Source organism: Fibrobacter sp., from assembly GCA_012523595.1.
GTDB lineage: Bacteria > Fibrobacterota > Chitinivibrionia > Chitinivibrionales > Chitinispirillaceae > JAAYIG01.
On sequence record JAAYIG010000043.1, the window covers coordinates 1 to 48,365 of the forward strand.

Genomic DNA, 48,365 nt, shown 5'->3' on the forward strand with positions numbered 1-48,365 from the left:
AGTCTGACACGAGTGATAGAAACCCTGCTTAAAGAAAATCCCATCAAAAATACCTGTAAAGAATATTCAGGAACTGCCGTTGTAGAGACGGCTTCTAAAACGTATTTTATTAAATTACAGAACTGGTGTAAAAATAAACTTTTTTCCAGTTCAACTGCATAAAAAATGCTATGTCAATAATCTCAAATACAACCGGTAAAATTAATAAATCTGTTCTGGTTATCTCCTCAGATATCCCTTTCCGTGCCAGGATAAGAGAAAACCTCTCTTTACATGGACTCCATGTGATTGAGACCGGCTCTCAGGCAGAAGCTCTGTCAGCCTTCGATCAATCCCAAATCGGAATCGTGTTTTTAGATATCCAGCAGATGCCCATGATCGAGCTTGATATTGTTAGCTATATCCGCACCAGATACAGTGCGGAGATTGTGGTCTTTACAACAATGAACGAGCTGGAAGAAGCCACAAACGCCCTCCGAAATGGCGCCGCATTCTATCTGGTAAAACCATTTAAGATGACCGACCTCAAATCCGTCCTGGATAAACTCGCACTGCGGATTGAGAGACAGGATGACCAGATCCAGCTTGAACAACAGTTCCTCTCTGACCTGATGGCAGGTTCACCATCGATGGAGAAGATTCTTAAATTTGCAATGAAAATCTCCCCCACAAATTCAACTATTCTGATTGGCGGAGAAAGCGGAACCGGAAAAGAATTCTTCTCCAGAATAATCCACCGCATGTCAAAAAGAGTCGATGGGCGATTTGTGGCCATGAATTGCGGAGCAATACCGGATACACTCTTCGAAAGTGAACTCTTCGGTTTCAAAAAAGGCGCATTCACCGGAGCCGACAGGGATAAACCAGGTCTGGTCGAAGAAGCTCATCTGGGAACACTTTTTCTTGATGAAGTGGGAGAACTCTCTGCTCAGGCACAGGTCAAACTCCTGCGTTTCCTCCAGGAAAGGGAATTCCGCAGAATAGGTGAGACAACAAGCAGATCGGTCGATGTGAGGATTATCGCAGCAACAAACAAGGACCTTACCCGCCTTATGGAACAGGGGAAATTCAGAGAAGACCTCTTTTTCCGCCTTAACGTTTTCTATCTGTACTTGCCCCCTTTACGCGAGAGAAAAGAGACTATTCCAAATCTCATCCGTCTCTTTGTCCACAGATACAATCAACTCCTTAACAAACACATTAGCCGGTTTTCCAAGGCAGCAGAAGCTATTCTTGCCAACTATGACTATCCGGGAAATATAAGAGAACTGGAAAATATCCTGGAACATGCAGTAGTCCTGGCCGAAGGAGGCGAAATTACAGAAAAAGACCTTCCGGAATCCATGTTCCGAAACAGGCTGCTGCTCTCAGGACCAACCCAGGACTCCAGTCCCGATTCCGGAGAAGTGCTTACCCTTGCAGAAATGGAAAAAAGACACATCTCTCAGACTCTGATATTGACCAACTTTAACTATACCGAGGCATCCAGAAAACTGGGTATCTCCCGTTCTACACTCTGGCGCAAAATCAAAGAATACAACATAGAGGTCAAGTAAATGAAAATCAGAATCTACTACGAAGACACCGACTGCGGAAATGTGGTATATTACGCCAACTACCTGAAATACATGGAACGAAGCAGAACAGAACTGCTGAGAAAACAGGGAGTGGATCTTTCCGAATATCAGAAAAATAATATCCTGTTCGCTGTAATCGAAGCAAATGTCAAATACCGCGCACCGGCACGATACAACGATCTTCTGGACGTCCAGTCAATTGTAAATGAAATCACTGCGGCAACAATCGGTTTTGAAACAACCATTAAAAATGAATCCGGAGTATTGCTTGTCAAAGGGAACATCAGGCTGGCATGCATGAGATCTGATGGAAGAGCAAGAAGAATCCCTGAAGAAATCAAGCAGGCACTGACTGGCTCTGTTTAGCCTCACTGCCCCTCACCAGCCCTGTCTTCAGGCTCCAGTCTATCATTCCCTTCACCCCCCTGTCACAAAGAAGCTCTTTCTTCTCCTTCTTCCAACCCCTCCCCTTCCTCTTTTCCTCAAGAGGCGGAAACAGGCCGAAATGGATATTGCTAGGTGTAAAGCTCTTCTCCTCAGAACAGGTAACATGGCGTAACAGTGAACCAAGCGCAGTCTCGGCAGGAGGCACCACAAAAGTTTCACCCCTGACCCTCGCCACAACTGCAGCAGCAGCCAGATGCCCGGTTACCACACTCTCGGTATACCCCTCACTGCCGCAAATCTGACCTGCCAGAAAAAGCGATCTGTTGCTATGAAAAGAAAGATCCTCACAAAGAAGCTTTGGAGAATCAAGATAGGTATTACGATGAATGCTTCCAAATCGCAGGAATTCGGCTTTCTCCATTCCTGGTATCAAACGGAAAACACGCTTCTGCTCAGGGATAGTGAGCCGGGTCTGAAACCCTACCAGATTGTAACTCTCCCCTGAAAGTTTCTCTCTCCTTAATTGACACACTGCAAAAGGACGTTTGCCTGTGCGGGGATCAATAAGACCCACAGGCCTTAGAGGACCAAACGCGAGCGCCTCATAACCCCTCTGCGCCGCAACCTCAATAGGAAGACAAGCTTCAAAAAATTTCTGATTCTCGAAACTCCGCGCAATAACCCTGTCCGCTTCCCTTAAGGTATCGTAAAAAACCCGGTATTGCTCCTCGGAAAATGGACAGTTGAGATAATCCCCCTCGCCATCTTCCCACCTCGATGCGCTGAATACTATTGACATGTCAAGTGAATCTGCCGACACAATCGGAGCTATGGCATCGTAGAAATGCAGAGATGATGCGGAGAAAGTCTCTGCAAGCCAGTTTGTAAGGTCCTCCGATGCAAGGGGACCCGCAGCAATTATGCAGCAACGGTATGATAAGGGAGGCTCTTTAAGCTCCTGACGAATTAACCTTATACCCGGCTCTTCTCTGATAAGCCTTTCCACCTCAGCGGAAAAAGCCTCACGGTCAACTACAAGTGCAGACCCGCCAGGAATTGCACATCTCTTTGCCGCCTCCAGAACTGGACTTCCCAGAATTGACAGTTCCGCTTTTAAAAGACCATGTGCCGATGGAAGTTGATTGGATTTGAAGGAGTTTGAGCAGACTAACTCTGCAGGATACCCGGTCTTGTGCGCAGGAGTCATCCGCTCAGGACGGGCCTCGAAAAGATCGACAGAAATACCGTTTCTGGCCAGAACCAAAGCAGCTTCACTGCCCGCCAGCCCGGCTCCAATAATGGCAACTGTACCCAATGTATCGCCCGGTTTCCTCAAACTTCCGCAGTCACTTCAGGTGTGCTCTGCTTTGCCGGTATCTCGTCTTTACATGAGATACACCTCATGACCGCACCCTTACGCTTCGTCTCCCTGTAAACCATCATCGGAAAACCGCACTTCTGGCATTTCTGGTCAACAGGACGGTCCCAGGTCGCAAATGTACACCCGGGATAAGCACTGCAGCCATAGAAAACCTTTCCACGACGGGTCTTACGCTCGACAATCGTCCCCTCACAACCCTCCTGAGGACAACGCACTCCGGTAGACATCGATTTGGTATTCCTGCACTCAGGAAATTTTGAACAGCCAAGAAAACGGTTCCCGTTGATAGTAAGAATCACCATCGATGCACCGCATTTGTCACATTTCTCATCGGTCTGGACAACATCCATCTTTTCCAGCGGCTCGGTGTATTTACATGCCGGAAAACCTTGACAGGCAAGAAATTTGCCGTTTCTGCTCCATTTAATCACCAGCGGATGCTTCCCGCATTCGGGACATGTCCGCTCTGTAACCTCCTGGTTCTGCGCCCGCAGATCTTTTATACTCTGACGTACATCGGCCAGACGGCTGGAAAATGGACCGTAAAAATCTCTGAGCACCTGCACCCAGTCGGCATTTCCCACCTCTACCTTGTCCAGCGATGATTCCATGTCGGCTGTAAAACCTACGTCAAAAACACTGGAGAACTCCTTTACAAGTATGTTCTTGACCATCATACCCACCTCAGATGGCACAAACCGACGCGATTCAACATTTACATACTTGCGTCTCTTCAGTGTATCAATAATCTGAGCATAAGTACTCGGCCTTCCTATCCCCTTGTCCTCAAGCTCCCTCACCAGCGATGCTTCAGTGTAACGGGGGGGGGGCTGCGTAAAGTGCTGCTTATCAAGAAGTTCCTTCAGAGTAACCGGCTTGTGGGCAGAAAGATTCGGAAGTCTCTCATTCTGACTCTCGCCCGACTCGGAACTGTCTTCCACAGTCTCATCGTAAAGAGCAAGAAATCCATCAAACTTTATGATACTGCCTGTAGCACGGAACACACATCCATCACCCTCTATATCAACCCTTGTAGAATCGAAAACTGCATTTTCCATCTGTGAAGCCAGAAAACGCTTCCAGATCAGTTCGTACAGACGATGCTGATCCCGTGAGAGATACTGTTTCATCCTGTCAGGAGAGAAATCAAGATTCACCTGCGATGGCCTGATCGCTTCGTGTGCGTCCTGTGCGTTCTTGTTCTTGCCATATAATCTTGGTGCCGCAGGAAGATACTTGTCGCCCAGAAGCTCCTTTATAACCTTTGATGCATCCTGCAAGGCCTCCGTGGCTATACGCGTCGAATCGGTACGCATGTAGGTGATTAACCCCATTGAACCCAGTTCGCCAAGTTCCAATCCCTCATAGAGCTGCTGCGCTATCATCATTGTCTTTGCAGCCGAAAATCCCAGCTTCCTGGCCGCTTCCTGCTGCAAAGTACTGGTGATAAACGGCGGATAAGGCTTGCGAACCTTCTCAGACCTGGTCACATCCTTTATGCTGTAATCTACCCCGCTCAGACGGGTTATAATAGCCTTGGCTGCAGCCTCATCGGGGATAAGCGCATGCTCCTGGTCACCCTTTTTCCCGTCAATAGAGAAGAGCTTTGCGGAAAAGGATGATTTCTCATATTCGAAAGTTCCATGAATAGACCAGTACTCCATCTGTTTGAACGCCTTTATCTCTTCTTCGCGCTCACATATCAGACGAAGAGCAACAGACTGCACCCGTCCGGCACTCAACCCCCTGAAAACAGTCCGCCAGAGAATCGGGGAAACCTGATAACCCACGATCCGGTCAAGTATACGCCGCGCCTGCTGAGCATTGACCTTGTTCATGTCAATCTCTTTGGGATTCTCAAATGCAGAAAGCACCGCGCGCCTGGTGATCTCATTGAACATCACCCTCTTTACACTTGTGTTCTCATTCTTTATAGACTCAGCTACATGCCAGGCAATAGCTTCCCCTTCACGGTCAGGGTCGGGTGCGAGATAAACATCCTCCACCTTCGATGCCTCATCACGGAGAGAACGAAGTATGCGACGTTTCCCCTTGGAGGTTGTGTACTTGGGACGAAAATCCTTCTCCAGGTCCACACCCAACTCTTTTTCAGGCAAATCTATTATGTGCCCCATCGTTGCCCGCACCGCAAAATCCTTCCCCAGATACTTGGATATGGTCTTGCACTTCGCAGGCGACTCCACTATTACCAGATGTTTTGCCATATACGCCAATTTTCCTTTAATATTTATACTCATTTATGATTTCAAACAAATCGACCCAGAATGCTGCAAAAACAATGCCGTGCTTAGTGACAAAAATGCCGCATTCCCGTAAAAACCATAGACATTCCATACCGGTTACAAGCCTCTACCACTTCCCCGTCCCGCTTTGATCCTCCGGGCTGCACTATATACCTTATACCCGCACTATGCGCTTCCTCAATCGCATCCGGGAAAGGAAAAAACGCATCCGAAGCCATAACCATGTCCTCAAATTCGGCAAACTTTAAATCCCCGGGAACTGACTTGCCCTCATTCTGGTACTCCCGGGCAAGATTCTCACAAACCTTTGGAACGGCAAGCTTCCTGAGCGCATCTACACGGTTTGGCTGACCCGCACCCATACCCAGAACTCTGTAAACACCCTGAGCATACTCCTGCGCCAGAACTATAGCATTTGATTTCACGTGCTTGCAGGCTCTCCAGGCAAAACACCCCAGCATCTCCTTTTCCGGAGGAAATGCCTGAGCAGTCACAGACTCCCATTTTTCACTGACACCCGTATCACGATACTGCCACAAAAGACCGCCTGTAACATGCTTCAATGTGAATGCTTCCTTCTCGCTTCCAGCCAGTTCTCCAACCGCAAGAAGCCTTATAACCATGCTCTTCTCTTTCAGATACTGGAGCGCATCCGGTGTAAAATCCGGAGCTATTATCATCTCCACAAACCGCCCTGCAAGAACCTCAGCCGCATCTTTGTCCAAAACCCGGTTGACCGCTATAATGCTGCCAAAAGCAGAGATTGGATCTCCCGACCAGGCCGCCTCCAGCGCCTGAGCCAGTGTATTTCCCGTTGCCAGTCCACAGGGATTTGTATGTTTGATTACGGCTGCCGAGGGAGAATCTGAAAACTCTTTTATAACCTCTAACGCAGCATCACCATCAACGATATTGTTGAAAGACAACTCTTTCCCATGCAACTGACATGCATTGGCTACAGATGGCTCCTGGCTCTTTCCCCTGAAAAAAACCGCGCTCTGATGCGGATTCTCTCCATAACGAAGGGAAGAACCTTTTCCATAAGAGATCCGCAGTATCTTCTCTCCAAGATAAACATCACTGAGGTACTTGTCGATATTGGCATCATAATCCGCAGTATGGCGAAATGCTTTCACAGCCAGATACTTCCGGCTCTCAAATGTGACCCCGCCGAACTTTGAAATCTCATCTAGAATAAGGTCGTAATCACCAGGATCAACTACAATTGTAACATAGGCATGGTTCTTGGCCGCACTCCTGACCATCGTCGGCCCCCCGATATCAATATTCTCTATCGCCTCCTCAATAGTCACATCTTTCCTGAGAACAGTCTTCTCAAAAGGATACAGATTGACTACAACCAGGTCTATGGGCTCAATTCCATTCTCTGCCATCTGCTTTATATGCTCAGGATTATCCCTTATCGCCAGGATTCCCCCATGGACACGAGGATGAAGAGTCTTTACTCGGCCATCCATAATCTCAGGATGTCCGGTGTAGGAATCCACAGATTTTACCGCAACCCCACTCTCTTTGAGGCTTCTCGATGTCCCCCCGGTAGAAAGTATCTCCACACCGTTTTTCACCAGTTCGCGTGCAAATTCCACTACACCCGTTTTGTCTGACACACTGATAAGTGCCCGCTTGACCGGCATTACCTTCATTTGTAAATTTCCCTTTCTATATTAGCCGGTAAAAAAATCCACAAAGGAAATACAATATGATTAATTACCCCTGATCCATGCAACCTTGCTACAAAAACTGAATGGAATTCCTCAAAAAAACATCCCATTCTGAAAAAAGTCCATGATCTTCGTTCTCTTCCTATCGATGTAACTTCATAAACATTCTGTTACATCGCAGGCTCACTATAATCTACTCTGGATAACTCTCAATTTCGATATGTAGCGGCAATTGTGGAAAATGCTCAGGAGGACTAAGCGATAGTTAGTTACAGAGGCAGTCAGAGGATCTTAACCCAAAAAAAGGCCGGAAAAAATCCGGCCCGTAAACACATTTTTTCTTTTTAGGTCAGAAATAAAACCTCGCGCCTGCAACCCACGTATAAAACAGGTCACCTACATAAAAATGCATAAAATTGATAACTGGAAGATAATTCACGAATACTCCCCAAGGAGCCCAGGGCATAAACCATTCAGCTCCCACTTTACCCTGAAGACCCATTTGAAAACCAAAACCTATCTCTGTCCATAATCCGCCACCGAAACTAAGCATCATGTCGCCTTTGGGGAAATCAAAGTACTCTTTGTTGTGTGTGAAACTTGCCTGTAAATGCAGACCCCATCTATACCCTACTGATCCATCTACAGCCAGAGCGTCAGTAAACCAGTATTTCACAGTCCCACCACCCCAGGGATGATCTCCGAGTATTCCTCCCAGAGCAAAACTCCCTCCCTCAGGCGAGGCTTGTTTGTCTTGTCCAAAACAGAAGGAAAAGGCAAACAATGAAAGAAAAACAGTTCGTCTTAACAGCCCTGCACTCATAAAAAACCTCCTGATCAATAAAAAGTGTCCTATAAAATGGTTTAAGCTCTGAAAAATGCAATCAGGTTTTCTGAAGGGGTGTTTTTCCGGAAACCTCCCCCTCCCCGTGTACCAGATCTTTTCCTGTGTCACCTCCAGGATGAATTTGTGAATTAAACGCTTAAGTCATTGTTTCACCCCAGAGATAATTTTATGATTTGATGCCTTATTTCACTATTTCACCCCCTCCTCCGCATCTCTGCACGAGTTCCCCTTCTCTTGACCTTAATTCCTTTATTATCTCTCTCTCCTCTTAAAAATTCAATCTCTCCTTGAGGATAAATCCTGTATATTTCTCATGTTATATTTAAGCGGAAAACGAGTAAAAACAAAGGCAAGAAACATGAAAGTAGTGATAATCGGCGGAACAGGAAATATCTCCTCAGAAGTAGCGGCAGCCCTCTACCAGAAAGGTAACTCCATCACAGTTGTAACAACCGGAAAACGACCTGTCCCTCCCCTGTACACCCATATCAGAGCAGACAGGAACAATACTGAAGAATTCAAAAAAGCCCTTGCCGGTATTGAGTCTGATTGTGTCATCGACTTCTTCGCATTTGTCCCGGATCATTTAAAAGTGGACTATGAGATATTCAAAGGCAGAACAGGTCAATTCATCTTTATCAGCAGCGCGACAGTCTATGAAAAACCCCATAAAAAAATACCCATTACAGAACAGACACCTCTTGGTAATCCATTCTGGCACTACGCCCAGGATAAGATCAGATGCGAAGAGTATCTCTGGAGTGTAAACAGCCCACTCTTCCCGGTCACCATTGTCAGACCATCTCACACATTCGGTAATCAATGGATCCCCTCCCCTCTGTGCGGAAATGATTTCACTGTGGCTCAACGTATCCTCGATGGAAGGCCCATTATAATCCATGACAGAGGCGAATCACTCTGGACTCTTACAGCAGCTTCTGATTTTGCAGCAGGTCTGGGAGGACTTGCAGGTAATCTCAATGCCATAGGTGAAGCTTTTCATATAACCAGCGATGAAGCCCTTTCCTGGAATAAGATATACCAAATCCTTGGCGCCACACTTGGAAGAGAACCGGTTGTGGAATATATTCCTTCTAAAGCCCTGTCACAGGTTTATCCGGAAGCTCGCGGAGCTCTCTTTGGTGACAAAAAAGAGAATGGGGTATTTGACAATTCTAAAATCAAAAAGTTTGTCCCGGGATTCTCCTGCAAAAAAACCTTTGTCGCAGCAATACGTGAATCAGTTGAGTGGTTCATGCAGGAGCCGGTAAGGAGAGCCGTAAATCCGGAGCAGGATAGATTTATCGATAGGTTGATCGAAATGTGCAAACCACACTCGATATGAAGTTATCAGTAGCAGGACGATCTGCAATGCTCATAATAATCATCAAGTGATATCTGGGAATAACCATTCAGGCAAACAATGGTTAAAAATGCTGCAATCACTCGTAATTTCATCAGGAGTCTCAAGATTTCCTGTTTTCCAGAAAGGTCCTTCAATGTGATGACAGGTGTACCTTTCAGATTTCAGAGAGAAGCTTAAAGTAGTTTACGTATAGAAACAATATAATTCACATCTGCATTGCATCAAAATATGGAAGATCTTAAAGCAAACAAATGGAAAGCATGAATAGTTTTTCAAAGGTATTTACACTGTCAAATGCCTGCGCCCTGCCGGGCGCAAACAAAGAAGGGAATCCGTAAATCGGATTCCCTTCTTCACAAAAAATTCTAATCAGAAAATTACGCTTTTCCGGCACTTCCCAGAACGTTTTCGTTCTTGTCGATCATCATCTTAATAAGCTCCTCACGAGCCGGTCCAAGATACTTTCTGGGATCGAACTCCTCAGGCTTCTCGGCAAAAGTCTTCCTTATTATTGCTGTCATTACCAGCCTGCCGTCAGAATCGATATTGATCTTGCAGACAGCAGATTTTGCCGCCCTGCGAAGCTGTTCTGCGGGAATTCCTACTGCAGCCTTGAGTTTTCCGCCATTTTCATTGATTATCTTCACATATTCAGGAAGAACCGAGCTGGCCCCGTGCAGAACAATCGGAAAACCAGGAATCCTCTTCTCGATCTCTTCAAGAATATCAAAACGAAGAGGAGGAGGAACCAATACCCCGCTCTCATCCTTTGTACACTGCTCAGGCTTGAACTTGTATGCACCATGCGATGTACCAATAGAGATAGCCAGTGAATCCACACCGGTCTTCTTGACAAAATCCTCAACCTGTTCCGGCTGAGTGTAAATAGACTTGGCCGCCTGAACATCATCCTCGATACCGGCAAGAACCCCCAGCTCACCCTCAACAGTAACATCATACTTGTGAGCATACTCAACAACTTTCTTTGTCAACTCGACATTCTGCTCGTAAGGATGATGAGACCCGTCAATCATAACAGATGAAAAACCGCTCTCAATACAGGATACACAGAGTTCGAAAGTGTCACCATGATCAAGATGAAGAGCAACAGGAATATTGTAACCGGCATCTCTCGCCATCTGCACCGCACCCTGAGCCATGTACCTCAGAAGAGTGGAATTGGCGTACTTCCTCGCTCCGCTTGAAACCTGCATGATCACCGGTGAATTGGATTTCCCGCATGCAGTGATAATGGACTGGATCTGTTCCATGTTGTTGAAATTGTAAGCCGGAATAGCGTAACCGCCTTCCATAGCTTTTTTAAACATTTCATGGGTATTTACAAAACCAAGTTCTTTGTAACTTACTGCCATATATATGTCCTTTCAGGGAAAGTACACAAGATTAACTCAAAGCGGTCATTACTGACCGCTTTGAGTTTATTTTTCAGTTTCCGAAGAGGATTTTTCAGAAGAAGCTTCAGAAGGAGCGGCTGTTTCAGCACTCTGTACCTGTTCAGTGGCACCCGCCGCCTGAGGAGCAGCTTTTGCCTTCGGCTTCCTTTTGCGTTTCCTGACAGCTTCTGTACCACCACGTCCAACCAGCTCAATGATAGACATCGGGGCATTGTCGCCCTTACGTTCGCCTATCTTTATAATGCGGGTGTATCCGCCCTCACGGTCCTTGAATGAAGGCCCAATATCATCGAATAGTTTCTTCAACACCGCCTTGTCGTTGATTCTGCGGGATGCCATGCGTATCGCATGAAGCCCACCCTGCTTGCCATAGGTTATAAGGCGCTCCACTACACTGCGCACCTCTTTGGCCTTGGCAAGAGTTGTTGTAACCCTCTCCTTGTCCAGAATCGATATTGCCAGATTGGAAAGCATTGCCCGACGGTGACTAGCTGTTCTGTTTAATTTCCGTCCAGATACCAGATGACGCATTGTTAATACCTTCTCTGAATTTTACTCATTCCGTTTGACTAAATATAAACAGGTTACTCGTGGCTGGAACCCATAATTTTGTCTACATCCATTCCGAATGTAAGCCCCAGATTCGACAGTACCTGGTTCAACTCAACAAGCGACTTTCTTCCGAAATTCTTGTACTTCAGCATATCCGACTCCTGATTACGGACCAGATCAGCAAGAGTATGGATATTGGCCGCTCTCAGGCAGTTATTCGACCTGACCGAAAGTTCGAGTTCATCAACTCTCATCTTCAGCAACTGACGAAGCTTTTCGGTCTTTTCATCATGAATTGCTTCCTGAACAGGCTCGAATTCACCCTCAATGTTGATAAAAATTTCAAGATGATCGTAGAGCAGCTTGGCGGAATAACCCATCGCATCTTCCACCGATATGCTGCCGTCTGTCCACACCTCAAAAGTTACCTTGTCAAGATCGGTACGCTGTCCCACACGCGTATTATCGACCACATAATTGACTTTTGTAATCGGTGAGAAAAGTGCGTCTATTGGAATTGTGCCAACCGGGTCCTCTTCCCGCCTGTTCATCTCTGCCGGGGCATAACCCCTGCCGTCTGATACACGCATTTCAATCTTAAGCTTTGCATCAGAGTTGATTGTGGCGATATGAAGGTCCGGATTGAGAATCGTGACATCAGGGTTCTTTTCTATATCACTTGCCTTGACTTCTCCCTCACCGCTCACTTCAAGTCTCAGCGTGGTGTCATGATCAGCATGCAGTTTAATCCTGAGCTGCTTTATGTTCAGAATAATGTCAGTAACATCCTCCACCACCCCTTCCAGAGTCGAATACTCATGCATTGCACCATTGATTCTCACCGATGTCACAGCAGCACCCTGCAAAGAGGAAAGAAGAATTCTGCGAAGAGAATTCCCGATGGTGTGCCCCCAGCCTCGCTCAAGTGGCTCAACAATCACCCGCGCAAAATTCGGGATGTTTTCTGGATTCTCGATCTGGATGCCTTTAGGCATCATCAAGCTTTTCCATTTCATTTCGTTTAAAATCTCCCTTTTATCTGGAGTACAGTTCGACTACGAGCTGTTCTTGAACGTTAACCGGTATGGCTGCCCGCTCTGGAACACGGATCACAGATCCTTCCAGTTTGACTTTGTCAATGGTTAACCACTCCGGAATGTCCCGCAAAGCCTTTAATGAACTATGGATTATTTCAAGGTTCTTGCTTTTCTCTCTTACCTGAATCGTATCCCCGGCCTTTACCTGGTAAGATGGGATATTTATCTTTTTACCGTTTACCCGGAAATGATTGTGCAACACAAGCAACCTGGCACTTGACCGAGATGGTGCGAGGCCCAGACGGTAGATAATGTTATCCAGGCGCATTTCGAGAATCTGGAGCAATTTCTCACCCGTCACTCCACTCGACCTGGCAGCAGTCCCAAAGTAAAGCTCAAACTGTTTTTCCAGAACGCCGTAAATGCGACGTATCTTCTGTTTCTCACGCAACTGCAGGTTGTATTCGGTCGATGTACGCCTTCTTTTTGAAACACGCATTCCCGGTGGAAATGGTCTGCGCTCAACAGCACAGTTCTCCGATTTGCACCGCTCCCCTTTAAGCATCAGCTTCACGCCTTCCCTGCGGCACTGCCTGCATCGGGGACCATGATAAACTGCCATGTTCTTTTCTCCTCAGTCTATACGATAAAATTGATTATTATACTCTTCTGCGTTTTGGCGGCCTGCAACCATTATGCGGCACAGCCGTGAAATCTTTAATCGCAACAATCCTGATACCGGCTGCTGCAAGAGCCCTGATCGCACTCTCCCGACCATTACCGGCACCCCTCAGATGTACCTCCACCTTCCTCACTCCGGCATCATAAGCCATCTTTCCAACTACCTCAGCGGCAATTCCCGCTGCAAATGGAGTGCTCTTGCGCGATCCCTTGAACCCGGATTTTCCAGGTGTGTTCCACGCCACAACATTGCCATTAGCGTCTGTAACATTGATAATTGTGTTGTTGAATGTCGCTCTGATATGAGCTACACCCTCTGCAGAGGCCTTTTTTTTGATTTTCCTGGTACTGGCACTGCTCTCTTTATTCATCTCGTAAAACCTCTCTCATCTGAAATGTTCATCAGCCCTTAACAGATGCTTTTTTCTTATTGGCAATCGTCTTACGCGGACCCTTCCTCGTCCTTGCATTCGTACGGGTACGCTGCCCGTTGGCAGGCAAACCACGACGATGCCTTAGACCACGATAACAACCAATGTCCATCAGACGCTTGATATTCATGCGTACTGCACTCCTGAGGTTACCCTCTGTCTGATACTCACTGTCAATAATACGCCTGATACGATCCAGTTCTTCCTCGGAAAGATCCTTCACTTTCTTGGTAAAGTCGATTCCGGCTTTCTCCAGTATCGCCTTAGCTGTCGACCTGCCGACACCAAACACATAGGTTAAGGCTATTTCGGCACACTTATTATTTGGAATATCGACTCCTGCTACACGAGCCACTTTAAAACCCCCTTATTCCGGATTCTGTATTCATTTTTCGATTTAATCTGACTGCAATATGCAATCATCCCTGGCGCTGTTTGTGTTTCGGGTTTTTTGCGCAGATTACCCGTACAGTACCTTTCCTCTTGATGACTTTGCATCCGTTGCATATTCTCTTTACCGATGCACGCACTTTCAAAATAGCACCCCTTTACTTGTATCTGTAAACAATTCTTCCACGAGTCAAGTCGTAGGGTGAAAGTTCAACCAGGACTTTGTCCCCGGGAAGGATTCGAATATAATTCATTCGCATCTTTCCCGAAATATGTGCCAGTATTTCATGCTTGTTTTCAAGCATCACCTTGAACGAAGCATTTGGCAAAGTCTCAGTTACCGTACCCTCCACCTGTATCGAATCATTCTTCGCCATAATTTATATACCACAATCGGCAGAACTAAAACCGTCTGCCGCGTAACTTTCCTTTCTTCATAAAACCCTCATAATTACGCATCTGCAAATGAGATTCAAGCTGCTGAAGAGTATCCAGAGCGACTCCCACAACAATCAGAACACTCGTCCCGCCAAAGTAAAAATTGATCTTCATAGCACCCATCATCAAAAATGGTACTATCGCAATAAACGCCAGAAAAACCGATCCAGGCAGAGTTATTCGTGTCAGAACATTGTCCAGAAACTCCGCAGTCTTCTTTCCAGGCCTGATACCCGGGATAAACCCTCCGGACCGCTTCAAATTGTCCGCGATATCAAGAGGATTAAAAATGATCGCAGTGTAAAAATAGGTAAAGAAAATAATTAACACCGCGAAGCTCAATGAATAAAGAACCCCTCCCGGAGCAAACCACCTGAAAAGATCCTCCATCAGTGCAGATTCAGGAAAAAAGCTGCGAATCATACCGGGAAAAGTCATTATCGATGATGCGAAAATAATCGGAATCACTCCAGCCATATTCAGTCTGAGCGGCAGAACTGTATTCTGCCCAGCATACATCTTATTACCTACAACCTTCTTTGGAGTCTGTATCGGAATACGTCTTGTCGCCTGAGTCATCATCACGATAAATGCTGTCATACTGAGAATCACTGCCAGAATCACCAGTTCCATAAATGGATGACGAGTCCCGGCTACAACCTGTTGAATCTCCGCCAGAACCGCATCAGGCAATTGCGCAATAATACCGATAAAAATTATCAGAGATATTCCATTACCAAGTCCACGGTTGGTGATCTGCTCTCCCAGCCACATGATCAACATGGTACCGGTCGTTAAACTCAGCGTGGTAAGCAATGTAAATCTTATTCCTTCAAGATCAGGATTGACAGCCTTCAGTCCGGTTACCGGAGAAGTAATGCTCTGAAGGAAAATGCTGATACCTACTGCCTGTATTATTGAAAGAAGAACTGTTCCATAACGGGTATACTGCGTAAGCTTCTTACGGCCCTCCCCGCCTTCCTTTTGAAGCTTGTGGAAATAGGGAAATACAGTTCCCAGCAACTGAATGATAATCGATGCACTGATGTAGGGCATTATACCAAGAGCAAAAACCGTCACCCTTTTAAACGCGCCACCAACGAACATGTCATAAAGTCCGAAAAGTGAATTCTGCGATTGCGCAAGAAAATCGGACAATACTCTTGGATCAATTCCAGGAGTAGGAACATGCCCTCCGACCCGGTAAATAAAGATGATAAAGAGCGTAAAGAGTATACGCTTCTTTAACTCCGGAATCCTGAATATGTTCTTGAAAGTCTCAAGCACGACTTACGACCTCTGCTTTCCCTTTGGCTTTTTCTATTTTTTCTCTGGCAGTTTTGGAAAAAGAGTGTGCCTTTACCGAAACCGCTTTCGTCAATTCTCCATCACCGAGGATCTTTACCGGCTTGTCAATCTCATAAATCAGTCCCAGTTCATAGAGTTGCTCCACTGTTATCTCTTTACCGGTATTCTCTATTTTTTCCAGACTGCCGACATTTACAATCTGGTACTCGACTTTGAAAGGACTGAAAAAGCCTCTTTTGGGGATTCTCCTGGTAAGGGGAGTCTGTCCACCTTCAAAATAGAGCTTGTCCCTAGAGCCACTGCGGGCCCTGTGTCCATTGTTTCCTTTTCCGGCAGTTGATCCAGACCCGCTGCCTGTCCCACGACCAATTCTCTTGGCATCTTTCTTAGCACCCTTTGCAGGCTTAAGCTCGTTTAATCTCAGCATTTCATTCTCCATCCACTTCTTCAACTTGCACCAGGTGAACAACTTTATTGATCATCCCGCGAATGCTGGGTGTATCATTATGAATAATACTCTTGCGGATTTTCCCCAGCCCCAATGCACGAACCGTGCGCTTTTGATCTTCCAGCTTTCCGATCGTGCTTCGAATCTGTGTAACCTTCAACTTCTTGGCCATTACATTCACCTTTCAATCATGCACCTGTGGATACTGGGACCTGACGAAGATCACGGATCTGATCGCGTGTCTTCAACATGAGTAACCCCTGAAGAGTTGCTTTTACGACGTTATGAGCATTGGTTGTGCCCAGACACTTCGTGAGAATATTCCGCACTCCAGCCAGTTCAAGAACAGCACGGGCTGGTCCGCCTGCAATCACGCCTGTTCCCGGCGCCGCCGGCTTGAGAATAATCTTTCCAGCACCAAAATGACCTATTACCTCATGAGGTATAGTTCCGTCAACGAGACTGACCTGTACCACGTTTTTCTTGGCATTCTCGACCGCCTTGCGGATTGCCTCGGTAACATCATTCGCTTTTCCCATTCCAATACCAACAGTGCCGTTTCCATCCCCGACAGCCACTAAAGCATTGAAACCAAATCGCCGTCCCCCTTTGACCACCTTGGCACATCTGCTGACTGCCACTAAACGGTCTGTCAACTGGGATTCACCGCCGCTTGCTAAAATCTCTTCGTTATTCAACCCAAAGTCCCCTTTCGCTACTCAGAAAGCCAACCCTTTACTGCGGGCTGCCTCAGCCAGAGCTTTCACCCGGCCATGAAAAAGATATCCCTTCCTGTCAAAAACCACCGTAGTAACACCTTTTTCCTTTGCCTGCTCGGCCAGCATCTCACCAATCATTTTGGAAATTTCCGTTTTGGTCACTTTTTTACCGGCTATTTTCTGTGCAAAATCTCTACCCCTGCTGCCGACCTCAATCAGAGTCCTGCGATTCACATCATCAATAATCTGCGCATAGATATGATTCAAGCTGCGGCGCACACACAAACGAGGCCTTTCAGGAGTTCCAGCAATAGATTTACGCACACGCTCAGCCCTGCGTTTACGTTCAATAAGTCTTCTTTCAGAATTATTCATCTCTTCAGCTCCAGTGTATTATTTTCCAGCGGTCTTTCCAGCTTTTCTTCTGATCTTCTCATCAAGGTATCTTATCCCCTTGCCTTTGTAAGGTTCCGGCGGTCTGATACGACGAATATCCGCTGCTGCCTGCCCTACCAGCTCTTTATCAATCCCCTCTACAGTTATCTTTGTTCCACCATCCACCGTAAAGGTGACACCCTGGCGAGCCTTGAACATCTTGGGACTGGAAAAACCCGCTGCAACGCTGAGATCTTTTCCCTTAAGCTCAGCCTTGTAACCCACCCCGACAACCTCCAGTATCTTCTTATAACCCTGAGAGACTCCGATAACCATGTTATCAATCAGTACCTTGTAGAGACCCCAGAGTGCCTTGACATTTTCACTCTGAATTGCAGGTGAAACAAAAACCTGGTTGTCCTTTACCTCGATCTTGAGATCCCGGGGGAATTCGCGGGAAAGAGTCCCCTTGCTCCCCTTCACCTCGATCTTCTGTCCGACAACAGACACCTGAACCCCACCTGGTATTTTGACTGGCACTTTTCCTATGCGAGACAAGTTTTACTCCTTTATATTTACAAAATTCCTCTGGCCTTAAGAAAGGCTACCAGACTATTCCGATCACCTCACCGCCTACATTCATCTTGCGGCATTCTTTGTCGGTCATTACACCTTTGGATGTAGAAACAATGGCTATTCCCATTCCGTTAAGGACCTTGGGAAGCTGCTGCGCCCCTTTGTACTGCTTACGTCCAGGTGTACTTATTCTCTTTATGCCCTGAATGGAATTACGCAGTTCATCATCATACTTGAGCAGTATCTTGATAATACCCTGCTTTCCTTCTTCATTGACAAAAGCGTATTTGCTGATGAAATGATTCTCAAACAAAATACGGGTGATCTCTTTCTTAAGATTTGAAGCAGGCACATTCACTGTACGTTTCTTTGCCTGAATCGCATTCCTAATACGGTTGAACATATCTGCAATTTGATCGGTCAACATCCCTAAATCCCTTTCTCCACGCTTACCAGCTGGCTTTCACCACACCGGGAATTTCACCCTTCAGAGCCATTTCACGAAAACAGATCCTGCAGATGCCAAAATCGCGGATAAATGCCCGCGGTCTGCCACATCGTCTGCATCTGGTATACTTACGGGTCGAAAATTTCGGTTTTTTCCTGCTCTTCTCTATCAATGCTTTCTTAGCCACATCAATTCTCCTGCGTTATTTCCGGAAAGGCATCCCCATCTCTTCCAGAAGCGCCATTCCTTCATCATTATTTTCAGCGGATGTACAAATACAGATATCCATCCCGGAAATCTTTGAAATCTTGTCGCGGTCAATTTCCAGAAATACGATCTGTTCCTTTACTCCCATAGTGTAATTTCCCCTGCCGTCAAAAGACTTGCGGGAGAGACCACGAAAATCCCTGATTCTTGGAATCGTTATGGAAACCAGACGATCGAAAAACTCCCACATCCGGTCCTGACGAAGGGTAACTTTACATCCGATAGGCATATTCTCCCTCAGTTTGAAATTGGAGATCGCCTTGCGGGCCTTTGTCACAACCGGCTTCTGCCCCGTGATTTCCCGAAGTGTCATCACCGCTTCATCAATCAGCTTGGCATCAGCAACCGCATCCCCAACACCCATATTGAGGACAATCTTTTCAAGTCTGGGAACCTGCATTACATTCTTGTAATTAAACCTTTTCATGAGCGCAGGGACCACGGTCTTGAAATACTTTTCCTTTAACCTTGGAGCCTGTTTTGTCTCTGTACTCACTCTATCAACTCCTTAGCCTTTTTGGAAAACCTTACCCTTTTGCCACTCTCAAGAACACTTACACCGACCCGGGTAGGTTTACCTGTTTTTGGACACAAAAGCATAATATTCGAAAGATCAATAGAAGCCTCTTTCTCCACTATTCCACCCTGCTGGTTTTTAGGAGTGGGCTTTGTGTGCCTCTTGATCATATTGATACCTTCAACTATTGCTCTGTTCTTTTCAGGAATAACCTTCAGGATCTTACCAGTCTTGCCCTTATACTCCCCGGAAATCACCTGAACCATGTCATTCTTCCGAAGCCTGAATGCCATAATATAAATCTCCTCAATCCTTAAAGAACTTCAGGTGCCAGAGACACGATTCTCATGAATTTCTTCTCACGAAGTTCACGTGCAACCGGCCCAAAAATACGAGTTCCCTTCGGTTCCCCTGTATCATTGATTATTACCGCAGCATTATCACTGAAACGAATATAAGTACCATCTTTACGGCCATACTCTTTTGTGGTCCTCACAATAACCGCCTTTGCCACAGTACCCTTCTTTACAGCACCATTAGGGAGAACATCTTTGACAGAGACTATAATAACATCTCCGATACTGGCGTAACGTCTGCTGGTCCCGCCTAACACTTTGATACACTCAACCTTTTTTGCGCCGGAATTGTCGGCGACGTTCAACCATGTCTCTTCCTGTATCATATTTTCCTCGTTCTGCCTTTTTCGCTCACAAGAGAATTATTTTGCTTTTTCCAGGATCTCTCCAACCCGCCATCTCTTGGTCCTTGACAACGGGCGAGTCTCGATAATTTTCACAGTGTCGCCAACTTTGCTCTCGTTTTTTTCATCATGAGCAATATATCTGGAGCTGGTCCTTACTATCCTTCCATATACCGGGTGCATGAACTTCCGTTCAATCTTCACCACGACACTCTTGTCCATTTTGTCACTTACGACAACACCTACACGTTCTTTACGATTGTTTCTTTCAGCCATTCTCATTCCTTGGTCATTTGGAACAGAACCACACACTTCTGCTCATTATTTTTCAGAAGCGCTCTCGACTTTAACCTTTTCATTCAGGACTGTTTTTCCCCGGGCAATATCACGTCTTACAAGACGGAGCTGCAACGGGTTGGCCAGCTGCCCCATTTTTGCCTGAAAGCGAAGATTAAAAAGCTCTTCTTCCCAGCCGTCAATTTTCTTGGTCAATTCTTCAGGTGATAAATCACGAATCTCTTTTGTTTTCATTCTCGGTTACACCTTATTTTTCGATTTCAACAAATCTTGCCTGAATGGGAAGCTTCTGAGCCGCCAGACGAAGTGCTTCCCTGGCAGTCTCTTCCTTTACTCCAGCCATTTCGAACATCACTGTTCCGGGCCTCACTACAGCTACCCAGCCCTCAGGAGATCCTTTTCCTTTTCCCATACGGGATTCAGCAGGATGCTTTGTGAAAGGCTTGTCAGGGAAAATACGAATCCAGATCTTCCCACCCCTTTTAATAAAACGGGTCATCGCAATACGCGCCGCTTCAATCTGCCTGTTATCGATCCACCCCGGCTGCATGGCCTGAAGGCCATATTCGCCGAAATCAATTTTATTGCACCGGGTGGCAAGTCCCCTCATCCGCCCGCGCTGAGTTTTTCTCCACTTAACTTTCTTCGGTGACAGCATCTCAAAATCCTCCTACGCGTGCACGCCTTCTTTGGCAGGCTGCTTCTCAACACGGTTGATAACTTCGCCTTTACAGATCCAGACCTTTATACCCACACACCCGTAGGTAGTGTGCGCAGTAGCTGTCGCATAATCTATATCCGCCCTTAACGTATGAAGCGGAATTCTACCTTCCTTGTAGGTTTCAGTTCTGGCTATCTCTGCACCATTCAAACGTCCCGCAATCTGAATCTTTATTCCCTCAGCACCCATTCTCATAGCAGTTGAGATAGCTTTCTTCGTGGCTTTCTTGTAAGAAACCCTCTTCTCAACCTGGCGGGCGATGTTATCGGCCACCAACTGAGAATCCATCTCAGGCTTCTTGACCTCACGAATATTGATCTGAATCTCTTTCTGAGTAAGATGCTGCAGTTCTCCCTTGAGCCGCTCTACTTCCTCACCTTTTTTTCCGATAACAATTCCCGGTCTGGATGTATGAATCCCGACTGTGACCCTCTTGGCAGTACGCTCTATCTCCAGAGCAGCAATTCCACCATGTTCGAGTCTCTTCCGCAGATAATTGCGAATAAGAAGATCTTCGTAGAGATAGTCCGGAAAACGCTCTTTGGCAAACCAATTTGAAAACCAGGAACGGGTTATACCTAATCTCAACCCCACCGGATTTGTTTTCTGACCCACAACTCCTCCTGTTAATTAGCAACCGTGACAGTTACATGACACATACGTTTAAGAATCTGTGATGCCCGGCCATGAGACCGCGGACGAAACCGTTTCATCACTGGACCCTCATCAACAGAAATCTCCTTGATACGAAGCTCATTGACATCAATGGCTGCATCCGTATGCTTGCTCTGTAGGTTGGCAACAGCAGACTTCAGTAACTTGGAAATATCAGTTGCGACTCTCTTATTTATGTTAAGATCAAGAAGACTCAACGCCTCTCCAACCATCATCCCACGTACCGCATCCGCAACCAGACGGGTCTTTCTCGCAGTCGAACGCAGATAACGCACTGTAGCTTTAGATTCCACAATTCCTCCCCAGACCTATCTTTTTACAGATGCGGATTTGTCGGATTTAGCGGCACCACTGTGACCACGGAACTGACGTGTCGGGGAAAATTCCCCAAGCTTGTGCCCAACCATGTTCTCGGAAACATAAACCGGTATGAATTTGTTTCCATTGTGTACCGCGAATGTATGACCTACAAACTCCGGAAGAATAACAGATCGGCGTGACCATGTCTTTATCACCTTCTTCTGACCAGACTTGTTCGCCTCATCTACCTTCTTCGAGAGATGATCATCTACAAATGGACCTTTTTTTATCGAACGCGACATACCAATCCTCTTCCTTTATTTCTTAGCCCTGCGACGCACAATATATTTGCTCGAAAGTTTACGCGGATTACGGGTCTTCAATCCCTTTGTCTTCTGTCCCCAGGGGGTCACCGGATGTCCTCCACCAGCAGTCTTTCCCTCACCACCACCCATAGGATGGTCGATAGGGTTCATGGCAACTCCACGCACTGTCGGGCGAATCCCCAAATGACGCTTACGACCCGCAGACCCTATAGCCATATTCATGTGCTCCGGATTACTGACCTGCCCAATTGTAGCCAGGCAGTTCTCCCTGATATTTCTTACCTCACTTGAGGGAAACTTGAGCTGAACCATCTGGTTCTCTTTTGCAACTATCTCGGCATAAGCACCGGCACTGCGGGCAATCTGACCACCCTTGCGCTCAAAAAGCTCTATGTTGTGTACCTGCATCCCCAGAGGGATGTTCTTGAGCGGCATGCAATTACCTTCTGCAATCTCAACCTGATCACCAGAAATAACCTTCATCCCGACTTTCATATTTGAGGTTGCCAGAATATACCTGCGCTCACCGTCTATATACTTTATCAAAGCTATAAAAGCGCTGCGGTTAGGATCATATTCAATTGTTTCCACAATTCCCGGAACATTAAATTTGTCGCGCTTGAAATCAATAATCCGGTAAAAGCGCTTGTGCCCCCCACCCCTGTGCCTGACAGTTATAACACCACGGTTATTACGCCCGTTGATCTTTGGCTTAGCTTCAAGCAAAGGTTTATAAGGTTTGTCAGTGGTAATCTGATCAAACTGGTTGGTAGTCTTATACCTTAAAGTCGGGGTCACCGGTCTGTAAGTCTTCATTGGCATATTTTAAACTCCAATTCCTCTGTTCTCTTAAGGGGTTCAAACCTCACCGAATTTCGCAATTCTCTGCCCTTCCTGGATTTTGACAATTGCCTTCTTCCAGTCAGGCCTGTAACCCGCGAACCGCCCCATACGTTTCTTTTTTCCCTTTACAACCATCGTATTAACAGATACTACTGAGACTCCAAACAGCTTCTCTACGGCCACTTTGATCTGCGGCTTTGTAGCAGTACGCAAAACCTCGAAAACATACTTGTTCTGCGTCTCACGCTGAGTAGTATTCTTCTCTGTAATAGATGGATATCTGATAATTGAATGATACTTGCTCACAGTGCCACCGCCTCTTGTACTTTACCGATCAGCCGTTCATCGGCAAAAATGATGTTTTCATTTGTAAGTACATCATATGCGTTGATCTCGGAAACCGGCCTGATTTCAAGATCCCTGATATTTCGACCGGAAAGAAAAACGTTTTTCCCTTCCTTATCAATTATCAATAAATTTTTCTTTCCAGAAACTGAGAGTGCCTTGAGCAGATCGACAATGGTCCTGGTTTTCGGAGTCTCACAACTGATACTCTCGACAACCATCACCTTTTCATCTTGAGCCCTCGAGGAAAGCGCTGAAGCAAGTGCAAGCCTGCGCATCTTCTTTGGAATTTCCGAATAATAGTCGCGCGGCTCCGGACCGTGAGCTTTTCCACCACGAACCCATATCGGTGATGCATTAGAACCGGCACGTGCTCTTCCCGTCCCCTTCTGCCTCCAGGGTTTTCTGCCGCCGCCACTGACCTCTGCACGGGTCTTTGTCTTTGCCGTACCCTGACGCTGATTGGCGAGGAACTGGGTTATCACCTGGTGCAGCAAACTTTCATTTACCTGTGCACCAAAAACATTTTCCGGCAGATCGATCTGCCCCTTTACGGTCCCATCCTGCTGATACAATTTTGCCTTCATCGTTGTATTCACCCTGATATTAGCGTGCTACCCATTTTTCTTTATATAAACGTATCCACTGGCACGGCCCGGAACCGCACCCTTCACAAAAACAAGTCCGGCTTCTTTGTCAAGACTAACCACCTCAAGCTTCCTGACCGTCCTCTGGGCATTTCCGTATTGCCCGGACATCTTTAGACCAGGAAAAATCCTTGCAGGATAAGAGTTCGCACCGACAGATCCGCGTTCACGGACATTGGTGTTTCCATGAGATTCCCGCCCGCGCTGGAAATTATACTTTTTTATGGTTCCGGCATGTCCGCGCCCTTTGGAAATTCCGGTCACATCCACAAATTTGGTATTTTCCAGAACTTCAACTCCGACACGCTGCCCCGGTTTCAGTGACTCTTCAGCAGAATCGATCTTGAATTCCTTTACAATGCGAGAGAAGACACCTCCGTTCTTCTTGAAATGGCCCAGAAGTGGTTTTGTAACCCTCTTCTCAGAGACCTCATCAAAACCCAGTTGAACTGCTGAATAGCCGTCTTTTTCGGATGTCTTTACCTGATGGACAACATTGTTGCCAGCCAGAATAACAGTTACCCCTACTGACTTTCCAGCTTCATTAAACATCCTGGTCATTCCGATTTTCTTACCAATCAAACCCTGCATATCACACCCATTTTTTAAGGAAACTGTTTCAGGCTTTTAAACTTTGATCTCGACATCTACACCCGCTGGCAAATCCAGCTTCATCAGCGAATCAACCGTCTGAGGTGTAGATTCAAGGATATCAATAAGACGCTTATGAATGCGCGTCTCGAACTGCTCTCTGGACTTTTTGTTAACATGCGGAGAACGCAGTACCGTGTAAACAGTCTTCTCGGTTGGCAGCGGTATCGGCCCTGAAATACGTGCTCCGGTACCCTTTGCCGTGCGTACTATGTCCGACGCCGACTTGTCCAGAATATTATGGTCAAACGATTTCAAACGAATCCTTATTCTTTCGCCCGGCATGAATCTATGCTCCTTTTTTTTCTTTCCTTTTTCATACCATTACATTCTGCCTATACGCCTCAGGATCTCTTCCTGTACAGCCCTTCCGGCAGCTTCGTAACGATCAAATTGCATTGTGTAGACAGCTCTTCCCTGTGTCAGGGATCTCAGCGCAGTTGCATAACCAAACATTTCCGATAAGGGAGCCTCAGCATCAACCACCTGAACATCTTTACGATGCGAGATTCCGAGAATCTTTCCCCGCCTTCCGTTGAAATCATTGATAACCGATCCCATAAACTCAGAAGGCACCACTACTTCTATTTTCATCACCGGCTCTAAAATCGCCGGGTTTGCTTTTGCACAAGCCTGCTTGAACGCCATCGTACCGGCTATCTTAAAAGACATTTCCGTGGAATCTTCTTCATTGAAAACCGCACTCTTCAGTCGTACTCTGATTCCCGCCTGCGGGAACCCGGAGAACATTCCACCGCCTGATGCTTCCTCGATACCCTGACGAATCGCCGCGACAAAAGACTGCGGTATCGAATCTTTATCTATTTCACTGAGAAATTCAATATTCTTAGATGCCTCAACCGGCTCAACAGAAATTTCCAGCCTGGCATACTGACTCTTACCCCCAATTACCTGTGACAATTCAAATTCTTCACTTACCCTGGAAGTAACAGTCTCTTTATATGAAACCTGAGGATTTCCAACATTTACACCTATATTGAACTCGCGAATCAACCTGTCAACAAGAACTTCAAGATGAAGTTCCCCCATTCCGGAGATAAGTCTCTGACCTGTCTCTGAATCAACTTTAACCCTGCAAGTCGGGTCTTCATCAACTAACCGCTGAACCGCAGCATTTAGTTTTTCTTCATCAGCGGTACTCTTGGGCTCTATCGATCTCCATAACACCGGATCCGGAAAAACCATTCTTTCATAAACAATTGGAAAATCAGGATCGCAAAGAGTATCACCCGTCGTAGTGTCCTTCAGACCAACAAGAGCCACTATATCACCTGCCCGCATGAATTGCTCCGCATGCCTTTTGTTTGAATGCATCCGGAATATTCTGGTTACCTTTTCTCTTGCTTTGGTGCGGGGATTTATGTAAAGATCCCTTAAACCCGCCTTACCAGAATACACACGCGCAAAAGTCAAACTACCCACATGAGGATCATTAGCTATTTTGAAGATGAGAGCTGAAAAAGGTTCCTTCAAATCAGGCATTCTCTCTTTCCGCTCACCAGTCACAGGATCAGCACCCTTAATAACCCCTCTGTCTGCCGGGGAGGGAAGATAATCCACAACAGCATCGAGCAACTGCTGGACTCCCTTATTCTTAAAGGCAGAACCGCAAAGTACCGGACATATTCTGTTCTCCAGCACCCCGGCTCTTATAGCCTTGATGATAAGATCGGGATCAACCTGCTCCTCTTCAAGTATCAGACCCATAAGTTCATCATTGAAATCCGCCACCTGCTCCAGCATCTGAGCTCTTTTGCCCTCAACCAGTTCGAGAAGATCCTCTGGAATTTCACTCTCCAGAACTTTTGTGCCCAGCACCTCTTCATCATAACGGCAAGCCTTCATCCGTATCAGATCAACAACACCTTCAAATTGATCCTCTTTTCCGAGCGGGACCTGAACAGCAACCGGTCTGGCTGCAAGCTTCTGCTTCATTTCATCGAGCACATTGTAAAAATCGGCTCCAACCCTATCCATTTTATTCACAAATGCGATCCGGGGAACGTTGTATTTGTCGGCTTGACGCCATACAGTCTCAGACTGAGGTTCTACGCCTCCAACCGAATCGAACACGGCAACTGCGCCATCCAGAACTCTCAAAGAACGCTCTACTTCGATGGTAAAATCCACATGCCCGGGAGTATCGATAATATTTATCCGATGATCTCTCCAGAAGCAGGTGGTTGCAGCAGAGGTAATCGTAATCCCTCTCTCCCGCTCTTGCACCATCCAGTCCATGACTGCATTTCCATCATGAACTTCACCCATACGGTGCAGTATACCAGTATAAAACAGCATACGCTCCGTCGTGGTTGTCTTACCTGCATCGATATGAGCCATGATGCCGATATTTCTGATTCTTTCCAGAGAAACTGGTTCATCCATAAAAATCTCCCTATCGGCACCGCATCCTGTATCAATTTGAAACCTCTCCGCCCTCCAAGGCAGAATCAATCAATACAGGAAATCAAAGAGCATCTCACTACCAGCGGAAATGCGCGAACGCTTTATTCGCCTCCGCCATCTTGTGAGTATCAATCTTCTTTCTTACGGCGCCACCCTCATTTTTCGACGCCTGAATAAATTCATTAGCCAGCCTATCAGCCATACTTTTTTCCGCCCGCGCTTTGGAATAGTTTATCAGCCACCTGATAGCCAGAGAAGTTCTCCTTTCAGCGGGAACCTCAATGGGTACCTGATAGTTGGCACCACCAATACGGCGGGATTTAACCTCAAGAACAGGCTTCACATTATCAATAGCCTTCTTGAAGACACTCATTCCATCCTGACCAGTCCGCTCAACAACCAGGTCGATAGCATCATAGAAAATTCTCTCTGCCAGGCGCTTTTTCCCGCACCTCACCACGTTGTTAACAAACTGGGTAACAAGCGTGCTATTGAATTTTGGATCAGGAATAAGATCTTTTTTTACAGCTTTCCTTCTTCTTGACATATTGATCCCTTATTTCTTTGGACGCTTTACACCGTATTTTGAACGACTGCGTTTGCGATCCGCAACCCCTTGTGTATCAAGAGCACCACGGATAATGTGATAACGCACCCCTGGAACATCCTTGACCCTGCCACCTCTGATCAAAACAATCGAATGTTCCTGCAGGTTGTGACCTTCACCGGGAATATACGCATTCACTTCCATGTGGTTCGTCAAACGAACACGAGCCACCTTCCGAAGAGCAGAATTGGGCTTCTTGGGAGTAGTGGTAAACACTCGCGTACATACACCGCGACGCTGAGGGCACGAATGCAAAGCCGGAGATTTACTCCGGTTCTGCAGGCTTTTCCGCCCTTTACGAATAAGTTGACTGATCGTAGGCACCTGTCATCCTCCAAAAAAAAGACAGTCTCATAAAATAATTAAATAAATTCTAAAAATCAAACAGAATTAGAAAACAATTTTCAAAACTGCTCGCCAATATCCACAAAATCCTCGCTGGTATCGTGTTCTTCAACCGGAACTGCCTCAGTTTCAAGGTTTTTTACCCTTAAATTGCGGTAAATTCTTGATCCAGTTCCGGCAGGAATAAGGTTACCCATTATCAGGTTTTCCTTGAGACCATTGAGTTTATCTACCTTTCCTTCCACAGCTGCTTTCGACAACACCTTCGTTGTTTCCTGGAAAGAGGCTGCACTCAGGAAAGATTCTGTTGTCAGCGATGCTTTAGTGATACCAAGAAGCAACGGCTTGAACGTTGCAGGCTCCCCGCCTTCCGCGATCACCCGCTCATTAGCCTCACGAAGCCTCTTCTTGTCCACATCATCACCCTCGAGAAACTCCGTATCACCGGCTTTCTCAATCCTTACTTTACGAAGCATCTGGGCAACAATAACCTCTACATGCTTATCATTGATCGTTACACCCTGCAAACGATAAACAGCCTGTATTTCATCAAGGAGATACTGCTGCACAGCATTCTCACCCTTGATACGAAGAATATCATGAGGATCGATCGAACCTTCGCTGAGACGGTCACCAGCCTTTACACGGTCACCCTCGTGAACACGCAGATGTTTCCCAAGAGGAATAAGATAATCCCTGGATTCACCCTGCTCATCACGAATTATAATCTTCCTGCTCCCTCGCTCGTTTCCACCGAATTCAACGAACCCGTCGATTTCAGAAACAACCGCGGCGTCCTTGGGCCTGCGTGCTTCAAAAAGCTCGGCAACTCTGGGCAGACCACCGGTAATATCACGTGTTTTGCTGCTCTCGCGTGGAATTTTTATAAGCACATCGCCTTCCTTGACCTCTGTTCCTTCTCTGACCTGAAGGTATCCGCCGGTAGGTACTGAGATATTGGCAACGCGTTTGTCACCTTCACCCATTATCTGAATATGGGGATGCAGGCGACGCTCACGGTGTTCCACCACGACCAGATTTGTGATTCCAGAACGCTCGTCATAGAGTTCCTGTACTGTCTCACCTTCGATAAGATCGTGAAAATGGATCTTTCCGCTTTTAGCAGCCAGAATAACGTTATTATAAGGATCCCACTCAAAAAGAGTCTGTCCCTTCGTCACCTTCTGCCCATCTTCCACCCTCATGAATGAGCCGTATGGAATATTGTAACGGTATCTCTCCCGTTCCTGCTCATCGAATACTACCATCTCTCCGGAACGGTTCATGATCACTACACCATCCCGGTGCGTCACGATCTCCACATTCACCATTTTTACCGCTCCATCTATCTTGGCCACTTCCTTGGACTGAGCAATAAGACGGGAAGCTGTACCACCGATATGGAATGTACGAAGTGTCAACTGAGTACCAGGCTCACCGATACTCTGAGCAGCCATTATACCAATAGCCTCTCCCACTTCCACAGGTTTGCCTGTTGCCAGGTTACGCCCATAACAGCGCTTGCAGACACCAAAAAGCGAATCACAGGTCAGCACAGACCGGATCATAACAGTCTCTATGCCGGCGTCTTCAATTTTCCTGGCTACCTGCTCGTCAAGAAGAGTATTGATGGGACAGATCAGTTCCTCTGTAACCGGATCATAGACATCTTCCTGAGTAACACGTCCAAGTATACGTGAAGACAGGGGTTCCATGACTTCGTCACCCTCGCTGAGTTCCCCGATCTCTATTCCCTTTGATGTACCGCAGTCCTCTTCAAATACAACCACATCCTGCACTACGTCAACCAGACGCCGGGTGAGATATCCCGCATCAGCAGTCTTAAGAGCAGTATCCGCCAGACCCTTACGTGCACCGTGAGTGGAGATAAAGTATTCAAGCACCGTCAGACCATCCTTGAAGTTGGAGATAATCGGGTTTTCGATAATCTCACCAACCGCTCCGGTGATCTTCTTCTGCGGCTTCTGCATCAGTCCGCGCATTCCGGCAAGCTGCTTTATCTGGTCTTTGCTTCCACGCGCCTGGGAATCCATCATGATATAGACCGGGTTGAACCCATCCTTGTCACGTGCGAGACGCTCATGCAGTCTGTCAGCCACCATACTTGTAGTGTGAGTCCACAAATCGATAAGCTTGTTATATCTTTCTCCCTCGGTTATGATACCGCGGTCATACTGCTTGCGGATTCTTGTAACCTCTTCTATTGACTTGGCTACGATTTCCTTTTTCTCATCCGGAACAACAAGGTCTTCCGCACCAAAGGTTATACCAGCTCTGGTAGCATACTCGTATCCCAGGGTTTTGAAATCATCGAGAAATTTACAGGTAACCTTTGTTCCTTTTTGTTTGTAAACTTCCTCCACGAGTGCCTGAATTCTCTTCTTATTGAGAAGTTCGTTATTAAACGGCAGACCTTCGGGAACAGCGGAATTGAGAATCACTCGTCCAGGAGTGGTCTCAATCAGTTTACCATCAATACGAACTTTGATCTTGGCATGAAGATCCAACTGCTTGTCGGCCATTGCATGATAAACCTCTTCGGGACAGCAGAACACTCGGCCCTCACCCTTGCGGCCCAGAGCCATTTTTGTTAGATAATAAATCCCAAGCACAATATCCTGGGTTGGAATCATTACCGGATGTCCCGATGCGGGGCTGAGAAGATTGTTGGCACTGAGCATGAGAAAACGACATTCAAGCTGAGATTCGAATGAAAGTGGCACGTGCACTGCCATCTGGTCTCCATCGAAGTCGGCGTTGAATGCTGTACAAACCAGAGGATGCAGCCTTATGGCTTTTCCCTCCACCAGCACCGGAAAAAACGCCTGAATACCAAGACGGTGCAGTGTAGGAGCACGGTTCAGGAGTACGGGATGATCCTTGATGACTTCTTCAAGAATGTCCCAGACCTCAGACCTCTCCTTTTCAACGAATTTCTTGGCGCTCTTAACAGTCTGAACCAGCCCTCTTTCCTCAAGTTTCTGGATCACAAAGGGCTTGAAAAGCTCCAGAGCCATCATCTTGGGAAGACCGCACTGGTGTATCTTCAATTCCGGTCCCACAACAATAACACTTCTGCCGGAATAGTCAACACGCTTACCGAGAAGGTTCTGACGGAAACGACCTTGTTTACCTTTGAGAAGGTCGCTGAGAGATTTAAGCGGCCTTTTCCCCTCGCCCTTGACAGAGAATGTACGGCGGCCGTTATCAAACAGAGTATCGACCGCTTCCTGAAGCATTCTCATCTCATTACGCAGAATAACATCGGGAGCCTTGATCTCAATAAGCTTTTTAAGGCGGTTATTCCTGTTTATCACCCTGCGATAAAGGTCATTAAGATCTGATGTGGCAAAACGGCCACCCTCCAGCGGAACCAAGGGACGAAGATCCGGAGGCAAAACCGGGAGAACACGCAGAACCATGTGCTCCGGTTTGTTGCCGGAACGCAGAAAAGCCTCGACTATACGCAAGCGCTTGAGATGTTCCTGACGGCGCTGTTCAGAGGATTCAAGTTTGATTTTTGAACGCAGGTCAATGGAGAGTTCTTCCAGGTCAAGAGTGGCAAGCATCTCCAGAACTGCCTCTCCACCCATTTTTGCAACAAACTGTTTGTCCTGTTCTTCCAGCTCGATGTATTCATCTTCACTGAGGAGCATTCCTTTGCGCAGGTTGGTGTTTCCTGGATCGATTACCACGTATGAGTCATAATACACTATTCTTTCAAGTACAGTATTCGGTAACCCCAGAAGGTAGCTGATATGAGAGGGAACACTTTTGAGAAACCAGATATGGATGATCGGAACAGCAAGCTCAATGTGCCCCATTCTCTCACGACGGACTTTCGAATGGGTCACTTCAACACCACACCTGTCGCAAACAACTCCTCTGTAACGGATACGTTTGTATTTTCCGCAGTTACACTCCCAGTTGCGGACAGGCCCGAATATCTTTTCACAAAAAAGGCCGTCACGCTCAGGTTTGAAGGAACGATAGTTGATTGTTTCCGGCTTGGTCACCTCGCCATAGGACCAGTTTCTGATTGTATCATGGGATGCCAGACGAATTGACACCCCTGTGATTTCCTGTACTTTTTTGTCAAGATGGCTGATAAGTTCTGCCACGTATTACCCCCTGTTTAAAGGGTACCTATCAAGGTACCCCGACTGTTCAAATCAAGCAGCGGTTTCTTCCTCTGTCAAAACATCGATATCAAGAGCCAGAGCCTTGATTTCGCGTACAAGCACTTTAAAAGACTCGGGAATCCCCGCATCCGGAGTATTTTCGCCTTTGACGATGGCTTCGTATATTTTTGAGCGTCCGGTAAGATCATCACTCTTTACAGTGAGAATCTGCTGCAGAGTATATGCAGCACCATACGCTTCCAGCGCCCACACTTCCATTTCACCGAAACGCTGTCCACCGAACTGAGACTTTCCACCCAGAGGCTGCTGAGTGACAAGAGAATAAGGACCGATGGAGCGGGCATGGATCTTGTCATCGACAAGATGGCACAGTTTCAGCATGTAAATGGGACCTACAGTAACTTCATGATCGAAAGGTTCCCCGGTTCGCCCATCACGGAGCTGTACTTTTCCGCTGACCGGCAAATCGGCTTCCTTCAGAAGATCGAGCACATCATCGTAGCTGGCTCCGTCAAAAACCGGAGTCGCAATCCGCAACCCAAGCTTCTGCGCAGCCCATCCCATATGAGTTTCCAGAATCTGCCCAACATTCATACGGGAGGGAACGCCGAGAGGATTTAGAATGATATCTACCTGTGTACCATCAGGTAGATACGGAAGGTCTTCGACCGGGAGAATCTTTGAGATCACACCCTTGTTTCCGTGACGTCCTGCCATTTTGTCGCCAACAGAGAGCTTGCGCTTTTTTGCGACATATACTTTGACAAGCAGAAGCACTCCAGGCTTCAGTTCATCACCGCGTACTACCTTGTCGATTTCTTTGTCAAGCTTATCTTCGAGCTTCGCAATCAGGTCATTAGCCCTGTAAAGGACCTCTTCGGCTTTGCGGTTCTTGGCAGGTTCGCGGCAGAGGCCGTCTTTAAAGGAGATATTGCGGAAATCGAGTTTGGACAACAGCGACTTGGTCCATTTCTTTCCAGCCGGAACGATCACTTCTCCGGTATGGAAATTGGTGATTTCCCCTGATGTGGTATCGGTAAGGAATTCGACAAGCTTTTCCATCCTTACCTTTTCTATCTCACTGATCTGTTTTGAGATATCGGTCTTGAGCTCGTCGATACGCTTCTTGTCTTTTTTCTTTGAACGTTTATCGCGTTCTTTCCTGGAATAAATCCTGGTATCGATTACGGTCCCCTTGAGTCCCGGAGGAGCTTTCAGTGATGAATCACGGACATCTCCCGCTTTTTCCCCGAAAATCGCCCTCAACAGACGCTCTTCAGGGGAGAGTTCAGTCTCACCCTTGGGTGTAACTTTACCAACCAGAATATCTCCTGCTTCCACTTCAGTACCGATCCTTATGACCCCGTTCTCATCGAGGTTTTTCAAGGCATCTTCACTTACGTTAGGAATTTCACGTGTCAATTCTTCCGGGCCGCGCTTTGTGCCCCGTACCTCGGTCTCGAAAACTTCAATATGTACCGAGGTGTAAACATCTTCCGCCACAAGCTTTTCAGAAATGATAATCGCGTCTTCGAAGTTGTACCCGCGCCATGGCATAAATGCCGCTGTCACGTTTCTACCGAGGGCAAGCTCCCCGTCCTTGGTAGCATGACCATCAGCAAGGGTATCTCCGGCTTTCACCTTCTGACCGACCTTGACACATACTTTCTGATTGATACATGTATCCTGGTTGGATCTTTCGAATTTGACAAGTTCGTAGGTGTCAAACTCGGTAAGACCAAGAATATCATCTCCAGCCTTGTCCTTAACCTTGCGCACCACGATCTTGTTTGCATCGACCTTCTCGACCACACCGGGATTCCTGGCAACGATCATACATCCGGAATCTTTTGCCGCACGGCTCTCCAGACCTGTACCCACAAAGGGCGGTTCAGTTCTCAGAAGCGGCACAGCCTGACGCTGCATGTTGGATCCCATCAAAGCACGGTTAGCATCATCGTGTTCAAGGAAGGGAATCAATCCTGCGGCAATACTTACAAGCTGCATCGGGGAGACGTCCATATAGGAGATCTCCTGCGGTGATACAACCGGAAAGTCGCCCCTGTAACGGGCAAAAATCATCTTTTCGACAAACTTCCCTTTTTCATCAACCGGTGTATTGGCCTGTGCAATTATGTGATTGTCTTCCTGGTCAGCTGTGAGATAAACAATCTCTCCGGTCAACTTACCGTTTTCAACTTTCTGATAGGGAGTCTCGATAAACCCGAACTCATTTACTCTCGCGAAAGTGCTGAGAGATGCGATCAGACCAATGTTGGGTCCTTCAGGAGTTTCAATAGGACAAAGACGACCGTAATGAGTGTGGTGAACGTCACGCACCTCAAAACCGGCTCTTTCACGGGTCAATCCACCGGGCCCCAGAGCACTGACACGGCGTTTGTGCGTAAGCTCAGAAAGCGGGTTTGTCTGATCGAGGAATTGTGAGAGCTGGCTGGAACCAAAAAATGCCTGCACTACAGTAGAAACTGTGCGGGCGTTGATCAGATCCTGCGGGGTTATGTTCTCTGTATCTCTTAGACTCAGACGTTCTTTAATGGTGCGAACCATTCTTGTGAGTCCAACTGTAAACTGGGCTGAAAGCAGTTCACCAACTGAGCGTACCCGGCGGTTTCCAAGATGATCAATATCATCGATATAACCAACACCGTCATTCAGTCCAATCATGTATTTGAAAGCCGCAATAAAATCATCTTTTGTCATGGTGGTGATATCGTCGGCAGGAGCTACCCCCAGACGGGTATTCATGCGATAACGCCCCACACTTCCCAGATCATAACGCTTCTCATCAAAGAATAGGCGCTGAATCAGATTACGGGCAGTTTCGACATTTGACGGATCACCAGGACGCATTGTGGCATACATGTAAAACAATGCTTCCTCTTCCGACTTTGTCGAGTCAGCACTGAGGGTGTTCCTTATAATCATATTCTCAGGATTGGAAACATCCTTTAGTACCTCAACGAAATCGATGCTGTTCTGAATAAGTTTCTTCCATCTATCTTCGTTGATAATTTCATTGGCATCTATAATGATTTCACCGGTATCTTCATTAAACACAGTTCTTGCATTTACACTTCCGAATATCTTTTCCCGGTTTTCATCATTTACTGCAATTTTTACAGTATCATGGAACAACCCAAGTATCATCTCATCACTTGAGTATCCCAGGGCACGCAGGAGAATAGTGGCAGGCATCTTTTTGCGTCTGTCAATATTTATTGTAATTACATCATCAACATCAAGTAGAATCTCCACCCAGGAACCGCGCTGAGGGATGATTCGGGCGGTAAGAAGTTTTTTTCCATTTGGATGAATAACTTCGTCAAAAGTTATACCCGGGCTGCGGTGCAACTGACTAACAATAACTCTTTCGGCTCCGTTGATTACAAACGTTCCCCGCTCAGTCATAAGCGGAATCTCGCCAATGTAAACTTCATTACTTATTTTCTCAACGAATTTTTTGGTTTCCCCGTCCTGCTCATAAACCAGTAGAGACATGTCAACCTTCAGCGGAGCAGCAAAGGTCATACCCCGTTCTTTACATTCCTTGAGAGTATATTTGGGGATTCCCAGTTTGTATCCATCATATTCAAGAGAATAGTATCCCTTGACGTCGTTGACCGGAAATAAACTCTGAAAAGCCCCGTGTAGTCCCTGTTTCTTCCGCAGACGCGGAGGAGTTTCGGGTTGCAGAAACGCTTCGTAAGACCTTGTCTGGATCTCAAGAAGATTAGGAAGATCCGCCACCCTCTTTATACGGGAATAGCTTTTTCTTTCAACCATTCGCACATCCCCTCAATCGTTAAGCCACAAGTGTGGCAAAAAAAAGTAAATAAATGACACGAAACACCTTGTCAGGCGTTTCGTGTCATATCTGACTTATAAAATTTTGAATGTGAGTACGCGTGATTTTAACACGCCTTTCCAAAGCAGGTTTATTTGATTTCGACAGTTGCCCCGTTTTCTTCGAGCTTCTTCTTAAGAGCCTCAGCATCGTCCTTGCTGATACCTTCTTTAACCGGCTTTGGCGCACCTTCAACCAAGTCCTTTGCTTCCTTCAAACCTAATCCGGTTGCCTCACGAACTACCTTGATAACCTGAATCTTTTTATCGCCAGCGGCTTTCAGAACGACATCAAATTCGGTTTTTTCTTCAGCAGGCGCGGCAGCAGCAGCAGCAGGAGCAGCTGCAACAGCAACGGGAGCTGCAGCCTTGACGTCAAATTTTTCCTCGATAGCCTTGATCAGGTCGGAGAGCTCCAGGACGGTCATCCCGCCAATCGCCTCGATAATTTCTTCCTTATTTAAGGTAGCCACAATGAACCTCCGTTGAAATGAGATGAATAATTCGTTTTTTATTTTCGTTTATTGCTCAGCGCTCTTTTTATCCTTGAGCGCATTGAGAGTGCCGGTAAGCTTGGATAGAATCCCGTTAAGGGCAGCAGCGAATTTACCCATGGGAGCCTGGAGGCAACCCAAAAGCTGAGCAAGAAGCTCTTCGCGGCTTGGAATATCGGCAAGCTTTATAGCATCTTCGGCACTGAAATATGTTCCATCAACAAAAGCCAGTTTCAAACCCAGAAGTTCTTTATTTTCCTTCTGGAAGTCCCTGATAATCTTTGCCGGAGCAGTTCCATCCTCAGGAGCAACTGCAACCGCAGTGGGACCCTTGAAATGAGGCATCAGATCTTCTTTTCCAACTCTCTTTGCCGCCTCTCTGGCCAGAGTATTTTTTACCACTACAAACGTGATTCCCTTTTTACGGAAATCAGAACGAAGTCTGGTAACCTTCTCTACATCGATTTTGTTGTTATCAGCGAGATAGATTCCGCTTGCATCCCGGAATTTATTCTCCAGTTCCTCTATGACCGTTGTTCTTTCAAGTCTTGTTGACATTGCGCCCCAAACCCTTTTTGCAGTTTCCTACTTTAAATCGTTCTGGTTGATTTTTATCCCCTGCCCCATCGTGCTGGTGAGGCTGACTTTCTTTATGTACTGGCCTTTTGCCGTTGCCGGTTTGGCCTTCAGAACAGCCTCCATGAAAGCTTTCGTATTTTCCAGAATCTTTTGAGATTCGAAAGAAAGCTTGCCAAGCGGAGCATGAAGAATACCAGCTTTATCGACACGGAACTCTACTTTTCCCTTTTTCATCTCTTTAATAGCCTTACCGATATCCATAGTAACTGTACCCACTTTGGGATTAGGCATAAGGCCCCTGGTTCCAAGAATTTTTCCCAGCTTTCCAACTACCTTCATCATATCCGGAGTAGCCACAACAGCATCGAATTCAAGCCAGCCGCCCTTTATCTTTTCTGCCAGATCATCGCCGCCCACGTAGTCGGCACCGGCTTCCCTGGCTTCAGCTTCCTTTTCTCCCTGTGCAAATGCAAGTACTCTAATGGTTTTACCCAGACCGTGAGGAAGAACTGCCGCACCTCTTACAGCCTGATCGCTTTTGCGGGAATCAACGCCCAGGACAACCGCGATTTCTACTGTCTCATCAAACTTTGTAAAGGAGTTTGATTTAAGAAACTCAATCGCCTCAAGAGCACCATACTCTTTAAGTTTATCAACTTTTTTATAAACCGTATTGTACTTCTTACCGTGTTTCATGAAAAGACTCCCTTGAATTTACCAGGCTTCAGCCTCAGTCGGCGATATTGACTCCCATGCTTCTGGCAGTGCCCGTAACTGTATTCATAGCGGCTTCCACACTTGCGGCATTAAGATCGGCCAGTTTCATCTCAGCAATTTTCCTGACCTGCGCCTTTGTAATAGTGCCGATTTTTTCTTTGTTGGGAACTCCAGAACCCTTTTCCTTTCCTAATTCCTTCAGGATAAGAACAGCAACTGGTGGAGTTTTGGTGATAAATGTAAATGACCTGTCGGAATAGACAGTTATCACAACCGGAATAGTAAGTCCCGGGGAATCCTTTGTACGGGCATTGAAAGCCTTACAGAATTCCATGATATTGACACCCTGCTGTCCAAGCGCCGGCCCGACCGGAGGTGCAGGATTTGCGGCACCACCGGGAATCTGCAGTTTGATTTGACCAACAATTTTCTTAGCCAATTTAATACTCCTGTTATCAACTTATTGGGGTAACATGCATGAAGTCAACTTCAACCGGAGTTGATCTGCCAAACACGCTCACCATAACTTTGATTTTGCCTTTTTCCGGATGTATTTCATCCACTACCCCGTCAAAATCCTTGAAAGGTCCTTCCTTGATCTTCACAGCATCACCTATCTCAAAAGGCACTTCGGAAATCTGCTGACGAGAGATTTTCTCGGTCTGCCCAAGGATCCTGCGAACCTCTTCATCACGAAGCGGCTGAGGCTTATTTCCACCAATAAATCCGGTCACACCAGCAGTGCTGGTCACCGCATGCATCGTCTCTTTTGAAAGCTCCATTTCCACCAGGACGTAGCTGGGAAAAAACTTTCGAGTAGTTTTTAACTTTTTTCCGTTTTTTACCTGCACGACATCCTGAGTTGGCATCAGTACCTGCTTGATCTGATCCCCCATCTCACCGGACTGAATCAGTTCACTGAGGTATTGATGAACCTTGGTTTCCTGCCCGGAATATGTGTGGACTACATACCATCTTGCCGCCATCGGAAGCCCTCTGTTACATACCTGATTTAAGGAACAGCCCGACAACAAACAACAAGAGCTTGTCACAGGCATAAACAAAAAGCGATACCACTATACTCAGCACTACTACGAGCATGGTAGCACCAGTAACCTCGTTCCTGTTGGGCCAGCTTACTTTGGCCAACTCTGAACGAACATCTTTCAGATACTGAATAAACTTCTGCATGATTTACACCATTTACAGGCCTGGAGGGACTCGAACCCCCAACCAACGGTTTTGGAGACCGCTACTCTACCAATTGAGCTACAGACCTAACTATTGGTTAAAATCCGCCCGACATCCCTTCAGGCAGCGTAGAGCTACTTGGACTCCTTATGAACAGTTCTCTTCCGTTCAAATGGACAATACTTTTTAAATTCCACTCTTCCGGAATGTTTCTTTTTGTTCTTTGTAGTCTCGTAGTTACGCTGCTTGCATGATGTACATTCAAGCGTTATCTTGTCTCTTGGCATACAATAATCGCTTTATTCGTCGTTAACGGATTATTCAATAATTTCAGTGACAACACCTGCGCCAACTGTGCGTCCGCCTTCGCGAATCGCAAAACGCAGCTCTTTTTCCATAGCTATAGGAGCAATAAGCTCAACTTCAAGCTGTGCATTGTCACCGGGCATGATCATCTCGACTCCCTCGCCCAGCTTGATGCTACCTGTAACGTCAGTGGTTCTGAAATAGAACTGCGGACGATAGCCAGGAAAGAAAGGAGTGTGACGGCCACCTTCTTCTTTTGACAGAACAACAACCTCTGCCTTGAATTTCTTATGAGGTGTAATTGAGCCTGGTTTTGCCAGAACCATTCCACGCTCGATATCGTTTTTGTCTACACCACGGAGCAGAGTTCCGATATTGTCACCAGCCTGAGCCTGATCAAGCAACTTGCGGAACATCTCCACACCGGTAACAACAGACTTGCGTGTAGGCTTAAGACCCACAATCTCGACCTCATCACCAACCTTGACAGTTCCACGCTCCACACGACCCGTAGCAACTGTACCACGACCGGTGATAGAAAAAACGTCTTCAACCGACATGAGGAAAGGTTTGTCAACTTCACGCTGAGGAGTCGGAATGAAACTGTCGATAGCATCCATAAGATCAAGAATTGACTTTGACTTCTCCGGGTCTTCAGGATTGGTCAGAGCGGCAATTGCACTTCCTCTGATTATGGGAGTGTCATCACCAGGGAATTCGTATTTTGAAAGGAGTTCACGGATTTCCAGTTCAACAAGTTCCAGAAGTTCCGGATCATCGACAACATCAACTTTATTTAGGAAGACCACAATTCTGGGCACACCGACCTGACGGGCCAGAAGGATGTGTTCACGTGTCTGAGGCATGGGACCATCAGCAGCACTGACAACCAGAATCGCACCATCCATCTGCGCTGCACCGGTAATCATGTTTTTGACATAGTCAGCATGTCCAGGGCAGTCAACATGGGCATAGTGACGATTTTCGGTTGAATACTCGACATGTGAAGTTGCAATGGTCAATATTTTGGTCTCATCGCGACGCCCCTGAGATTCGGACGCTTTCGCAACTTCATCGTAGGAAATGGCTTTGGCCAGACCTCTGGCTGCCATAACACGGGTGATAGCGGCAGTAAGTGTTGTCTTGCCGTGGTCAACGTGTCCGATCGTACCTACATTTACGTGGGGTTTGGAACGATCAAATTTTTCCTTTGACATGGAAAACCTCTCAGTACATGGTGGATGTTTAATATATCAGTTAATTAAGTCGAAACCTTCCAGAACATCACTTGTTTTCTTTATAAGCCCACGAAGGGACTCGAACCCTTGAACCTCATCCTTACCAAGGATGTGCTCTACCTACTGAGCTACATGGGCACTAAAAGCGGGCAATGAGATTCGAACTCACAACAGCCACCTTGGAAGGGTGGAGCTCTACCATTGAGCTATGCCCGCATGAATTTCAAAAATGGGCAGGGGTGGTTTTGAACCACCGTAGGCCGGAGCCAATGGATTTACAGTCCATCCCCTTTAACCACTCGGGCACCTACCCATATCCTGGAGCCGATGGAGGGACTCAAACCCCCGACCATTCGATTACAAGTCGAACGCTCTATCAACTGAGCTACATCGGCAAAAATACGAGAAAAGTCTTTCAAATATAATTAAGGTTATAAATGAAAGTCAAAGAAAATATCATCAACTTTTCCTGGAAACTTTGTCGACAATTCCATACTTCCTGGCTTCCTCCGCCGACATGAAGAAGTCCCTGTCGGTATCCTCGACAATTTTCTGAATCGGCTGTCCTGTGTGATCAGCAAGAATCTGATTGAGATTATCTCTGATACGGAGCATCTCTTCGGCCTGAATCTGAATATCTGAAGCAGGTCCGAACATATTACCGGAAATCAACGGTTGATGAATCAGAACACGTGCATGCTCCCAGGCCTGTCTTTTGCCTTTTGTCCCGGCACAGAGTATAACCGCAGCCATACTTGCAGCCTGCCCCATACACACAGTCACAACATCGGATTTGGCATACCGCATTGCATCGTAAATTGCCAGTCCTGATGAGATCACTCCGCCGGGGCTGTTAATGTAAAGAGTTATATCATCGTCACTCTGTCCGTCGAAGAAAAGGATCTTTTTGACAATCGATTCCGCCGATTCGTCGTTTATCTCACCCCAGAGAAATATCTCCCTGCGTTTGAGAAGCTGCTCTTCCATCTCCTGACCAGTAAACATTTTTTTCATCTGTTTCAAAAATTCACTATTCTGATCCTTACCCATCAGCAAGGCCTCCTTTTAAATGTCTTTTAATAAAGCCGTTTTTTCCGGATTGTCAATTACCGTTGAAGGGATACTGCATTCTGTTGTCCCATCAGGCAAATCCTTTACCACAATCCCAAGCCCGGCAAAGCCGTTACGAATCCGATCCGCAACAGAAAAATCTTTTCTGGCACGTGCAGCCGCCCGTTCCTGCAGCAAAGCAATCAGACTGCTTCGGACCGTATCGGGTAATTGCGTCCCGGCATCCAGTTTTATTTTTACCCCACGCATATCGGTAATAACCTCAATATGGCGCTCTGGCACACTCAATAGATCCAACCCCAGAACCGCATCGGCCCTGCGGACACATTCCCGCTTGATTTTTGCATCAACTTCAGTATCGTGAAGCAGATCCCAGAGTGAAGCAAGTGCCCTGGGCATGTTTAAGTCATCACACACATGACGAAAAAAAGTCTCCAGCGCCCGCTCTGCCTCTGCATCCCCGACATCCTCATTTCCTGAAGCAGGTGGAACCGCTTTACGAAGATTTTCAAGACTCCTGGCAGCAGCCTGTACTCCCTCCCACCCGAAGGCCAGAGGGCTCCTGTAATGAGCGGTAAAACAGAACATCCGGTAAGCAACAGGAGGAATTCCCTGATCGCGGAGAGTATCCAGAGTCACAAAATTCCCGCCTGACTTGGCCATTTTTCCTTTCTCTATTACCAGAAACTCCCCATGAGCCCAGTACTTGACAAATTTCTTCCCTGTTGCGGCTTCTGATTGAGCGATTTCATTTGTATGGTGGACCCGGATATGATCTGCTCCACCGCAATGGATGTCAATCGGCAGAGGAAGATACGCCATCGACATCGCGCTGCACTCAATGTGCCAGCCCGGAAAACCCACCCCCCACGGACTGTCCCATTCCATCTGGCGCTTTACACCGGATGGACTGAATTTCCAGAGTGCAAAATCGGTAACAGATCTCTTCTCTCCCATCTCAACACGCCCACCAGCTTTCAGACTTGCGGGGTCAATCCCGGCAAAATCGCAATAGGAGGGAAATTTAGTTGTGTCAAAGTAAATGCCGTCTGATGTGCGGTATGTAAAACCTTTTTTTTCCAGTTCAGAGACAAGCCCGATCATCTGAGAAATATGCTCAGTGGCCTTTGGCATGACATCGGGATTAAGAATATTCAATTCCTTAAGGTTGTCCAGAAATTTGCGGGTATAAAAATCCGCTATATCCCAGACAGTCTTTCCCTCGCGGGCAGCCCCCTTTTCCATTTTATCCTCACCGGTATCGGCATCGGAAGTCAAATGCCCCACATCTGTGATATTCATCACGTGTCTGACATTGTAACCTGAAGCAAGAAGAGCACGCTTGAGCACATCTTCAAATACATAGGTCCTCAGATTTCCGATATGGGCATAATTGTAGACTGTCGGGCCACAGCAATACATCCCTACAGGATCATGAAGCGGTTCGAAGAGTTCCTTTTTTCCGGAAGCTGTATTATACAGGTAAAAAGGCTTTCTCATTTAAAACTCCAGTATCACCTTGCCTGCCCCCTCTGTGATGGCACCAATGACTGTCGGTTCGAAAGCAGCCAGTTCGGGAGCTTTCATAATCACATCAACATCAGCCTGATCTACAGCTATGCAGAGTCCTACCCCCATGTTGAATGTATGATACATCTCTTCCGCTTCAACATTTCCCTCATTCTGCATCCATGTAAAGATAGGATCCGGCTTCCATGAACCGGTCGTAATAACGGCGTTGCAGTTTTGAGGAAGAATTCTGTCAACATTATCCTGAAACCCGCCGCCTGTGATATGAGCACATCCCCGTACAATTTTCTTTTCCATATAGGGCAGCAGAGGGGTATATGCCCGATGAGGTCTCAAGAGTTCATGACCAAAAGTGTTTCCAGTTTCTTCGAAAATGTCACTGTACTTTTTTCCGGCAACCTCTTTGACGATTTTTCGCGCCAAACTGTATCCGTTTGTATGCAGGCCGTTTGAACGCAGCCCGATAAGCACGTTACCCGGAACGATAGTGCTGCCATCAATGACATTTTCTTTGTCAACTACTCCGACAATGCACCCGACAAGGTCGTATTCACCTTCTCCATAAAGATCCGGCATCTCTGCGGTTTCTCCGCCTATAAGTACGCAACCATTGGCTTTGCACGCTACAGTGAGCCCTGTGATGATACCCTCAAGGACCTCAGGTATAAGTTTATTAAGCCCTATATAGTCAAGAAAAAACAGAGGACGGGCACCCAGCACAAGAATGTCGTCTACACAATGGTTCACAATGTCCTGACCAACAGTATTATGCACACCGGTCTCATGAGCAACCATCACCTTCGTACCAACACTGTCAGTAGATGACACAAGAATCGGATTTTTCATCCCTGAGAGACCGGAAAGATCAAACATCCCTCCAAACTGGCCGAATTTTCCAACAACATGATTGTTAAAAGTTGAGGAAACCAGTTCGCCGATACGAACCTTTGCTTTGTTCCAGGCTGATACATCAACTCCGGCATCAGAATAGCGTAATGGATTTGCCATAGTCTTTTTCCATGAAGAGAAGGGTTTAAGAAAGGTCTTCCCAGGTATTAGTGGAGATTTAAATCAGTTAAAAATAGGTTAAGAAGGGAGCGGAGTCAACCCGGATTGGAAGAATTGACAATAGATTCATGCCGCATCAGGCGATACATCTCCGTCACAAAAACATCTCTCACAAGGTTGTATATTGTAGTACGTTTAAAGAAGGCATTTACATGAAAAATACCATACTTGTTACCACTCCCAGGGGGCTTTCTCCATATCTGAGAACAGAGATTGAATCCCTGGGATACCCAATCCACCGGGCAGGGCCATCCGGAGTGGAAACTGAGGGTAATTTTACCGATGCAATGAAGATGAATCTCTTCCTGCGCACAGCTCACCATGTACTCTACAGGGTGGGTAAATTCAGATGCACCAGTCCTGATGAACTTTACAAACAAATAAACCGCATTCCATGGGAAATCATGATTCCCTCCAATGAGTACCTGAGCGTTGTCTCCAATGTGCTCCACCCAAGCATCCGTGATACCCGGTATGCTAATCTGAAATCCAAAGATGCTATTGTAGACCGGATCCTTTCCCGCAAAGGCAGGCGCCCGGATTCCGGCCCGGAGAAAACAGGCGCGGTAGTCTCCGTATTCTGGAAAGAGGAAACCTGCTCGGTTTACATAGACACTTCCGGCGAACCGCTGTCAAAAAGGGGATACCGAAAAATACCGCTCCACGCGCCGATGCAGGAGACCCTTGCAGCAGGAGTAATTAAAGCTTCGGGCTGGCAAGGAGATGGCAATTTTATCAATCCCATGTGCGGAAGCGGAACTATCGCTATTGAAGCCGCGCTGATCGGACTGAAGATGGCTCCGGGTCTTCTCAGGAAAAACTATGGCTTTTTCCACACCTTGCTTTTTAATAATGAAAACTGGAAAACCCTGAAACAAAAGGCATCCTTTGCACAGGAAAAACAGATTAAGGGGAAGATCATTGCCAGCGATATCAGCAGCGATGCGATTGAAGCGGCCAGAAAAAACGCCAGGGCCGCAGGTGTTGAATCCCATATCGAATTCAAGGTTTGTGATTTCTCCGAAACCCCGATCCCGTCCGGTGGTGGTATTGTGGTTATTAACCCTGAATATGGTATAAGACTCGGTGAGAAGAAAAATCTGGAGGAAACCTATAAGAGCATCGGGAATTTTCTGAAAAGACGCTGTCAGGGGTACAAAGGCTATGTCTTTACAGGGAACATCATACTGGCCGGAAAAACAGGGTTGAAATCGAGGAGAAAGTTTCCTTTTACGAGCGGTAAGCTCGACTGCAGGCTTTACGAATATGAACTTTACACAGGATCAAAAGAAAGCCGGAATTCAAACACTTGAATTCAATATGCGATGATAAAGCTTTTTTGCAGTACTGCTTCCAAATACATCTCCGAATTCCCCAAGAAGCGACACCATGGTTTCTTCACGGTCGTTATTTGCAGCCCTGAAGGCTGCCAGTTCATGTTTCCGTTCTTTATACTTCTTCAATGCTCCGAAAATGTAAGCTCGCAGAAGATGTACAATCGCGGAATCTGTTTTCTGAAGGTGCCACTCATCAAGCTCTTTCAGGGCATCCTGGAACTTTCCATCCCTGCAAAGATAAAAGGCACGTATATTCAATTCCAGCCGGTTACATCGTCTGGAAACTGAGAGCAGCCGTCTCTTGAGCAATCGAATGTCAACACCGGGATCTTTGCCCTCGTAAAACCGGATAAGCCTGTGCAGCGCCAGGATATTTTCAGGGTCTCTTGCCAGAAGCTTTTTGAGAGTGTCTTCCACATCGACTGGCCTACCCTCTTTTTCAAAAATGTCTGCAAGGAGCAGGTATGAATAGTAGTTTCCCGGTGCGACAGCTATTTCCTGCTCCAGACTTCTGATTGCCCGCTCAGTCTGCCCCATATTCAAACAGGAGATCGCCAGGCTGTGATATGGTACATCATACCTGTCATCCACTACTACTGCTTTGGAAAGCCATGAAACACTCTCCTGCGGAGAGTTATTGTACTGATAGATCTGACCGATTAAAAGGTAAACATCTGCTAAATCTCTGCAGTTCTCTTCGTTCTTATTCTCCATAAGTTCGAAGAACCTGGCCAACTCCTTGATCTTATCGAGAGTCTTTTCCGCTCCGTTGAGCTTGCATTCTTCATAAGCCTTGCCTTCAATGATCTCTGAAATATCTTCATAGGCATATCTGCATTTCTTTACAAGATCACAAAGCTTACTCAGAGACATGTTCCCGAAATCGGGAGCAGGCCGGTTTTGAACCATTTTCACTTCAAGGACTTTTTTTTCTGGATCTGTTTTCTTCATCATCAGATACCCACCCCGGAAGAGATGCCTTAGAAGATCTTACTCTTAATAAGTGTTCAGGTCAAGAATTCTGCAGACTGCAGATGATTTTACAAGACAAAAAGCTTGACTTTCCTGCCGACAGATCTATAATGCTCAGATTATTTCAACTGTTACCATTTTCCTCATTCCTCTGCGCTCGCCGCATTTCCCCGCGAGACTCGCTACGAGCACGCTGACAGTTGAGCACGAAAAGAGGCACTGGCTGTTATTTTCTCTTGAGTTTCTTTGCAGGAGCAGACAGCAGATTTGAGAATCTCCCATCTGATGTGTAAATATGAAGCGGCTTGAGGATACTCTGGAAATCATTTATTACCCGGTCAAAGGAGCCCTCCGGAAACATTACCCAGTTTGTAATATCATAATACCCTTTGTGAAGATCCCGGAGTTTGATTCTGTACCCGCAATCTGCGACCTGAGAACGTGAAGATGGCCTCCTGAACACAAACGCACTCCCTGAAAGAAGAGAATCGGGGATTGAAGCCTTAAGAAGCCATCCATACCCGTTCAAACCATCAGTAACCCCCATGAAGCGGTGGTTGGGTATTATATCTATTATTGTATCTATGTCAGGACCACTGACAGGCTGGGAAAAGGAGGCCTGCGGGATCTTGAATGCAAACCCGCCTTTTTTTTCCTTTATCACCGGAGACATCTCAAAATGCGCATCTCCGAAAAGTGACCTGAAACGGATCGGAACGTGAATATAGACAGGGACATTTACAAGCCGGGGATAGCAGATCTGGTTGACAGCTGCACGGCTTCCCTTAATCCCAAGCCCGAAGTTAAGGTGAAAATCGCCCCTTCTGATAAGGCGCAGCGGGCCGGTTTTGTATCTCTTTACTATGCAGACAATGTTCTCTTCTGTATATCGGATCGGAATCAGCCCCCAGAGTGCTTTCAGCACTATCTCGATCTTCAGTTCCGCAGTTAAATCTATATAACCGCTGCCCCGAAGGTCCCTTATACCGGCTCTGGTAAAATGGAATCGATCTTTCCCGAACTGAGCATAATAGTACGGAGTGCGAAGCATCTGTAGTGAATGATCATAATGTAAATAAGACTTCCCTGAGAGATCAGCATCCTTACTGGCGTCGATGATAACATAACGTGATTCGGATTTTTTTTCTACTCTGATCAGGACTCCATCATTAACAGAGGAATCTAATGATTCCGCAGCACTGCAGTCTTCCCACAAAAAAACGATCTCATCCTGTTTATCAAGTAACCCGTTTCCGCTTTCGGTATTGGGCTCCTCCCCTTCCGTAAGCACATACTCCCCGTCTGCGGTTACCTCATCTACCTGGAAAAGCACCGGTTTTCCCGACAAATCACGCACCCGGAGGGTGCTGATCGGTTTGCCTCTCAGGGAACTGACCATCTCTCCATTGATTATTACCGGCTGTGCACAGGCTGTTATCAGGATAGATAAGAGAAAACCAAAGACTGGAATAAATCTGCAATTCATGAGATCAAAAATACATTCAAACTTACCGGGAGACGATCGCGATACCAATACCGATTTCCTCGGACTAAATCCATACTACAAAATTATTTTAGTACTCTTTCTGAAAACAGCCTAAAAGGATTCTAACCATGTTTACCGGGATCAAATTGTTTGGGTCTATCCGGATTTCCCAAACAGTGTAGTTAGATAAGCTCTTTGACATTATATATAGAGTCACAGGCTCCAACAGAGGTATTTTGTTTAATGGTCATTAACAAAAAACAAATTCCTGCAAGGAGGAGCCCATGACCAGTAATAAATTACTTTCTCGTCTTCTTAAAATGAAGGGATTTAGAGTAACCTGGTTTGCTATTAAGGAA

The 48,365-nt window shown here is 46.5% G+C and carries 56 protein-coding genes and 5 tRNA genes; 4 read left to right on the top strand and 57 right to left on the bottom strand.

Annotation, left to right across the window (positions count from 1 at the left end; all coding sequences use genetic code 11):
- Positions 1-170: 170 nt before the first annotated feature.
- Positions 171-1,556 (top strand): sigma-54-dependent Fis family transcriptional regulator, encoded by a 1,386-nt coding sequence (locus tag GX089_02090; protein ID NLP01261.1) that lies wholly within the window; start codon positions 171-173, stop codon positions 1,554-1,556.
- Positions 1,557-1,943, top strand: coding sequence for a YbgC/FadM family acyl-CoA thioesterase (locus tag GX089_02095; GenBank protein ID NLP01262.1), 387 nt, complete (start codon positions 1,557-1,559; stop codon positions 1,941-1,943).
- Here GX089_02095 and GX089_02100 read toward each other — a convergent pair.
- From GX089_02100 to GX089_02115, 4 genes are all read right to left on the bottom strand, one after another.
- Positions 1,915-3,279 (bottom strand): methylenetetrahydrofolate--tRNA-(uracil(54)-C(5))-methyltransferase (FADH(2)-oxidizing) TrmFO, encoded by a 1,365-nt coding sequence (locus GX089_02100; GenBank protein ID NLP01263.1) that lies wholly within the window; start codon positions 3,277-3,279, stop codon positions 1,915-1,917. The two genes, GX089_02095 and GX089_02100, sit on opposite strands and share 29 nt — an antisense overlap.
- Before the next feature lie 17 nt (positions 3,280-3,296).
- A complete protein-coding gene (topA, locus tag GX089_02105) occupies positions 3,297-5,570 on the bottom strand; it encodes a type I DNA topoisomerase (GenBank protein ID NLP01264.1) in 2,274 nt (757 codons plus the stop codon).
- Positions 5,571-5,653: 83 nt separating this feature from the next.
- Positions 5,654-7,264 carry a bifunctional phosphoribosylaminoimidazolecarboxamide formyltransferase/IMP cyclohydrolase gene (purH, locus tag GX089_02110; protein ID NLP01265.1) on the bottom strand — a complete coding sequence of 537 codons (1,611 nt, stop codon included), beginning with the start codon at positions 7,262-7,264 and terminating at the stop codon, positions 5,654-5,656.
- Between the two features lie 376 nt (positions 7,265-7,640).
- Positions 7,641-8,114, bottom strand: a complete 474-nt coding sequence (locus GX089_02115; protein NLP01266.1) for a hypothetical protein — start codon at positions 8,112-8,114, stop codon at positions 7,641-7,643.
- A gap of 382 nt (positions 8,115-8,496) precedes the next feature.
- On the opposite strand from GX089_02115, the gene GX089_02120 reads away from it, so the two are divergent.
- Positions 8,497-9,483, top strand: coding sequence for an NAD-dependent epimerase/dehydratase family protein (locus GX089_02120; GenBank protein ID NLP01267.1), 987 nt, complete (start codon positions 8,497-8,499; stop codon positions 9,481-9,483).
- A 398-nt stretch (positions 9,484-9,881) separates the two neighbouring features.
- Here the strand turns inward: GX089_02120 and GX089_02125 are convergent, their stop codons facing one another.
- The 51 genes from GX089_02125 to GX089_02375 form a co-directional block, all read right to left on the bottom strand.
- A complete protein-coding gene (locus tag GX089_02125) occupies positions 9,882-10,877 on the bottom strand; it encodes a class II fructose-1,6-bisphosphate aldolase (protein NLP01268.1) in 996 nt (331 codons plus the stop codon).
- A gap of 66 nt (positions 10,878-10,943) precedes the next feature.
- A complete protein-coding gene (rplQ, locus tag GX089_02130; GenBank protein NLP01269.1) occupies positions 10,944-11,450 on the bottom strand; it encodes a 50S ribosomal protein L17 in 507 nt (168 codons plus the stop codon).
- Positions 11,451-11,503: 53 nt separating this feature from the next.
- Positions 11,504-12,487, bottom strand: a complete 984-nt coding sequence (locus tag GX089_02135) for a DNA-directed RNA polymerase subunit alpha (protein NLP01270.1) — start codon at positions 12,485-12,487, stop codon at positions 11,504-11,506.
- Between the two features lie 19 nt (positions 12,488-12,506).
- Positions 12,507-13,130 (bottom strand): 30S ribosomal protein S4, encoded by a 624-nt coding sequence (gene rpsD, locus GX089_02140; GenBank protein ID NLP01271.1) that lies wholly within the window; start codon positions 13,128-13,130, stop codon positions 12,507-12,509.
- A gap of 37 nt (positions 13,131-13,167) precedes the next feature.
- The gene (gene rpsK / locus GX089_02145; GenBank protein ID NLP01272.1) at positions 13,168-13,560 is read right to left on the bottom strand and encodes a 30S ribosomal protein S11; all 393 of its coding nucleotides are present in this window, start codon (positions 13,558-13,560) and stop codon (positions 13,168-13,170) included.
- Between the two features lie 31 nt (positions 13,561-13,591).
- A complete protein-coding gene (rpsM, locus tag GX089_02150; protein ID NLP01273.1) occupies positions 13,592-13,975 on the bottom strand; it encodes a 30S ribosomal protein S13 in 384 nt (127 codons plus the stop codon).
- 64 nt (positions 13,976-14,039) lie between these two features.
- Positions 14,040-14,156: a 50S ribosomal protein L36 gene (rpmJ, locus tag GX089_02155; GenBank protein ID NLP01274.1), complete on the bottom strand. Its 117-nt coding sequence runs from the start codon at positions 14,154-14,156 to the stop codon at positions 14,040-14,042.
- A 12-nt stretch (positions 14,157-14,168) separates the two neighbouring features.
- Complete coding sequence (infA, locus tag GX089_02160) at positions 14,169-14,387, bottom strand: translation initiation factor IF-1 (protein NLP01275.1); 219 nt, start codon at positions 14,385-14,387, stop codon at positions 14,169-14,171.
- A gap of 25 nt (positions 14,388-14,412) precedes the next feature.
- Positions 14,413-15,735 (bottom strand): preprotein translocase subunit SecY, encoded by a 1,323-nt coding sequence (secY, locus tag GX089_02165; protein NLP01276.1) that lies wholly within the window; start codon positions 15,733-15,735, stop codon positions 14,413-14,415.
- A complete protein-coding gene (gene rplO / locus GX089_02170; protein ID NLP01277.1) occupies positions 15,728-16,180 on the bottom strand; it encodes a 50S ribosomal protein L15 in 453 nt (150 codons plus the stop codon). The genes secY and rplO overlap by 8 nt, the downstream gene beginning before the upstream one ends.
- Positions 16,181-16,184: 4 nt before the next feature.
- Entirely contained in the window at positions 16,185-16,376 is a 192-nt protein-coding gene (rpmD, locus tag GX089_02175) for a 50S ribosomal protein L30 (GenBank protein NLP01278.1), read from the bottom strand.
- 16 nt (positions 16,377-16,392) lie between these two features.
- A complete protein-coding gene (gene rpsE / locus GX089_02180) occupies positions 16,393-16,902 on the bottom strand; it encodes a 30S ribosomal protein S5 (GenBank protein ID NLP01279.1) in 510 nt (169 codons plus the stop codon).
- A gap of 21 nt (positions 16,903-16,923) precedes the next feature.
- A complete protein-coding gene (locus GX089_02185; GenBank protein ID NLP01280.1) occupies positions 16,924-17,298 on the bottom strand; it encodes a 50S ribosomal protein L18 in 375 nt (124 codons plus the stop codon).
- Positions 17,299-17,316: 18 nt separating this feature from the next.
- Entirely contained in the window at positions 17,317-17,856 is a 540-nt protein-coding gene (gene rplF, locus GX089_02190) for a 50S ribosomal protein L6 (protein NLP01281.1), read from the bottom strand.
- Positions 17,857-17,902: 46 nt separating this feature from the next.
- Positions 17,903-18,298 carry a 30S ribosomal protein S8 gene (gene rpsH, locus GX089_02195; GenBank protein ID NLP01282.1) on the bottom strand — a complete coding sequence of 132 codons (396 nt, stop codon included), beginning with the start codon at positions 18,296-18,298 and terminating at the stop codon, positions 17,903-17,905.
- Positions 18,299-18,323: 25 nt separating this feature from the next.
- Positions 18,324-18,509: a type Z 30S ribosomal protein S14 gene (locus GX089_02200; protein NLP01283.1), complete on the bottom strand. Its 186-nt coding sequence runs from the start codon at positions 18,507-18,509 to the stop codon at positions 18,324-18,326.
- 15 nt (positions 18,510-18,524) lie between these two features.
- Positions 18,525-19,016, bottom strand: coding sequence for a 50S ribosomal protein L5 (gene rplE, locus GX089_02205; GenBank protein ID NLP01284.1), 492 nt, complete (start codon positions 19,014-19,016; stop codon positions 18,525-18,527).
- 65 nt (positions 19,017-19,081) lie between these two features.
- Entirely contained in the window at positions 19,082-19,399 is a 318-nt protein-coding gene (gene rplX / locus GX089_02210; protein ID NLP01285.1) for a 50S ribosomal protein L24, read from the bottom strand.
- 20 nt (positions 19,400-19,419) lie between these two features.
- A complete protein-coding gene (gene rplN, locus GX089_02215) occupies positions 19,420-19,788 on the bottom strand; it encodes a 50S ribosomal protein L14 (GenBank protein ID NLP01286.1) in 369 nt (122 codons plus the stop codon).
- 36 nt (positions 19,789-19,824) lie between these two features.
- The gene (gene rpsQ, locus GX089_02220) at positions 19,825-20,082 is read right to left on the bottom strand and encodes a 30S ribosomal protein S17 (protein NLP01287.1); all 258 of its coding nucleotides are present in this window, start codon (positions 20,080-20,082) and stop codon (positions 19,825-19,827) included.
- Positions 20,083-20,127: 45 nt separating this feature from the next.
- Positions 20,128-20,337, bottom strand: coding sequence for a 50S ribosomal protein L29 (gene rpmC / locus GX089_02225; GenBank protein ID NLP01288.1), 210 nt, complete (start codon positions 20,335-20,337; stop codon positions 20,128-20,130).
- A gap of 13 nt (positions 20,338-20,350) precedes the next feature.
- Positions 20,351-20,761 carry a 50S ribosomal protein L16 gene (gene rplP, locus GX089_02230; protein NLP01289.1) on the bottom strand — a complete coding sequence of 137 codons (411 nt, stop codon included), beginning with the start codon at positions 20,759-20,761 and terminating at the stop codon, positions 20,351-20,353.
- Positions 20,762-20,773: 12 nt separating this feature from the next.
- Complete coding sequence (rpsC, locus tag GX089_02235; GenBank protein NLP01290.1) at positions 20,774-21,439, bottom strand: 30S ribosomal protein S3; 666 nt, start codon at positions 21,437-21,439, stop codon at positions 20,774-20,776.
- 11 nt (positions 21,440-21,450) lie between these two features.
- A complete protein-coding gene (gene rplV, locus GX089_02240; protein NLP01291.1) occupies positions 21,451-21,792 on the bottom strand; it encodes a 50S ribosomal protein L22 in 342 nt (113 codons plus the stop codon).
- Positions 21,793-21,807: 15 nt separating this feature from the next.
- Entirely contained in the window at positions 21,808-22,101 is a 294-nt protein-coding gene (gene rpsS, locus GX089_02245) for a 30S ribosomal protein S19 (protein NLP01292.1), read from the bottom strand.
- Positions 22,102-22,116: 15 nt separating this feature from the next.
- A complete protein-coding gene (gene rplB, locus GX089_02250; protein ID NLP01293.1) occupies positions 22,117-22,947 on the bottom strand; it encodes a 50S ribosomal protein L2 in 831 nt (276 codons plus the stop codon).
- Between the two features lie 36 nt (positions 22,948-22,983).
- Positions 22,984-23,274 carry a 50S ribosomal protein L23 gene (locus GX089_02255; GenBank protein NLP01294.1) on the bottom strand — a complete coding sequence of 97 codons (291 nt, stop codon included), beginning with the start codon at positions 23,272-23,274 and terminating at the stop codon, positions 22,984-22,986.
- Positions 23,271-23,900 (bottom strand): 50S ribosomal protein L4, encoded by a 630-nt coding sequence (gene rplD / locus GX089_02260; GenBank protein ID NLP01295.1) that lies wholly within the window; start codon positions 23,898-23,900, stop codon positions 23,271-23,273. The genes GX089_02255 and rplD overlap by 4 nt, the downstream gene beginning before the upstream one ends.
- Positions 23,901-23,927: 27 nt before the next feature.
- Complete coding sequence (gene rplC, locus GX089_02265) at positions 23,928-24,551, bottom strand: 50S ribosomal protein L3 (protein ID NLP01296.1); 624 nt, start codon at positions 24,549-24,551, stop codon at positions 23,928-23,930.
- Positions 24,552-24,587: 36 nt separating this feature from the next.
- Positions 24,588-24,896: a 30S ribosomal protein S10 gene (gene rpsJ / locus GX089_02270; protein NLP01297.1), complete on the bottom strand. Its 309-nt coding sequence runs from the start codon at positions 24,894-24,896 to the stop codon at positions 24,588-24,590.
- Positions 24,897-24,935: 39 nt separating this feature from the next.
- Entirely contained in the window at positions 24,936-27,017 is a 2,082-nt protein-coding gene (gene fusA, locus GX089_02275) for an elongation factor G (GenBank protein NLP01298.1), read from the bottom strand.
- A gap of 97 nt (positions 27,018-27,114) precedes the next feature.
- Complete coding sequence (gene rpsG / locus GX089_02280; protein NLP01299.1) at positions 27,115-27,585, bottom strand: 30S ribosomal protein S7; 471 nt, start codon at positions 27,583-27,585, stop codon at positions 27,115-27,117.
- A 9-nt stretch (positions 27,586-27,594) separates the two neighbouring features.
- Positions 27,595-27,969 (bottom strand): 30S ribosomal protein S12, encoded by a 375-nt coding sequence (locus GX089_02285; GenBank protein ID NLP01300.1) that lies wholly within the window; start codon positions 27,967-27,969, stop codon positions 27,595-27,597.
- Positions 27,970-28,049: 80 nt separating this feature from the next.
- Complete coding sequence (rpoC, locus tag GX089_02290) at positions 28,050-32,120, bottom strand: DNA-directed RNA polymerase subunit beta' (protein ID NLP01301.1); 4,071 nt, start codon at positions 32,118-32,120, stop codon at positions 28,050-28,052.
- Positions 32,121-32,183: 63 nt separating this feature from the next.
- A complete protein-coding gene (rpoB, locus tag GX089_02295; protein NLP01302.1) occupies positions 32,184-35,957 on the bottom strand; it encodes a DNA-directed RNA polymerase subunit beta in 3,774 nt (1,257 codons plus the stop codon).
- A 152-nt stretch (positions 35,958-36,109) separates the two neighbouring features.
- Complete coding sequence (gene rplL / locus GX089_02300; GenBank protein NLP01303.1) at positions 36,110-36,445, bottom strand: 50S ribosomal protein L7/L12; 336 nt, start codon at positions 36,443-36,445, stop codon at positions 36,110-36,112.
- 93 nt (positions 36,446-36,538) lie between these two features.
- On the bottom strand, positions 36,539-37,069 hold the full coding sequence (locus tag GX089_02305; GenBank protein NLP01304.1) for a 50S ribosomal protein L10: 531 nt from the start codon (positions 37,067-37,069) through the stop codon (positions 36,539-36,541).
- Positions 37,070-37,096: 27 nt separating this feature from the next.
- Positions 37,097-37,786: a 50S ribosomal protein L1 gene (locus tag GX089_02310; protein ID NLP01305.1), complete on the bottom strand. Its 690-nt coding sequence runs from the start codon at positions 37,784-37,786 to the stop codon at positions 37,097-37,099.
- Between the two features lie 34 nt (positions 37,787-37,820).
- Complete coding sequence (gene rplK / locus GX089_02315) at positions 37,821-38,246, bottom strand: 50S ribosomal protein L11 (protein NLP01306.1); 426 nt, start codon at positions 38,244-38,246, stop codon at positions 37,821-37,823.
- A gap of 16 nt (positions 38,247-38,262) precedes the next feature.
- Positions 38,263-38,793 carry a transcription termination/antitermination factor NusG gene (nusG, locus tag GX089_02320; protein ID NLP01307.1) on the bottom strand — a complete coding sequence of 177 codons (531 nt, stop codon included), beginning with the start codon at positions 38,791-38,793 and terminating at the stop codon, positions 38,263-38,265.
- A gap of 13 nt (positions 38,794-38,806) precedes the next feature.
- Positions 38,807-38,998, bottom strand: coding sequence for a preprotein translocase subunit SecE (gene secE, locus GX089_02325; GenBank protein ID NLP01308.1), 192 nt, complete (start codon positions 38,996-38,998; stop codon positions 38,807-38,809).
- A gap of 15 nt (positions 38,999-39,013) precedes the next feature.
- A tRNA-Trp gene (locus GX089_02330) sits at positions 39,014-39,086 on the bottom strand.
- A 46-nt stretch (positions 39,087-39,132) separates the two neighbouring features.
- Positions 39,133-39,285, bottom strand: coding sequence for a 50S ribosomal protein L33 (rpmG, locus tag GX089_02335; GenBank protein NLP01309.1), 153 nt, complete (start codon positions 39,283-39,285; stop codon positions 39,133-39,135).
- Between the two features lie 30 nt (positions 39,286-39,315).
- Positions 39,316-40,521 (bottom strand): elongation factor Tu, encoded by a 1,206-nt coding sequence (gene tuf, locus GX089_02340; protein NLP01310.1) that lies wholly within the window; start codon positions 40,519-40,521, stop codon positions 39,316-39,318.
- An 85-nt stretch (positions 40,522-40,606) separates the two neighbouring features.
- A tRNA-Thr gene (locus tag GX089_02345) sits at positions 40,607-40,680 on the bottom strand.
- Positions 40,681-40,686: 6 nt separating this feature from the next.
- Positions 40,687-40,758: transfer RNA gene (locus GX089_02350), tRNA-Gly, on the bottom strand.
- A 14-nt stretch (positions 40,759-40,772) separates the two neighbouring features.
- Positions 40,773-40,855, bottom strand: a tRNA-Tyr gene (locus GX089_02355).
- A 6-nt stretch (positions 40,856-40,861) separates the two neighbouring features.
- Positions 40,862-40,937: transfer RNA gene (locus GX089_02360), tRNA-Thr, on the bottom strand.
- A 64-nt stretch (positions 40,938-41,001) separates the two neighbouring features.
- On the bottom strand, positions 41,002-41,592 hold the full coding sequence (locus tag GX089_02365; GenBank protein NLP01311.1) for an ATP-dependent Clp protease proteolytic subunit: 591 nt from the start codon (positions 41,590-41,592) through the stop codon (positions 41,002-41,004).
- Between the two features lie 15 nt (positions 41,593-41,607).
- Positions 41,608-43,113, bottom strand: a complete 1,506-nt coding sequence (locus GX089_02370) for a cysteine--tRNA ligase (protein NLP01312.1) — start codon at positions 43,111-43,113, stop codon at positions 41,608-41,610.
- Positions 43,114-44,151, bottom strand: coding sequence for a phosphoribosylformylglycinamidine cyclo-ligase (locus GX089_02375; protein NLP01313.1), 1,038 nt, complete (start codon positions 44,149-44,151; stop codon positions 43,114-43,116).
- 212 nt (positions 44,152-44,363) lie between these two features.
- Between GX089_02375 and GX089_02380 the strand changes: the two genes are divergently transcribed.
- Positions 44,364-45,524, top strand: a complete 1,161-nt coding sequence (locus tag GX089_02380; GenBank protein NLP01314.1) for a class I SAM-dependent RNA methyltransferase — start codon at positions 44,364-44,366, stop codon at positions 45,522-45,524.
- Here the strand turns inward: GX089_02380 and GX089_02385 are convergent.
- Complete coding sequence (locus GX089_02385; GenBank protein NLP01315.1) at positions 45,513-46,502, bottom strand: tetratricopeptide repeat protein; 990 nt, start codon at positions 46,500-46,502, stop codon at positions 45,513-45,515. The two genes, GX089_02380 and GX089_02385, sit on opposite strands and share 12 nt — an antisense overlap.
- A gap of 244 nt (positions 46,503-46,746) precedes the next feature.
- Positions 46,747-48,006 carry a hypothetical protein gene (locus GX089_02390; protein ID NLP01316.1) on the bottom strand — a complete coding sequence of 420 codons (1,260 nt, stop codon included), beginning with the start codon at positions 48,004-48,006 and terminating at the stop codon, positions 46,747-46,749.
- Between the last annotated feature and the right edge of the window lie 359 nt (positions 48,007-48,365).

Excerpts from the sequence above, each read along its gene's own strand:
- GX089_02090 (NLP01261.1), top strand. The coding sequence starts at position 171 with ATGTCAATAATCTCAAATACAACCGGTAAAATTAATAAATCTGTTCTG.
- GX089_02095 (NLP01262.1), top strand. The coding sequence starts at position 1,557 with ATGAAAATCAGAATCTACTACGAAGACACCGACTGCGGAAATGTGGTA.
- topA (NLP01264.1), bottom strand. The coding sequence starts at position 5,570 with ATGGCAAAACATCTGGTAATAGTGGAGTCGCCTGCGAAGTGCAAGACC.
- purH (NLP01265.1), bottom strand. The coding sequence starts at position 7,264 with ATGCCGGTCAAGCGGGCACTTATCAGTGTGTCAGACAAAACGGGTGTA.
- GX089_02115 (NLP01266.1), bottom strand. The coding sequence starts at position 8,114 with ATGAGTGCAGGGCTGTTAAGACGAACTGTTTTTCTTTCATTGTTTGCC.
- GX089_02120 (NLP01267.1), top strand. The coding sequence starts at position 8,497 with ATGAAAGTAGTGATAATCGGCGGAACAGGAAATATCTCCTCAGAAGTA.
- GX089_02125 (NLP01268.1), bottom strand. The coding sequence starts at position 10,877 with ATGGCAGTAAGTTACAAAGAACTTGGTTTTGTAAATACCCATGAAATG.
- rplQ (NLP01269.1), bottom strand. The coding sequence starts at position 11,450 with ATGCGTCATCTGGTATCTGGACGGAAATTAAACAGAACAGCTAGTCAC.
- GX089_02135 (NLP01270.1), bottom strand. The coding sequence starts at position 12,487 with ATGAAATGGAAAAGCTTGATGATGCCTAAAGGCATCCAGATCGAGAAT.
- rpsD (NLP01271.1), bottom strand. The coding sequence starts at position 13,130 with ATGGCAGTTTATCATGGTCCCCGATGCAGGCAGTGCCGCAGGGAAGGC.
- rpsK (NLP01272.1), bottom strand. The coding sequence starts at position 13,560 with ATGAATAAAGAGAGCAGTGCCAGTACCAGGAAAATCAAAAAAAAGGCC.
- infA (NLP01275.1), bottom strand. The coding sequence starts at position 14,387 with ATGGCGAAGAATGATTCGATACAGGTGGAGGGTACGGTAACTGAGACT.
- rpmD (NLP01278.1), bottom strand. The coding sequence starts at position 16,376 with ATGGCCAAGAAGTTGAAGGTTACACAGATTCGAAGCACGATCGGAAAG.
- GX089_02185 (NLP01280.1), bottom strand. The coding sequence starts at position 17,298 with ATGAATAATTCTGAAAGAAGACTTATTGAACGTAAACGCAGGGCTGAG.
- rplE (NLP01284.1), bottom strand. The coding sequence starts at position 19,016 with ATGAAAAGGTTTAATTACAAGAATGTAATGCAGGTTCCCAGACTTGAA.
- rplX (NLP01285.1), bottom strand. The coding sequence starts at position 19,399 with ATGGCATTCAGGCTTCGGAAGAATGACATGGTTCAGGTGATTTCCGGG.
- rplN (NLP01286.1), bottom strand. The coding sequence starts at position 19,788 with ATGATACAGGAAGAGACATGGTTGAACGTCGCCGACAATTCCGGCGCA.
- rpsQ (NLP01287.1), bottom strand. The coding sequence starts at position 20,082 with ATGGCTGAAAGAAACAATCGTAAAGAACGTGTAGGTGTTGTCGTAAGT.
- rpmC (NLP01288.1), bottom strand. The coding sequence starts at position 20,337 with ATGAAAACAAAAGAGATTCGTGATTTATCACCTGAAGAATTGACCAAG.
- rplP (NLP01289.1), bottom strand. The coding sequence starts at position 20,761 with ATGCTGTCACCGAAGAAAGTTAAGTGGAGAAAAACTCAGCGCGGGCGG.
- rpsS (NLP01292.1), bottom strand. The coding sequence starts at position 22,101 with ATGTCGCGTTCGATAAAAAAAGGTCCATTTGTAGATGATCATCTCTCG.
- rplB (NLP01293.1), bottom strand. The coding sequence starts at position 22,947 with ATGCCAATGAAGACTTACAGACCGGTGACCCCGACTTTAAGGTATAAG.
- rplD (NLP01295.1), bottom strand. The coding sequence starts at position 23,900 with ATGAAGGCAAAATTGTATCAGCAGGATGGGACCGTAAAGGGGCAGATC.
- rplC (NLP01296.1), bottom strand. The coding sequence starts at position 24,551 with ATGCAGGGTTTGATTGGTAAGAAAATCGGAATGACCAGGATGTTTAAT.
- rpsJ (NLP01297.1), bottom strand. The coding sequence starts at position 24,896 with ATGCCGGGCGAAAGAATAAGGATTCGTTTGAAATCGTTTGACCATAAT.
- fusA (NLP01298.1), bottom strand. The coding sequence starts at position 27,017 with ATGGATGAACCAGTTTCTCTGGAAAGAATCAGAAATATCGGCATCATG.
- rpsG (NLP01299.1), bottom strand. The coding sequence starts at position 27,585 with ATGTCAAGAAGAAGGAAAGCTGTAAAAAAAGATCTTATTCCTGATCCA.
- rpoB (NLP01302.1), bottom strand. The coding sequence starts at position 35,957 with ATGGTTGAAAGAAAAAGCTATTCCCGTATAAAGAGGGTGGCGGATCTT.
- rplL (NLP01303.1), bottom strand. The coding sequence starts at position 36,445 with ATGACCGTCCTGGAGCTCTCCGACCTGATCAAGGCTATCGAGGAAAAA.
- GX089_02305 (NLP01304.1), bottom strand. The coding sequence starts at position 37,069 with ATGTCAACAAGACTTGAAAGAACAACGGTCATAGAGGAACTGGAGAAT.
- GX089_02310 (NLP01305.1), bottom strand. The coding sequence starts at position 37,786 with ATGAAACACGGTAAGAAGTACAATACGGTTTATAAAAAAGTTGATAAA.
- nusG (NLP01307.1), bottom strand. The coding sequence starts at position 38,793 with ATGGCGGCAAGATGGTATGTAGTCCACACATATTCCGGGCAGGAAACC.
- secE (NLP01308.1), bottom strand. The coding sequence starts at position 38,998 with ATGCAGAAGTTTATTCAGTATCTGAAAGATGTTCGTTCAGAGTTGGCC.
- rpmG (NLP01309.1), bottom strand. The coding sequence starts at position 39,285 with ATGCCAAGAGACAAGATAACGCTTGAATGTACATCATGCAAGCAGCGT.
- tuf (NLP01310.1), bottom strand. The coding sequence starts at position 40,521 with ATGTCAAAGGAAAAATTTGATCGTTCCAAACCCCACGTAAATGTAGGT.
- GX089_02365 (NLP01311.1), bottom strand. The coding sequence starts at position 41,592 with ATGGGTAAGGATCAGAATAGTGAATTTTTGAAACAGATGAAAAAAATG.
- GX089_02370 (NLP01312.1), bottom strand. The coding sequence starts at position 43,113 with ATGAGAAAGCCTTTTTACCTGTATAATACAGCTTCCGGAAAAAAGGAA.
- GX089_02375 (NLP01313.1), bottom strand. The coding sequence starts at position 44,151 with ATGGCAAATCCATTACGCTATTCTGATGCCGGAGTTGATGTATCAGCC.
- GX089_02380 (NLP01314.1), top strand. The coding sequence starts at position 44,364 with ATGAAAAATACCATACTTGTTACCACTCCCAGGGGGCTTTCTCCATAT.
- GX089_02385 (NLP01315.1), bottom strand. The coding sequence starts at position 46,502 with ATGATGAAGAAAACAGATCCAGAAAAAAAAGTCCTTGAAGTGAAAATG.
- GX089_02390 (NLP01316.1), bottom strand. The coding sequence starts at position 48,006 with ATGAATTGCAGATTTATTCCAGTCTTTGGTTTTCTCTTATCTATCCTG.